At 59.8% G+C, this 57671-nt stretch carries 52 protein-coding genes (2 of these 52 cut by a window edge); 27 read left to right on the top strand and 25 right to left on the bottom strand.

Annotated features, from left to right (window positions below):
• Positions 1-681: the 3' portion of a LysR substrate-binding domain-containing protein gene (locus tag J3P96_RS13660; protein ID WP_434657974.1), read on the top strand. The gene continues 300 nt to the left of window position 1, outside the view; only the last 681 of its 981 coding nucleotides appear in the window; its start codon lies off the left edge, out of view; its stop codon occupies positions 679-681.
• Between the two features lies 1 nt (position 682).
• Here J3P96_RS13660 and J3P96_RS13655 read toward each other — a convergent pair whose 3' ends face one another.
• Positions 683-868: a hypothetical protein gene (locus tag J3P96_RS13655; RefSeq protein WP_434657972.1), complete on the bottom strand. Its 186-nt coding sequence runs from the start codon at positions 866-868 to the stop codon at positions 683-685.
• A 39-nt stretch (positions 869-907) separates the two neighbouring features.
• On the opposite strand from J3P96_RS13655, the gene J3P96_RS13650 reads away from it, so the two are divergent.
• Positions 908-2608 (top strand): diguanylate cyclase, encoded by a 1701-nt coding sequence (locus J3P96_RS13650; protein WP_434623650.1) that lies wholly within the window; start codon positions 908-910, stop codon positions 2606-2608.
• 28 nt (positions 2609-2636) lie between these two features.
• Here the strand turns inward: J3P96_RS13650 and J3P96_RS13645 are convergent, their stop codons facing one another.
• Positions 2637-4196, bottom strand: coding sequence for a GMC family oxidoreductase (locus tag J3P96_RS13645; protein ID WP_434657970.1), 1560 nt, complete (start codon positions 4194-4196; stop codon positions 2637-2639).
• 57 nt (positions 4197-4253) lie between these two features.
• Entirely contained in the window at positions 4254-5015 is a 762-nt protein-coding gene (locus tag J3P96_RS13640; protein ID WP_434657968.1) for an alpha/beta hydrolase, read from the bottom strand.
• A 111-nt stretch (positions 5016-5126) separates the two neighbouring features.
• On the opposite strand from J3P96_RS13640, the gene J3P96_RS13635 reads away from it, so the two are divergent.
• Positions 5127-6560 carry an HD domain-containing phosphohydrolase gene (locus J3P96_RS13635; RefSeq protein WP_434657967.1) on the top strand — a complete coding sequence of 478 codons (1434 nt, stop codon included), beginning with the start codon at positions 5127-5129 and terminating at the stop codon, positions 6558-6560.
• Between the two features lie 13 nt (positions 6561-6573).
• On the opposite strand, the gene J3P96_RS13630 is transcribed toward J3P96_RS13635, so the two are convergent.
• Positions 6574-7332: a hypothetical protein gene (locus J3P96_RS13630; RefSeq protein ID WP_434657966.1), complete on the bottom strand. Its 759-nt coding sequence runs from the start codon at positions 7330-7332 to the stop codon at positions 6574-6576.
• 309 nt (positions 7333-7641) lie between these two features.
• Positions 7642-8559, bottom strand: coding sequence for a polyphosphate kinase 2 (ppk2, locus tag J3P96_RS13625; protein ID WP_434600769.1), 918 nt, complete (start codon positions 8557-8559; stop codon positions 7642-7644).
• Positions 8560-8747: 188 nt separating this feature from the next.
• On the opposite strand from ppk2, the gene pstS reads away from it, so the two are divergent.
• From pstS to J3P96_RS13595, 6 genes are all read left to right on the top strand, one after another.
• The gene (gene pstS, locus J3P96_RS13620) at positions 8748-9779 is read left to right on the top strand and encodes a phosphate ABC transporter substrate-binding protein PstS (protein WP_434600770.1); all 1032 of its coding nucleotides are present in this window, start codon (positions 8748-8750) and stop codon (positions 9777-9779) included.
• A 74-nt stretch (positions 9780-9853) separates the two neighbouring features.
• A complete protein-coding gene (gene pstC / locus J3P96_RS13615) occupies positions 9854-10819 on the top strand; it encodes a phosphate ABC transporter permease subunit PstC (RefSeq protein ID WP_305501066.1) in 966 nt (321 codons plus the stop codon).
• The gene (pstA, locus tag J3P96_RS13610) at positions 10819-11730 is read left to right on the top strand and encodes a phosphate ABC transporter permease PstA (protein WP_305501065.1); all 912 of its coding nucleotides are present in this window, start codon (positions 10819-10821) and stop codon (positions 11728-11730) included. The genes pstC and pstA overlap by 1 nt, the downstream gene beginning before the upstream one ends.
• A 75-nt stretch (positions 11731-11805) precedes the next feature.
• Positions 11806-12567, top strand: coding sequence for a phosphate ABC transporter ATP-binding protein PstB (gene pstB, locus J3P96_RS13605; RefSeq protein WP_025214260.1), 762 nt, complete (start codon positions 11806-11808; stop codon positions 12565-12567).
• Positions 12568-12662: 95 nt separating this feature from the next.
• Entirely contained in the window at positions 12663-13361 is a 699-nt protein-coding gene (locus tag J3P96_RS13600; RefSeq protein ID WP_305501063.1) for a hypothetical protein, read from the top strand.
• Complete coding sequence (locus J3P96_RS13595; protein WP_434657963.1) at positions 13361-13981, top strand: hypothetical protein; 621 nt, start codon at positions 13361-13363, stop codon at positions 13979-13981. The genes J3P96_RS13600 and J3P96_RS13595 overlap by 1 nt, the downstream gene beginning before the upstream one ends.
• A 49-nt stretch (positions 13982-14030) precedes the next feature.
• Here J3P96_RS13595 and J3P96_RS13590 read toward each other — a convergent pair whose 3' ends face one another.
• The gene (locus tag J3P96_RS13590; RefSeq protein WP_434657960.1) at positions 14031-15041 is read right to left on the bottom strand and encodes a zinc-dependent alcohol dehydrogenase family protein; all 1011 of its coding nucleotides are present in this window, start codon (positions 15039-15041) and stop codon (positions 14031-14033) included.
• 150 nt (positions 15042-15191) lie between these two features.
• Between J3P96_RS13590 and J3P96_RS13585 the strand changes: the two genes are divergently transcribed.
• Positions 15192-16106 carry a LysR substrate-binding domain-containing protein gene (locus tag J3P96_RS13585; RefSeq protein WP_434657957.1) on the top strand — a complete coding sequence of 305 codons (915 nt, stop codon included), beginning with the start codon at positions 15192-15194 and terminating at the stop codon, positions 16104-16106.
• A gap of 44 nt (positions 16107-16150) precedes the next feature.
• Here the strand turns inward: J3P96_RS13585 and J3P96_RS13580 are convergent, their stop codons facing one another.
• Positions 16151-16885: an NADPH-dependent F420 reductase gene (locus J3P96_RS13580; RefSeq protein WP_434657955.1), complete on the bottom strand. Its 735-nt coding sequence runs from the start codon at positions 16883-16885 to the stop codon at positions 16151-16153.
• A 36-nt stretch (positions 16886-16921) separates the two neighbouring features.
• Positions 16922-17680: an SDR family oxidoreductase gene (locus J3P96_RS13575; RefSeq protein ID WP_434657952.1), complete on the bottom strand. Its 759-nt coding sequence runs from the start codon at positions 17678-17680 to the stop codon at positions 16922-16924.
• Between the two features lie 100 nt (positions 17681-17780).
• Between J3P96_RS13575 and J3P96_RS13570 the strand changes: the two genes are divergently transcribed.
• Positions 17781-18371: a TetR/AcrR family transcriptional regulator gene (locus tag J3P96_RS13570; protein WP_434657950.1), complete on the top strand. Its 591-nt coding sequence runs from the start codon at positions 17781-17783 to the stop codon at positions 18369-18371.
• Positions 18372-18505: 134 nt separating this feature from the next.
• Here J3P96_RS13570 and J3P96_RS13565 read toward each other — a convergent pair whose 3' ends face one another.
• The 4 genes from J3P96_RS13565 to J3P96_RS13550 all read right to left on the bottom strand — a co-directional run bounded on the left by J3P96_RS13565 (position 18506) and on the right by J3P96_RS13550 (position 21981).
• Positions 18506-19666 carry an alkene reductase gene (locus J3P96_RS13565; protein WP_434657947.1) on the bottom strand — a complete coding sequence of 387 codons (1161 nt, stop codon included), beginning with the start codon at positions 19664-19666 and terminating at the stop codon, positions 18506-18508.
• 74 nt (positions 19667-19740) lie between these two features.
• The gene (locus J3P96_RS13560) at positions 19741-20424 is read right to left on the bottom strand and encodes a type 1 glutamine amidotransferase domain-containing protein (protein WP_434657944.1); all 684 of its coding nucleotides are present in this window, start codon (positions 20422-20424) and stop codon (positions 19741-19743) included.
• Positions 20425-20692: 268 nt separating this feature from the next.
• Positions 20693-21295 (bottom strand): TetR/AcrR family transcriptional regulator, encoded by a 603-nt coding sequence (locus J3P96_RS13555; RefSeq protein WP_434657942.1) that lies wholly within the window; start codon positions 21293-21295, stop codon positions 20693-20695.
• Between the two features lie 41 nt (positions 21296-21336).
• Positions 21337-21981 (bottom strand): TetR/AcrR family transcriptional regulator, encoded by a 645-nt coding sequence (locus J3P96_RS13550; protein ID WP_434657939.1) that lies wholly within the window; start codon positions 21979-21981, stop codon positions 21337-21339.
• Positions 21982-22094: 113 nt separating this feature from the next.
• On the opposite strand from J3P96_RS13550, the gene J3P96_RS13545 reads away from it, so the two are divergent.
• Complete coding sequence (locus J3P96_RS13545) at positions 22095-23300, top strand: MFS transporter (protein ID WP_434657936.1); 1206 nt, start codon at positions 22095-22097, stop codon at positions 23298-23300.
• A gap of 67 nt (positions 23301-23367) precedes the next feature.
• Here the strand turns inward: J3P96_RS13545 and J3P96_RS13540 are convergent, their stop codons facing one another.
• Positions 23368-24180: a molybdenum cofactor biosynthesis F family protein gene (locus J3P96_RS13540; protein ID WP_434623612.1), complete on the bottom strand. Its 813-nt coding sequence runs from the start codon at positions 24178-24180 to the stop codon at positions 23368-23370.
• 123 nt (positions 24181-24303) lie between these two features.
• Positions 24304-25269 carry a transcriptional regulator FeaR gene (gene feaR, locus J3P96_RS13535; RefSeq protein ID WP_434600780.1) on the bottom strand — a complete coding sequence of 322 codons (966 nt, stop codon included), beginning with the start codon at positions 25267-25269 and terminating at the stop codon, positions 24304-24306.
• Between the two features lie 225 nt (positions 25270-25494).
• On the opposite strand from feaR, the gene J3P96_RS13530 reads away from it, so the two are divergent.
• From J3P96_RS13530 to J3P96_RS13520, 3 genes are all read left to right on the top strand, one after another.
• A complete protein-coding gene (locus J3P96_RS13530) occupies positions 25495-26934 on the top strand; it encodes an APC family permease (protein ID WP_434657933.1) in 1440 nt (479 codons plus the stop codon).
• 43 nt (positions 26935-26977) lie between these two features.
• Positions 26978-28279: an NAD(P)/FAD-dependent oxidoreductase gene (locus tag J3P96_RS13525; RefSeq protein WP_434568417.1), complete on the top strand. Its 1302-nt coding sequence runs from the start codon at positions 26978-26980 to the stop codon at positions 28277-28279.
• Between the two features lie 77 nt (positions 28280-28356).
• The gene (locus tag J3P96_RS13520; RefSeq protein WP_434657930.1) at positions 28357-29673 is read left to right on the top strand and encodes a hypothetical protein; all 1317 of its coding nucleotides are present in this window, start codon (positions 28357-28359) and stop codon (positions 29671-29673) included.
• A gap of 21 nt (positions 29674-29694) precedes the next feature.
• Here the strand turns inward: J3P96_RS13520 and J3P96_RS13515 are convergent, their stop codons facing one another.
• Positions 29695-30867 carry a zinc-dependent alcohol dehydrogenase gene (locus tag J3P96_RS13515; RefSeq protein WP_434657927.1) on the bottom strand — a complete coding sequence of 391 codons (1173 nt, stop codon included), beginning with the start codon at positions 30865-30867 and terminating at the stop codon, positions 29695-29697.
• Between the two features lie 309 nt (positions 30868-31176).
• On the opposite strand from J3P96_RS13515, the gene J3P96_RS13510 reads away from it, so the two are divergent.
• From J3P96_RS13510 to J3P96_RS13500, 3 genes are all read left to right on the top strand, one after another.
• Positions 31177-33183: a M10 family metallopeptidase C-terminal domain-containing protein gene (locus J3P96_RS13510; protein ID WP_434657924.1), complete on the top strand. Its 2007-nt coding sequence runs from the start codon at positions 31177-31179 to the stop codon at positions 33181-33183.
• A 123-nt stretch (positions 33184-33306) separates the two neighbouring features.
• The gene (locus J3P96_RS13505; protein ID WP_434657921.1) at positions 33307-33762 is read left to right on the top strand and encodes a GNAT family N-acetyltransferase; all 456 of its coding nucleotides are present in this window, start codon (positions 33307-33309) and stop codon (positions 33760-33762) included.
• Between the two features lie 77 nt (positions 33763-33839).
• Positions 33840-35693, top strand: a complete 1854-nt coding sequence (locus J3P96_RS13500) for an ABC transporter ATP-binding protein (RefSeq protein WP_434657918.1) — start codon at positions 33840-33842, stop codon at positions 35691-35693.
• A gap of 39 nt (positions 35694-35732) precedes the next feature.
• Here J3P96_RS13500 and J3P96_RS13495 read toward each other — a convergent pair whose 3' ends face one another.
• The 7 genes from J3P96_RS13495 to argH form a co-directional block, all read right to left on the bottom strand.
• Entirely contained in the window at positions 35733-36905 is a 1173-nt protein-coding gene (locus tag J3P96_RS13495) for an MFS transporter (protein ID WP_434605141.1), read from the bottom strand.
• A 25-nt stretch (positions 36906-36930) separates the two neighbouring features.
• A complete protein-coding gene (locus J3P96_RS13490) occupies positions 36931-37815 on the bottom strand; it encodes a polysaccharide deacetylase family protein (protein WP_434657915.1) in 885 nt (294 codons plus the stop codon).
• A complete protein-coding gene (locus tag J3P96_RS13485; protein WP_434657912.1) occupies positions 37808-38656 on the bottom strand; it encodes a polysaccharide deacetylase family protein in 849 nt (282 codons plus the stop codon). Before J3P96_RS13485 ends, J3P96_RS13490 begins: the two co-directional genes overlap by 8 nt.
• A 153-nt stretch (positions 38657-38809) precedes the next feature.
• Positions 38810-39634, bottom strand: coding sequence for an ABC transporter substrate-binding protein (locus J3P96_RS13480; protein ID WP_434657910.1), 825 nt, complete (start codon positions 39632-39634; stop codon positions 38810-38812).
• A gap of 39 nt (positions 39635-39673) precedes the next feature.
• Positions 39674-40438 carry an amino acid ABC transporter ATP-binding protein gene (locus tag J3P96_RS13475; RefSeq protein ID WP_434568409.1) on the bottom strand — a complete coding sequence of 255 codons (765 nt, stop codon included), beginning with the start codon at positions 40436-40438 and terminating at the stop codon, positions 39674-39676.
• 10 nt (positions 40439-40448) lie between these two features.
• Complete coding sequence (locus J3P96_RS13470; protein WP_434568408.1) at positions 40449-41327, bottom strand: amino acid ABC transporter permease; 879 nt, start codon at positions 41325-41327, stop codon at positions 40449-40451.
• Between the two features lie 138 nt (positions 41328-41465).
• Entirely contained in the window at positions 41466-42893 is a 1428-nt protein-coding gene (argH, locus tag J3P96_RS13465) for an argininosuccinate lyase (RefSeq protein ID WP_434657907.1), read from the bottom strand.
• A gap of 293 nt (positions 42894-43186) precedes the next feature.
• Here argH and J3P96_RS13460 point away from each other — a divergent pair, with 293 nt between their 5' ends.
• A complete protein-coding gene (locus J3P96_RS13460) occupies positions 43187-44152 on the top strand; it encodes a LysR family transcriptional regulator (protein ID WP_434568406.1) in 966 nt (321 codons plus the stop codon).
• A 5-nt stretch (positions 44153-44157) separates the two neighbouring features.
• Here the strand turns inward: J3P96_RS13460 and J3P96_RS13455 are convergent, their stop codons facing one another.
• Both J3P96_RS13455 and J3P96_RS13450 read right to left on the bottom strand, forming a co-directional pair.
• Positions 44158-45408 carry an MFS transporter gene (locus J3P96_RS13455; protein WP_434657904.1) on the bottom strand — a complete coding sequence of 417 codons (1251 nt, stop codon included), beginning with the start codon at positions 45406-45408 and terminating at the stop codon, positions 44158-44160.
• 320 nt (positions 45409-45728) lie between these two features.
• Positions 45729-46325 (bottom strand): TetR/AcrR family transcriptional regulator, encoded by a 597-nt coding sequence (locus J3P96_RS13450; protein ID WP_434657900.1) that lies wholly within the window; start codon positions 46323-46325, stop codon positions 45729-45731.
• A 444-nt stretch (positions 46326-46769) separates the two neighbouring features.
• Here J3P96_RS13450 and J3P96_RS13445 point away from each other — a divergent pair, with 444 nt between their 5' ends.
• The 8 genes from J3P96_RS13445 to J3P96_RS13410 all read left to right on the top strand — a co-directional run bounded on the left by J3P96_RS13445 (position 46770) and on the right by J3P96_RS13410 (position 57470).
• On the top strand, positions 46770-47786 hold the full coding sequence (locus J3P96_RS13445) for an SDR family oxidoreductase (protein ID WP_434657898.1): 1017 nt from the start codon (positions 46770-46772) through the stop codon (positions 47784-47786).
• Between the two features lie 67 nt (positions 47787-47853).
• The gene (locus tag J3P96_RS13440; protein WP_434657895.1) at positions 47854-49359 is read left to right on the top strand and encodes a class I adenylate-forming enzyme family protein; all 1506 of its coding nucleotides are present in this window, start codon (positions 47854-47856) and stop codon (positions 49357-49359) included.
• The gene (locus tag J3P96_RS13435; protein WP_434657893.1) at positions 49349-49960 is read left to right on the top strand and encodes an HAD-IB family hydrolase; all 612 of its coding nucleotides are present in this window, start codon (positions 49349-49351) and stop codon (positions 49958-49960) included. The genes J3P96_RS13440 and J3P96_RS13435 overlap by 11 nt, the downstream gene beginning before the upstream one ends.
• Positions 49961-49963: 3 nt before the next feature.
• Positions 49964-51745, top strand: a complete 1782-nt coding sequence (locus tag J3P96_RS13430; protein WP_434657890.1) for an FAD-dependent monooxygenase — start codon at positions 49964-49966, stop codon at positions 51743-51745.
• Between the two features lie 82 nt (positions 51746-51827).
• Positions 51828-52661, top strand: coding sequence for an acyl carrier protein (locus J3P96_RS13425; protein ID WP_434657888.1), 834 nt, complete (start codon positions 51828-51830; stop codon positions 52659-52661).
• A gap of 87 nt (positions 52662-52748) precedes the next feature.
• A complete protein-coding gene (locus J3P96_RS13420) occupies positions 52749-56162 on the top strand; it encodes a beta-ketoacyl synthase N-terminal-like domain-containing protein (protein ID WP_434657886.1) in 3414 nt (1137 codons plus the stop codon).
• A 59-nt stretch (positions 56163-56221) separates the two neighbouring features.
• A complete protein-coding gene (locus tag J3P96_RS13415) occupies positions 56222-56698 on the top strand; it encodes an SRPBCC family protein (protein WP_434657883.1) in 477 nt (158 codons plus the stop codon).
• A 73-nt stretch (positions 56699-56771) separates the two neighbouring features.
• Complete coding sequence (locus J3P96_RS13410) at positions 56772-57470, top strand: outer membrane protein (protein ID WP_434657880.1); 699 nt, start codon at positions 56772-56774, stop codon at positions 57468-57470.
• Positions 57471-57522: 52 nt separating this feature from the next.
• Here J3P96_RS13410 and J3P96_RS13405 read toward each other — a convergent pair whose 3' ends face one another.
• Positions 57523-57671, bottom strand: partial view of a TIGR03364 family FAD-dependent oxidoreductase gene (locus J3P96_RS13405; RefSeq protein ID WP_434657878.1) — the end only. Its footprint extends 1009 nt past the window's final position; 149 of the gene's 1158 nt are visible here — the last part of the coding sequence; its start codon lies off the right edge, out of view; it ends in the stop codon at positions 57523-57525.

Below are 57671 nucleotides of genomic sequence, written 5' to 3'. Positions count from 1 at the left end.
ACCCTGGGCGAGGACGGTCCGCCAGCGCTGGCCGATCAACCGTTGATTCGCCTTGCAGTGGCCGAGTCGATCCTGCATGACCTTCTGGGTCGTGACCTGATCTCATTGCTGCGCCGCAACGCCAGCGTGCGCTTGCAAATCATCACGCTGGACAGCGAACTGGCGCTGCAGGCGGTCAGTGCCGACCTGGTGCTGTGGCTGAGTGACGGGCAGGAATCGACGCCGGTGCCGAGCGTTGCGTCACAGCCGCCGGAGCGGCTGGCGCGGCTGGACTATCTGCCCTACATCGCCAAGCGTTATTCCCGCCCGGCCAGCCGTCCGCGCCGGTTGGAAGAGCTGGACGACTACATGTTGGTGCAATGGCAGGCCGACAGCCAGGTGGGCAGTTTCACGCCTTGGAATACCCTCGTCGAGCAACGTCGCGCCGGCGTGGTGCAAGTGCAATCCTATGAGTTGATGCTGGAAATGATCCGCTGCTGCGCCTGCATTGGCCTGTTGCCGCAATACATGAGCCATTTCGATCGCGGCCTGGTCGCCTTGCCGGGGTTGTTTGAGCAGCCGATGCAGCGCCACCTGTGGATGGCGGCGAGCACCGAGGCCCGGCCAGTGCCGCAGGTGCAGATGCTCATCGAACTGATCCGCCACACGCTGGATGAGCGCAGGGAATGGTTCCGGGCTTGATTCACTTGGATTCGGGCGAAAGCAGCTTCAAGAGATTGGGACGGCCCGAGCGAATACCATCCTCGACCGCCCCGGCGCTTTCGCTGATATCGGTATGCCGGCTAAAACTGGCGATACGACTTGCCTGCCCTATTGCGTAATGCGATAAACCGTTTTCCGGTTCTGTTTCGTTACATATTTTCTTCATCAGGCCGACATCGTTTGATATCCAAGAGCGCAATCGTCAATGCCTGATCGTAAAGCCAGCCTTCTTTTTGCCGCCGCCACCGCGACTGCCGTCATGGCCGTCACCGCGGCGGTGGGGCCGATCACGTTGTTCTGGACCAATGAGACACGTCTGGAGCGAAACGTGGTCGAGTCGCAGATCGAGCGTATCCGCAATGTCCAGGGGTTTCTGGTCGACGCGGAGACCGGCGAGCGTGGCTACGCCTTGACGGAAAAGGACGACTTTCTACAGCCGTACTATGTCGCCGTGTCTCACTTGCCTCCTGCCATCAAAAGCCTGCGAATTGCCTACCAAGGGGATCCGGCCGAAGAGATTGCGCGTGTCGAAGCATTCATCCGGCACGCCGAGCTGAAAATGGTCCACCTGGACAGGGTCGTGAAGCTGGTCAGCCATAACGGCAATGATGCGGCAGAGGCCGAGATCGCCGCTGGTGGCGGCAAGGAACTGATGGACACCGTGCGCGCCTTGACTGCGGAGCTCATTGCTGACGAAACAGAGGAGCTTGTGGCGCTCGAACGGCAGCTTTTGAGCAACATTCGTTGGGCGGTCGCGATTTCCATCCTCAGCTTTATCGTTACCCTGGGGTTAGGACGTTTCATCTACCTGTCCATGCGCAGCAGTGTCCGCCGTCAATCGGAGTCTGCCGTGGCGGCCAACCTGGCCAGCGATCAACTGAGCCTGAGCCTGGCGCGTTTGAAACGCCGAAATGGCGAGATTGGGCTTCTCGCGGAAATGGCCAGGCTGATGCAGACGGAGTTGTCCCAGAAGGAAACGCTTCAGTTGGCCAGTACTTACTGCCAAAAGTTGATACCTGCAAGCGAGGGGGAGTTCTTCCTCTATCGCAACTCGGCTGATGTCCTGCAACACGCCGCAGCGTGGGGACAGGCCGAGGAAAAGGGCATCGATGCGATACTCAACCCCAAGGATTGCTGGGCGATCAGGCGGGGACGCTGGCATTTGTCGGTGCACAACCACGATCTTCGCTGCCCTCATTACCCAGCAGCGTCTGGCACTGACCCAGTGACTGATTGTTGTCTTCCGTTGATGGCTTACGGTGAAATCCTCGGCCTGTTGCATATCCGTCAAGTCGGCTTGCGCGACCTGTCCGAGGAGGGCCTGCAGATCGCTGAAGCCGTGGCGGAACAAACGGCACTGGCGTTGGCGAATGGCCGCATGCGCCAGGTGTTGGAAACCCAGTCCATAAAGGACCCGCTGACCGGGCTGTACAACCGCCGCTTCATGGACGAGACGCTCAACCGCGAGCTGGTGCGCGCCGAGCGCAACGGGGCGTGCCTGAGTGTCGTGATGATCGACCTCGATAACTTCAAGCAGTTGAATGACTCTTATGGCCACTCAGCAGGCGACGCCGTGCTGCGTGCGGCTTCCGCCTTGATAGTGCAATCGCTGAGATCCTCCGACATTGCCTGCCGATTTGGCGGGGAAGAGCTGATCATCATCCTTCCGGACTGTCCGCCCGAAGGTGCTGTGGCCCGAGCCGAATCCATACGGGTGTCTCTGGAAGAGATGAGTCTGGTTGATCACGGCCAGACGCTCACTGCGACTGCTTCTTTCGGAGTGTCCTCCACACAAACCTGCGGGGCCAATCAAAACGCACTGTTGAAGGCCGCTGACTCGGCGCTTTACGCGGCCAAGCGTTCTGGAAAGAACCGGGTTGAATCCTGGCCCTTGTCAAAAAGGTGAGCCGCAAAGCTTGCGTCAGCGTCGAGGCTTATAGCTCACAGGTGGCGCGGATAGCTTCCACGGCCCGCTCACCGATCACGACGCAGGGCGCCATCGTGTTGCCGCTCGTGACATGGGGCAGGATGGACGCATCGGCAATGCGCAGGCCCTGGATTCCGTAGACGCGTAATTGACTGTCCACCACGGACATCGCGTCCCGGCCCATCTTTGCCGTACCGCACTGGTGCCAGTAGGTCACCGCAGCGTTGCGAGCATAGTCTTCCAACGCTTGGGTGTGCAGTTTTCCAGGCAGGCTTTCGCCCTTTACCAAGCCCTTGAACGGCGTCTGGGCGCCCAGTTCCTGGACGAAACGAATGTTTTCCAGGGCGTTGCGCCGATCGGTCGGGTGCGACAGGGTGTTGGGCTGAATGATCGGAGCATCGCTCACACCCGGGCCGCTGAGCGTGATCCGCCCGCGACTTTGCGGGTGGGCAAGGCCAGCGAACATCGTCCAGCCATGGGCGGGAACACCGAGTGCGGCGGTCTCTGCGCTGGGCACTGGAAATTCAACCTGGCAGTGGAACATGTCCGGAAGATGCAAGACGCTTTCGCTGCTCCAGTAGAGCGTCGCCTCCGAGCCGCCGTAACCCACCGGTTGCGGCTTCGCGTATTCGAAGATAACCGCAAAGGACACGTGGTCCTGATGGTTGGCGCCGACGCCGGGCAGGTGCTGGACGAGCGCAATGCCATGGCGCTGCAATTCATCCTCCGGCCCCACGCCGGATTGCATCAGGACCTTGGGCGTGTTGACCGCACCCAGCGAAAGAATGACTTCGTGTTCGGCGTAGAAGCACTCGGCCTGGCCATTGCTGATGGTCTGCACGCCGATGGCGCGTTGGTCGCTGAAGAGCACCCGGCTGACAAGCGTATCGGTCAGGACGGTGAGGTTGGGCTGGCCGCAGCGTGGAGCGACGTAGGCGCGGTAGATCGAATGACGCCGGCCATCCTTGACGATGAGATCGTTCAAGGCCGCACCTCCGCGGCCCTCCATCATGGCGCCGTTGGGATTTTCAAAGGTGGGGATACCCACTGCGGCAGCTGCACTGAGCATGGCGTTGGCAATCGGTTGGGCGTCCCGGACAGGCGCAACATGAACCGGTCCGCCGTTGCCGCGACGCAGCGGATCGGCGATGCCCCGATAGTCTTCCACGCGTTGATAGATCTTCAGGACCGAGGCGTAGCCCCAAGCAGGATCGCCGCTGTCGGCGGCGAAGTCTTCCCAGTCGTTCTTGTGACCTCGGGCCCACAGCATGACATTGACGCTGGACCCGCCGCCCAACCCGCGTCCCATGTTCAGCGGCATCTTCCTGTCGTTGAGGTGAGGGTTGGCTGCACCGACGAAGTTCCAATCGCGCTCGCTGCCCAGGTTCAACGGCCAATGCTGCGGTTCCAGCACATGTGGATGCTCATCGCCGCCGCCGGCCTCGATGAGCAATACCTGGACCTCGGGATTCTCGGCCAGCCGTCCTGCAACGACGGAACCGGCAGTCCCCGCCCCGCAGACAATAAAGTCGTAATGGTGCTTCTTCAGGGCGGGATTCACGGGCATGAGCGGGCTTCCTTTGCAGGCTAATTGTTGTCGAGTTCAGCGCAGCAGCGGCTTGGGTTACTGGCTCTTCTGTACAGCCTGGATAATGACTTTTGCGACGTCTGCCGGGCGTGATTGCTGTGGCACGTGGCTGGCTTCGATTTCGCTGACCTTGGCACCGATCTTCTTGGCGAAAGCCCTTTGCAGGTCCGGCTGGATCATCCGGTCTTCCTTGGCCACGACGTACCAGGTCGGCTTGCCTTTCCAGGCAGCGGCGCTGGTCTTGTCATCGAAGGCCGAGGCGCGGATCGGCCCTTGCGTCGCGGCCATTACCGCGGTTTGTGCTGGGGGAAGGTCCTGGGCAAAACCGCGAGCCATGCCCTCGGTGGTCATGTAGAGGAAGCCGTTCTTGTCGGCGGCGATGTCTTTCACGCCGGATGGAGCCGGGTATTCCTTGCCCAGATCCTTGACGGCTTGACCGGCATCCGGAGCAAACGCGGCGACGTACACCAGGCTGCGAACTTTCTTGTCGGTGCCGGCCTCGCTGATGACAGTGCCGCCCCAGGAATGGCCGACCAACACGACGTCGCTCTCCTGGTTGTTCAGTACACGCTGCGTGGCGGCGACATCGTCAGCCAGCGAAGTCAGCGGGTTTTGTACGACGGTGACCTTGATGCCTTCCGCCTGCAGCAGCGGGACGACCTTGCCCCAGTCGGAGCCGTCGGCGAAAGCGCCATGGACGATCACGACTGAAGGCTGTTGTGGCGCGGCATGGACGGCGCCGCCGAACAATGAACCGGTCATGGCGAGTGTGAGGGCAAGGGCCTTGGGTTTGAACATGATGCGATCTCCTGTTTGGGGTGAGCGCAGTTTCGGCGATACTCGGCGGCCCGGGTATCGGTCGTTTATCCGAGGCCATCAACATTCAATCAGATACATGGAGGTAACGAGATGACGACAGCTGACTGTATCGGGGTGGAAGACGCCATCCTGGCGTTGTCCATGGTCGGCGACCTGAGCATGGGCCAGCCGTTCGATCAGTCGCGTCGCACCGCCCGCTTGGTGCAGATGCTCGCGCAGACTTGCAACGGTGCTGGCGAGCACACCGAGACCGGACGCCAGGTGGCCTTGCTGCGCTGGTCAGGCTGCACCGCCAATGCCGAGGGCTTCACCCGGCTGCTGGGCGATGACGTCGAGGGCCGCAACGCAATGCTGACGCATACCCTCAGCGAAGCGGGACAGCGGGCGATGCGCCGGTCGACGCCGCTGGCACAGATTCATTGCGAAGTGTCCGGTGATATCGCTCACACATTGGGATTGAAGACCGAAGTCGAACAGGGTCTGCGTCATGTGTTCGAGCAATACGACGGTGAGGGAAGGCCATCCGGCCTGCGACATCCGCAGGTGCCGGAGGTGGTTTATCAGGTGTTGCTGGCGGGGGATCTGGAGATTCTGTCCCGTACGCATGGGCTGGAGAGCGCATTGCAATGGATTGCCAGCAAGCGCGATCGCCGTTATCCGACAGCGCTTGCCACTGAAATGCTGCAAAACGCCGAAGACTGGCTGGATCAACTGCGCACGCCGCAGTCAGTTGATTCGCAGGTCGCCACGGCACAGGTGCCGTTGAGCCTGGTTGCTGATGTGATCGATCTCAAGCTGCCGTGGCTGGCGGGGTACTCGCGACGTGCCTCGGAGCTGGTTCGAGAGGCCGCCAGGCTTTCTGGGCTGTCGGCGCCGGCCATTGACCATCTCGGTCAAGCGGCGCTGATCCATGGCATCGGCCGCGCGGCGGTGCCCAATCGCCTCTGGAATACACCGGGAGCCTTGCTCGACGGGGATCTTGAGCAAGTGCGGTTGGTGCCTTACTGGACATCGCGAGCCTGTGGCCAGATACCCGCCCTGGCGGTGCCGGGTCAGCTGGCGGCGCATGCCTATGAGCGCCTGGATGGCAGCGGTTATTTCCGCAGCTTGGGCGGCGACACGTTGCAAACCGAACATCGTTTGCTCGCCGCGGCCCTGGCTTGGCAGGCGATGCTCAGCGAGCGGCCGTGGCGGCCGGCCTTGAGTCACGACGAAGCGAGTTGCCTGTTGTTGGCCGAGGCGGATCAGGGACGGTTCGATCATCGGGCCTGCCAGGCGGTAATGGCGGCATCACGCGGGGAGACCACAATGACAGCCTGCAAGCCGGGCGGTGGACTGCTCTCCGAGCGTGAAACCGAGATTCTTCGGCGCATCAGTACCGGGGGAAGCAACAAAGAGGTGGCGCGCCAGCTGGGTATCAGCCCGAGCACGGTGCGCACCCATGTCGAAAGCGTGTTCCGCAAGCTTCAATGCACCACCCGGGCGGCGGCGACGCTGAAGGCCCTGACGCTGGGTTTGATTTGAAGCCGGCAGTGACTTAACGTCCGCCCGTTCTTTCGAGCAACCGGCTTCTGAACGGCAAATCGCTGGTGCGGTTGGCCGAGGCTTTGCCGATTGCATTGCACAAGGCCCGGACGACGGGTACGTAGCTCACCTGGCTGGGCTGCCGGGCCTGGAGCACACCCGTGGGGTTGATCAGGTGTACCGCGATGTGCCCTGGCAACCATGAGACGAGTGGCCAGCGGGGCCGCTGCGCGAGGGTCGGGCACAGATCAGCGGCCGTCGCGCCAAATTCAGCAGAGGCCACGAACGCGACGCCCATCAGGCACGCGCCTTCCAGCTGAGCGCGCAGGCGGCCGGGGTTTTCTACAGCGCCCAGGTCCGCGACAAACACCGTGTCATGCACAATCAGGCGACCCTCGTCGCTCAGCTCGACATCGAGTACCGCGGCCATGTAGCTCTGCGCATCGTAGTGGGCGGCGATGCCCTGCGTTCGGCGACCTCCTGAAGGCTTGCCCCAATGGCTTTTCGTGGCCGCTTCGCTGATGACATTACGCATTCGCTGGGCGTCGAAGCCTGAACGGTGCTCAGCGCCATGGTTCAGTGTCGGGGCCGAATCGATCAGTGAAAGCAGGTAGTCTCGTTGGTCGCGCCTGCACACAGGGTCCTGTGCGGCCATGAGTTGCTGTTCAGCGCCCAGGCGAAGCAACAGGTCTCTGCGGCTCAGAATGCCGTCTGGCGTCATCGGCCAGACGAAGTGGTCAAGTGCGCTGTCGTGCCCGTCAGGGTGGTTCATTGCGTGTCTCCTTCCGGCTGATGACAAGGGCTCCAGCAAAAGAACAACGGCGGATTCAAATCCTTGCTCAAGCCAGGACCCCGTGGGAGTGAGCCCGCTCGCGAAAGCGCCGGTCCAGCTTGCATCGCTATGGGATGTGCTGACGTCTTCGCGAGCAGGCTCGCTCCCACAGGTTGGCGCTGGCGCCGCAGGAACAATCCTGGCGTTACTTTAGGCGGGACGATCTGACGTCAGGGTGACGGGAGGCTGACAGGAACATGTCAGGCGATAGAAGGGGGCGCCCGGCGCAGGGCACCCCATCCGGTTATCTCAATAAACCTGAGGAACGACGATTTCCGGCGGCGTCGGACTGCGGAAGTAGTCTTCCTGCCTGACGCGTTCCGGTAGCTCGATCACCGGGAGCTCGACTTCTTCATAGGGCATCTGGCCGAGCAGGTGGTGGATACAGTTGAGTCGCGCTTTTTTCTTGTCGTCGGCTTGCACGACCCACCATGGCGCCTCGGCGATATGGGTGCGCTCCAGCATGATCTCCTTGGCCTTTGTGTACGCCTCCCAGCGCCGCCGGGACTCCAGGTCCATGGGGCTCAGTTTCCATTGCTTGAGCGGGTCATGGATACGACTGAGAAAGCGCAGGTGCTGTTCCTGGTCGGAAATGGAGAACCAGTACTTGATCAGCTGGATGCCTGAGCGGGCCAGCATGCGTTCAAACTCGGGCACGGTCCGGAAGAATTCTTCGTACTGATCGTCGTTGCAAAAGCCCATGACCTGTTCGACGCCGGCGCGGTTGTACCAGCTGCGGTCGAACAGGACGATTTCACCGGCGGCCGGCAAGTGTGAAACGTAGCGCTGGAAATACCATTGGGTGCGTTCGCGGTCGTTCGGGGCGGGCAGGGCGGCCACCCGGCAGACCCGAGGGTTGAGGCGCTGGGTGATACGTTTGATGACTCCGCCTTTGCCGGCAGCGTCGCGCCCTTCGAAGAGGATCACCACCTTGTGGCCCGTCTTGACCACCCAGCTTTGCAACTTCACCAGTTCGCCTTGCAGGCGGAACAGTTCGCTGAAATAGATTCTCCGGGCTTCTTTTTCTGACCCTTCTGGAGCCTGTCCATCGAACAGGGCATCCAGGTCGTGTCCGTCTTCGGCCAGCTCCAACTCCAGTTCTTCATCGCTGTGATCGAGCAGTTCACGGTGGATGCGCTGTATCAAGGTGTCGTCTGTCGAGGACATGGTTGTGGGCTCGCGTCGTAGGAGATGGCGAAGTGTTAGTCGTAATTTGTTACGAGGCGATTACAACCGCCGCCATGGTGTAGGCGATATCTGAAGGACATAAGTGCACTTTGCCACTGCGCATTCATAAAACCGTAACAAGAATGTTGCAGAGTTCCCCGGCCCGTCATCACAAGGAATTTCTTTTAATGAAAAGTTTGATGAAGTCTGCTGCGCTCGCCGTTACGGTTTCTCTTTGTGCCACCTCGGCGTCCTTCGCTGCAGAGAACGTCCGTCTGACGGGGTCTGGGGCGAGTTTTCCAGCTCCGATCTACCTGACTTGGTTCAAGGATTTCAGCAAGAAATCCGACGGTGTCACCGTGGATTACCAATCCAAGGGCAGCGGTGCGGGCGTACAGGACTTTCTGAACAAGACCGTTGATTTCGCCGCCAGTGACTCGGCGATGAAAGAGGAAGACATCGCCAAGGTTGCCGAAGGCGTGCAGTTGTTGCCGATGACCGCCGGTGAAATCGTGCTGGCCTACAACCTGCCGGGCAATCCCAAGGGCCTCAAGCTGCCACGCGATGTGTACTCGAACATCTTCCTGGGCAAGATCACCAAATGGAACGATCCGCAGATCGCTGCCGCCAACCCGGACCTGAAACTCACCGATACGCCGATCACCGTCGTTGTACGTGCGGACTCCAGCGGTACCACCGCGGTGTTCACCAAGCACCTGGCAACCATCAACCCGGAGTTCAAGACGGCGCTGGGCGAGGGCAACACCGTCAACTGGCCGGCCAGTGACAAGTTCATCAAGTCGCCGAAAAACGATGGCGTGACCGCGACTGTGCGTCAGACCCCAGGCGCGATTGGCTATATCGAATACGGCTTCGCCAAGCTCGCCAAGGTCGACTTCGCCCAACTGCAGAACAAGGCCGGCAATTACGTCGTGCCGAACGCCGAGAGCGGTGCAGAGGCGCTGGCGGCGGTGAAGATGCCGGAAAACCTGGTGGCCTGGCTGCCGGATCCGGACGGCGCCAAGTCCTACCCGATCACGTCCTACACCTGGATGATCTTCCGCAAGGACAACGGCAACCCGGCCAAGGCCAAGGCCATGCGTGAAATGGTCGAATACAGCCTGACCGAGGGGCAGAAGATTGCCGATTCGATGGGTTACATCCCATTGCCGGCGTCGGTCGTCGAGCAGGTTCGCAAGGCATCCGCCAACATTCAGTAACACCGTGAGGTCTCTCTCGGTGTGTGCCTCCGCGCCACGCCGGGAGAGTTTTCCCCCTGTTCCGGACTTAGCCCATGAACAAACCTTTTGTCGTACCGGTTAATCCGGACTCTGCCTGCCAGCCACCCTCGACGAAGGATTTCCTGGTTGATCGCACTTTCCGTGCGCTAGCGCGCATCGGCGTGGTGCTGATTCTGGCGCTGGTATTTGCGCTGGTGTTCGAGGTGGGACGCAAGGCAATTCCCGGCATGGAGAAACACGGTTTCGACGTGCTCCTGGGCAGCGTCTGGGACGTCAACCAGGGCAAATACGGCATCCTGCCGGCTATCTGGGGCACGCTCTACAGCGCCTTGATCGCGCTGTTGATCGCCGGATTTTTCGGCGTCAGCATGGCAATTTTTCTGACCCAGGATTTCCTGCCGCCCAAGCTCGCGGCGATTTTCCGCACCATCGTCGAACTGCTCGCGGCCATCCCCAGCGTGGTCTATGGCCTGTGGGGGATCTACGTGGTGATCCCGGCGATCCGACCGCTGACAACCTGGCTGAACAGCGAACTCGGCTGGATACCTTTTTTCGGCACGTCCCTGAGCGGGCCCGGGCTGCTGCCGGCGGCGCTGGTGCTTGCGATCATGATTCTGCCAACCATCGCCGCCGTTTCGCAGGATGCGCTCACCGGCGTACCGATGAAAACCAAGCAGGCCGCCTACGGCATGGGGACGACTCACTGGGAAGCGATTCTCAAGGTGATGGTGCCTTCTGCCGCCACCGGCATATTCGGTTCCCTGGTGCTGGGCCTCGGGCGCGCCCTGGGCGAGACGATGGCGCTGGCCATGCTGGTCGGCAACGCCAACAACATTTCCCTCTCGCTGTTTGCTCCGGCCAACACGCTTGCTGCCCTGCTGGCGTTGAACTTCCCCGAGGCCGGGCCGAACGAGATCGAGGTGTTGATGTATGCGGCCCTGGTATTGATGTTGATTACGCTGATCGTGAACATTTTTGGTTCGATGATCATGATGTATGCCCAACGGGGTAATAAGTGATGACAGACCTCACTGCAGCAACAGACTTGACCGCGCCAGCGGGCGCGATGCCCAGCTTGCAGCGCAAGTTCGAAGGCCGCGCACTGCGCAGCCTGATCCTGACCACCCTGGTCTGGGCGGGCGCGCTGCTTGCCAGCGTGCCGCTGATTTCCGTGCTCTACATGCTGATCACCCGTGGTGGCGCGCGCCTGAACCTGGAAGTCTTTACCGAACTGCCACCGACCGGCTTCGAGATGGGTGGCGGCTTCGGCAACGCCATGGCCGGTACCTTCGTGATGGTCGGTATCGCGGCAGCCATCGCGGTGCCGATCGGCATCATGGCCGCCGTCTTCCTGGCTGAGCTGGGGCCGGACAGCAAGTTGGGGAACGCCGCGCGGTTTGCCGCGAAGATGCTCACCGGCCTGCCGTCGATCCTGGCCGGGGTATTCGCCTACGCCCTGGTGGTGATGACCACCGGTACGTATTCGGCGCCGGCGGGCGGCGTGGCACTGGCCGTGCTGATGCTGCCGATCGTCGTGCTGACGGCGGAAGAGTCGATGCGAATGGTGCCCAAGATCATGAAGGATGCCGCCTATGGCATGGGCTGCACCCGCTCCCAGGTGATCTGGAAAATCGTCTTGCCGACCGGCATGCCGGCCATCCTCACCGGCGTCATGCTGGCCGTGGCACGTGCCGCGGGCGAGACCGCGCCGCTGCTGTTTACCGCGCTGTTCAGCAACTACTGGATTTACCACCAGGGCAATCTCGAGGTCATGAACCCGACGGCCTCGCTGGCGGTGCTGATCTACAACTTCTCCGGGATGCCTTTCGACAACCAGCTCGAGCTCGCATGGGCGGCCTCACTGGTGCTGGTGATGATCGTGCTGTTCGTGAACATCATCAGCCGTATTTTCGGCAAGCCCAAGTATTAAGAACGGGAGCATCTGATCTTGAACGTATCCACTGCGCAAATAGCCGCTCCGTTTGTCACCCAGGCACCTGTAGTCATGGACTGCAAACTGGACAAGATTTTTTATGGCAACTTCATGGCGGTCCGTGACAGCCATGTGCCGATCGAGAAAAACAAGATCACCGGGTTCATCGGTCCTTCCGGCTGTGGCAAGAGCACCGTGCTGCGCAGCCTCAACCGGATGAACGACCTGGTGAAAGGGTTCCGTTTCGAAGGCCACGTGCATTTCCTCGGACAGGACGTCTACGGCAAGGGTGTTGACCCGGTGGTCGTGCGCCGTTACATCGGCATGGTATTCCAGCAGCCGAACCCGTTTTCGATGAGCATTTTCGACAACGTCGCGTTCGGCCTGCGCCTCAACCGCTACAAGGGCGACATCGGTGACCGGGTCAAGCATGCGCTGCAAGGCGCCGCGCTGTGGGACGAAGTCAAGGACAAGCTCAAGGTCAGCGGCCTGTCGCTCTCCGGCGGCCAGCAACAGCGCCTGTGCATTGCCCGCGCCATCGCTACCGAGCCGGAAGTGCTGCTGTTGGATGAACCGTGTTCGGCACTCGACCCGATCGCTACCCGGCGGGTCGAGGAGCTGATGGTCGAGTTGAAGAAGGACTACACCATCGCCCTGGTGACCCACAACATGCAGCAGGCCATCCGCGTGGCTGACACCACGGCGTTTTTCTCGGTGGATATTTCCCAGGGCACGCGCACCGGTTATCTGGTCGAGATGGGCCCGACGACGCAGATTTTCGACAACCCGCGTGAACAGATGACCGGCGATTACATCAGCGGCAAGTTCAGCTAAGCCACACATCAGGTCAAGGCCGCATCCCTGCAGAAGCCAAATGGATTTGGCGGGCATCCGGTAGACATTTACCAAGCGTTTTCCAAGGAGCACCAATGCCTGCTACGCATCGCCTTGATTTGCCAGCGATTGAACGCGCACTACGGGAAGTGCAGGACCGCTTCGCCCAGCTCAGCCGGCACTTCACCGAGCCGCGTGACCCGTTGACCGATGAAGTGCTGCAGAATGTGCTTGAAGGTTATGCGTTGGTTGACGAATATGTTGCCCGCGGCGTCGACCTGTTCGATCTGCAGCAACTGAACCTGATGCTGGAGATCAACGCCACGGTGCTCTGCGGCCGGGACCCGGCGCGCCGGTTGGAATACGCCCATCACCTGGCAGCGACCGAGGCGCATTTCTTCAACAATGTTGAAGGAGGCATCAAGGATTTGTACAACTGGTATTGTGCCTATCGCAGCGAGTCGGTGTGGAAGCGCGCGGCAGGCGTCTATGTACGGATTCTCAGCAAGCCACAGTTGTTCATCGAAGGTAACAACCGCAGTGGGTCGCTTATTGTCAGCTATCTGCTGATGCGCGCGGGCTTGCCGCCGTTTGTGCTGACACTGGAAAATGCCGAAGGCTATTTCAACCCATCCTCGGTGATACGCAACTCTGCCAAGCATGGCGTCAAGGCGTTGTACGAATTGCCCAAGATCAAGAAAAAATACGCAGCGTTTTTGGAAGAACAGGCACCCGACCCAATGAAGTTTTTTCTCAAAGGCGAGTCTTTGCCGCTTTCCCAAGGTGGCCATTGATGGACGTCAAATGCAGAACATTCAGCAGCCGGGTAGGGCAGGCCATCCGCGGCGCATTGCCGACGCAGCTGTTCAAGCGCCAGCGCATACGGATTTCGTTTGATATCGATGACACACTCGCCTGCCAACTCCACCATTGCGAAGTCGAGCAAAGCCGGCTTCCGGCCTGCATTCACCGTTGGCTGGGTGAGCCGCTGCGCAGGGGCACCCGCTCGCTGATCCGGGAACTGCGCCGCCAGGATTGCAGTATCTGGGTCTACACCTCGTCCGGCCGCACGCCGTCCTATATCCGCCGTTGGCTGCTGCTGTACGGCATCCGCGTCGACGGTGTGGTCAACAGCGTCCTGCACAACCGTGCCCTGACGGTGCATGGGCTGGAGAACTCACCCTCCAAGTACCCGCCGGCATTCGATATCGACTTGCATGTCGATGACTCGGAAGGCGTGCAGCTCGAAGGCGATGACCATGGCTTTCGTGTTGTCGTGGTGCATCCGCAGGACGAGGGCTGGGCACAGAAGGTGCTGGAGGCAGTGGCTGTTGTCCAGGCGCAGCTTGAGTGGCAGCAGATGTTCAGGCCCAAAGGAGCCGCGCAGCAACGCGCGGAAGCCTCTTTGTCTTGATGCGATGCGGCCTGCCCGCAAAAAGGCGCCATGGTGGCGCCTCAGTGGTTCAGGCGATCTTGATTACAACCTTTCCAAATGCTCCTTTTGCCAGGTGCTCGTAAGCTTCCCGGGCTTTCTCGAACGGATACACCTGATCGATCACTGGGCGAATCCTGTGTTGGTTGAGAAATGCATTCATCCGCTCGAACGATGAGCGCGGCGCCACCGCAATACCGCGAATGGTTGTCTGGCGAAAGATAAGAGGCATCAGTTCGAGTTCCGCAGTCTGGCCGGTCAAAAAGCCGATCTGCGCAATCCGCCCGGATGCCTTGGTCGCTGCGATCGATTGATTGATGCCGCTGCCTCCGGCCACATCCAGCAGCAGATCCACGCCTTTACCCTCGGTCAGCTTCAGCACTTCGTCTGCCCAGTTTGGCGTAGTCCTGTAGTTCACGCCTGCTACGGCCCCCAATCCCTTCACAGCTTGCAGATTTTCGTCGCTGCTCGACGTTGCGATCACCTTGGCGCCGAGCGCAGTTGCGATCTGCACGGCAAATATCGACACACCGCCAGTGCCTTGGACCAATACGGTTTGTCCAGGCTCAATCTGCCCGAAGTCCACCAGTGAATACCATGCCGTGAGCGCGGCAATCGGCAGCGTAGCGGCCTCTTCATCGCTCATGTTGTCGGGCGCACCCACGGCGCTTTCCTGATGGATGATCATGTATTCGGCCAAGCCACCGGGCAATGGTGATCCAAAACAGTAATCCGGCTCATTGGGTCCGGGCTCGCCATCCAGCCAACGGGAGTAGAGGTGCGAGTTGACCCGATCACCGATCTTGAAGCGCGTCACACCATCGCCAAGTGCGACCACTGTTCCGGCCGCATCACTTACGGGAATGAGGGGCTTGGGCACCTTATGCGGCTCATAAATGCCGTCAACGATGGCCTTGTCGCGAAAATTGAGCGAGACAGCGCCAACCTTGACCAGCAATTCGCCGGGCCCCGGGCGTGGGGTAGCCGTCTCTTCCAGTTGCAGATTGTCGAGTCCGAAGTCTTTCAATAGCCAGGCTTTCATTGTGAATCTCCAAACGAGTCAGTGACGGCAAACCGCAGAGGGTTCGCCTTGTGTACATGGTTCGCTTTTGGAGCGGCGCAATAAATGCGTGAAAAAAGACATGATTGTTATATTCTGCGGCAACAATAGCGTTCGCCAGGACCTGACATCATGGAATTGCTGCAATCAATGCGTCTATTCGCCAGGCTTGCCGAACTCGGCAGCTTCACAAAAACTGCCGAGTCGCTGGATATAGGGCGGCCGCAGGTCACCCGTTCCATTCAGGAGCTGGAGACATCATTGGGTGTGCGCCTTTTCCAGCGCACGACCAGAAAGGTGGCGCTCACCGCCGAGGGCGAGCGATTCTATGGGCGGGTACAGGAGATTCTTGCGGACATTTCTTCCGCAACTTCGATGTTCGACCGCACCGGGGCAAAGCTTACGGGCCGACTTCGCGTCGATATCCCGACCGCTTTCGCGCAAATGGATTTCATCAGAAGCCTGAAAGCGTTCACCAGCACCTTCCCTGGCATCAACGTGATACTGGGCGTGACCGACCGAGCCGTTGACTTGATAGGAGAGGGCATAGACTGTGCGTTGCGCATAGGCGATCTACCGGACTCGACATTAGTCGCTCGCCCCGTTGCATGGGCGACAATGGTGACGTGCGCGGCGCCCGAATATCTTGCCAGGCACGGCGAACCCGAGACACTTGGCGACTTGGTCGCCCATCGAGGCGTGAACTTCTTGTCCGGTCAGAGCAGCAGGCCATTGCCCTGGCATTTCATGGTGGAAGGCCAGGATCGAGCGTTTGTAAGCAACCCCGCCATCACCGTCACTGAATCGAATGCGTACGTGCAGTGCGGTGTGTCGGGCTTCGGAATAATCCAGGCGCCGGGCATCGCTGTGGCCGGGTATCTGGAAAGCGGCGCTTTGGTGGAGATTCTAAGACCCTTTCGACCAGCTCCTCGCCCAGTGTCGTTGCTATACCCAAGCCGGACGCACCTGGCGCCGCAAGTGCAGGTTCTTCTCGAATGGCTGCAAGCGCACTTTGTTCAGCTTCATCCCGAGTGGTTGGAACGATAGAGCGGCCAGGAACATCTTGAGCCCTGCCAGGACATACGAGACAGTCAGGCTGTCATGGCGCGATTCAAGGCAACGATTTGTTCATGTGAAAGCTGACTGCCGGGCGCCATGAACCTGGCGATCAACGCGTCGCGGTTTTGCGCCGCCCGGGTTTTGTCAGCCGCGTCCAGCGCCAATTTCAACGCCGGCAATGTCAACTCGGTGCAGTAAGCCGGTGTACCTGGCTGCTGACGCCAAGAGTCATCAAGGTTGCCAGCGGCAAATGCGCTAAAGCCGGTGTCCTCGACGAGATCCTGCGCAACCGCCAAAGCGGCGGGATCGCTCCCTGCCACAGGTAACGCTATGCGTGTTGAGGCCCCGGCTGGCTGGCCTTTGTCGGCGAGCGTGGCGGCGAGCAGGGCGTTCCAGGCCTTGATGACCGGGCGGCCAAGCTGTTCGCTGACCCAGATGCTCTCGGGCTTGCCGGCATCGACGTCCTTGATCGCCCCGTCATGGCCTGGATAGTAATTGGAGGTGTCGATGACGACGGTCTTTTCAGGGACGTTACTGAATGCCTGCCCGAGTTCGGGGTGTTTTGCGAACGGGATCGAGAGGATAACCGCGTCCACCCCAGACACAGCCTCTTCCCTGGTCACTGCCTTTACACCGATTTCGCTGGCGAGTTTCTGTAGGCTTTCAGGGCCCTTCGAGTTCGCCAGCTTGATTTCATGGCCGCACGCAGCGAGCTTGCGGGCAAGGGTGGCTCCAATGTTTCCCGCGCCGATAATTCCGATCTTCATTTCGATGGCCTCGCATAAAAAGTTATCAAAATTTCATCATTCAGCTGGCGCTTTGTATCCCGCCAGCATTTTCAGAACCTCGTCATGTGTACCATCCGCTTCGGCAAACCGTAATGGCTTGGCGCGCTCGACGACAAGTTCCTGTGGCGTCGGGGTGATGGCGAGGAGTTCGAAGATTTCATCCAGGAACTGCTCCAGGGGCATGGCGTGTTCGTCGTTTTCCTGCCCAAGCAAAGTGGTACGCACACCCGGCGGCGCAAGCTCGATGACTTCGACCGAAGACGCCTCCAGCTGTACTCGAAGACTTTGAGTAAAGGAGTGCACGGCCGCTTTGGTTGCGCTGTAGGTCGGCGTCGCCGGCAGCGGGACGAATGCCAGGGCGGAGCTGACATTCACAATCGTTGCGCTGGGCTGTTTGATCAGATGCGGCGTAAACGCGTACACCATGCGAATCGTGCCGAGCAGGTTGGTGGTCACGATATCTTCGGCGGTGCTCAGATTGTCCGGCGCAGTCAGGTCCTCCCATTGCATGATGCCTGCGTTGTTGATCAGGACGTTCAGGTTCGGATGGCTGATCGCAAGGGTTTCGCTGGCATGCAGGATGGATTGTGGATCGCAGACATCCAGCAATATCGATTCGATACCCGGATGTTCCGACACGACTTTATCGAGCAGCGCCTTGCGACGTCCCGCGATAATCACTTTGTTTCCCGCCTCGTGAAGCCTGAGCGCAAGGCCAAGGCCTATGCCTGAAGTGCCGCCAGTGACCAGGATCGTGTTGCCAGTGCGGTTCATAGTAAACTCCAGTGATGTTATTCAAGCGGACAGCTGTCCACTTACGCAACGTACCGGACAGCTGTCCGCTTAGCAATGCATTCAAGGAAAATTGTTGCTTATGCCTGACGAATTGGTGATGCGCGCCGACGCCAAGAAAAACCGTGAACGGATACTGGAGGTGGCCGTGACAGAGCTGACCCTCGATCCCGCGGTCCCGCTGAGCACGATTGCGAAGAAAGCCGGGGTAGGCCAGGGCACGTTCTATCGTCACTTCGCCACCCGCGAAAAATTGGTATTCGAGGTCTATCAATTCGAAATGCAGCAGGTGGCTTCGTTGGCGGAACAACTGCTCGCCACGAAACCGCCGAAGGAAGCCCTCCGGGAATGGATGGACTGCCTCGCCGAATATGCGATGACCAAGGCCGGACTTGCGAGTGCGATACGCCAGGCCGCTTCTGCCTATGAGTTTCCGGGGAAGTCGGGATACGCGCCGATGCTGGCGGCGGCAGAATTGCTCTTGAGGGCTAACGAAAAGGCTGGAACGATTCGTAGCGGAGTGACCAGCGACGACTTTTTCCTGGCCACTGCCGGAATCTGGCAAATGGATTGCCAGAGCGAATGGCACCCGCGTTTCTCCAGGTTGATGGACCTGGTCATGGATGGCCTGTGCGCGGGCAGCCCTGAAAGCCTGAAGAGGGACAATGACTAGTTTCCAAACCTCAAGGCGTCGGCAAACCCGTGGGGAGGGAGGGGCTGGCGTTCCAATGTGCGGCGCTCACAAAAGGGCCGCTACGCAGCCCAGCGGGAGCAAGCTCCCTCGCCACGGTTCATGAATCAGTAGAGTCAGAACGCCGGGGCCGCTTCCTCGCGTTCAACTGTGGATGGGGAATACCGCGGGTAGTCGGTGAATCCTTGTTCATTACCGCCGTACAGTCCGGTGGCATCAAGAGCGTTGAGCGGCCAACCATTGGCGATACGCTGGGGCAGGTCGGGGTTGGCGATAAACGGCCGGCCGAATGCGACCAGATCGGCCAGGCCCGACTCGATCAGGCGCGCCCCGCGGCCAGCGGTGTACAGCCCGGCATAGATGATGCGGCCGGTGAAGGTGCTTCGCACCTCGCGCCGAAACACCTCGGGCAGGTCCGGCGCATTCGGCCAGTCGGCTTCGGCGATCGACAGGTAGGCGATGCCTGCCTGCTCAAGCACCTTGATGGCTTCGATGTAGGTCTGGTGCGGGTCGTCCTCGACGAAGCCGATGTACACGCGGTCTTCTTCAGTGCTGGTGAACAGCGGCGTGAAGCGCACGCCCACGCGGTCGGGCCCGACCACGGCGCTGACGGCCCGGACCACTTCGCGCAGGAACCGCAGGCGATTGTGCAGCGAGCCGCCGTATTCATCGGTGCGCTGGTTGGCATGGGCGGAAATGAACTGATTGACCAGATAACCGTTGGCCGCGTGGATCTCGATGCCATCGAAACCGGCCGCCAGGGCGTTGCGTGCGGCCTGGGCATAGAGTTCGACCAGCGCCTTGATCTCGGCGACGCTCAGCTCGCGCGGAGTGGAGGGTTCGACCAGCGTGCCGGTGCCGGGACCGGTTTCGATAAAGGCTTTGACCTTTTTCGCCTGGATCGCCGACGGTGCGACAGGGGCGGCGTTCTCCGGTTGCAGTGCGCTGTGTGACACGCGACCGACATGCCAGAGCTGGGCAAAAATCACCCCGCCCTCAGCGTGAACCGCCTCGGTGACGGTGAGCCAGCCATCGATCTGCGCCTGGCTGTAAATGCCCGGCGTCCAGGCATAACCCTTGCCACGGGGTTCGATTTGGGTGCCTTCGCTGATGATCAGGCCGGCACTCGCGCGCTGTTGGTAATAGCGGGCCATGAGGGCTGTGGGCACGTCACCGGGCTGGCCGCTGCGTTGACGGGTCAGGGGCGGCATGACGATGCGATTTTTCAGCGTCAGTGGGCCTAGCGAGGTGTGTTCGAACAGCGAGCTGTATTTCATAACAATATCCCTTGGTGCCGAGCTATCGGCGCGATAAGGGCGGGAGACTTGCGACGTCTCCCGCGGCAACAGGCTCAAGCCTCGTTCAGCAGATCGATAAGGACCTGCGCGGCTTCGCTTGACGAACCCGGGTTCTGACCGGTGATCAGCAGACCGTCACGCACCACGTAGGAGGACCAGTCGGCGCCTTTCGAATACAGGCCGCCGTTGGCCTTGAGCATGTCCTCGACCAGGAACGGCACGACATTGGTCAGGCCTACCGCCGCTTCTTCGGTATTGGTGAAGCCGGCAACTTTTTTGCCTTGGACCAGCGGAGTACCGTCAGGCTTTTTCACGTGGCGCAGCACGCCAGGCGCGTGGCACACCAAGGCGACAGGCTTGCCGGCGGCCTGGAAAGACTCGATCAAGCGGATCGAGACCAGGTCTTCGGCCAGGTCCCACAGCGGGCCGTGGCCGCCTGGGTAGAAAACCGCATCGAAATCGTCTGGCGAGACGCTGTCCAGGCGCACGGTGCTGGCAAGCAAGGCGGTCGCTTCAGGATCGGCTTCGAAACGGCGGGTCAGGTCAGTCTGAAAGGACGGCTCGTTACTCTTCGGATCAAGCGGTGGCTGCCCACCCTCAGGCGAAGCCAGAACGATCTCGGCCTTGGCGTCGAGGAAGGCGTAGTAGGGCGCCGCCAGCTCTTCGAGCCAGAAGCCGGTCTTGCGGCCGGTGTTGCCGAGGGTGTCGTGCGAGGTCAGTACCATGAGAACTTTCATTTCGATTTTCCTGTTTGAGAGTGTGCTGCATTAGCTTGAATAGACCAGTCGTCTAGCACCTGGGCAAAAAATCAAGCTGCAAAAGGCGTCACCCAAACCTCAGAGTGGTTAGCTTTCACGAGCTGCTGCTTTGCGATGCTTAGAACGTGTGGTTACCTTAATTTCAAATTAGACCAGTCGTCTAGTAATATTTTTATTTTTTCGCATCACGGTTTTTTTGGAGGGGGGCAGGATAGGCAGATTTTGATGAAGGAGGCAGCGGTACCGATCAGGTAAGGCTGAGAATCTGGCGAGTCGTCGTCATCGCCGTCTCGAAAGGCTGGACACTCTTGGTGATCTTGACCATGACACTGGCACCGACCCACAGCTGATAGAGACTTTGCGCGACCGCATGAGGCTCGGCAACGGACGCCAGGGAGCCTTCGGCGATGCCGGTCTCGATCGCCACGGCCAGGCGGTCAGTGATACCCGCTGTGCCGCGCTTGAGCACCGCGCGCATCGCCTCTGAAAGGTCGGCGACTTCCACGCCCAGCTTCACCGCCAGGCATTTGCCCTGGCAATCCTGGAACGATTGAGTCTGTTGCCAGATGTCCCAATACTTCATCAGACGCTGAGCCATCGTCAGGCCAGGCAGCGCGAGCACCTCGTCCAGCTCCGCCAGATAGCTCGCGAAATAGCTTTCAAGCAATGCCTCGCCGAAGGCGTCTTTTGAGCCGAAGTAGTGGTAGAAGGATCCTTTTGGCACACCCGCAGTGGCCAGGATTTCATTCAGGCCCACGGCAGAATAGCCTTTGGCGGCCATGATTCGTTGGCCTACATCAAGGATTTCCTGGCGGACGTCGGAGGTTTCGCGGGTCTTTGGGCTGCTCATGGGGCGATCTTATTCGCTACTAGACGATCAGTCTACTATTGCTAATCCGCTTGATCGTTTGCCGCCATCGGACGGCCCATGCGTTGCGCGTCCCAGACCGTCATGACCTGCGTAACCGCGGCGTCCAGGGTCTCAAGGGAGGCGCCGTCCCGCGCCAATACCGACAGGCCCAACAGGAAACTGTCGAACACCGCGGCCAGCGCTTCCGAGGCCACTGTTGCCGGCAGCTCTCCGGCGGCGATGGCGCGTTCTACACAGGCCTTGATTCCGGCACGGTTGGCGGTTCTTGTCTCAGCGAGCGGCCGGGAGATGGCTTTGCTTTCTTCCGAGCAGGCACTCAGATAACCCAGTGACACCAGGCAGCCTTTGGGATGGTCTGTCTCGCATTGCATTTTCGCCGAGCGGCGCAGCGTGCATTCGATCGCCTCCCTGGGGGGCAGGGTGGTGTCGAACAGACTCTCCATCACCCTGCCATGGGTAGTCAGGTAGCGTTCCATCACTTCGTTGAACAACGCCTGCTTGGAGCCAAACGCTGCATAAAAGCTCGGTGCGGTGATGCCGCCACCGATGTTGGCCTTGAGCTGGCTGAGCGACGTCGCGTCGTAGCCATGCTCCCAGAACAGATGCAGTGCCTGCGTGATTGCCACGTCACGGTCAAACGTGCGCGGCCGTCCCATCTGAGCCATGAAAAATCCTCCTCTCGAGTCACATAAATACTAATCGATACAAAAGTGATTGACCAGCGGAGCAATGGCTCCCTAGTATTTATATCGATCGATATATAACTCGGGAGCATCGAATGTTTACCAATGAACAACAGGGCGCGAAGCTGCCCTATGGAGCACTGCTGGCGCTGGCAATGACCGGATTCATCTGCATCGTGACGGAGACGCTGCCGGCAGGTCTGCTGCCTGAGATTGGCGGTGGCCTGGGCGTCTCACCGTCCCTGGCCGGGCAGATGGTGACGGTGTATGCGCTCGGCTCACTACTGGCAGCCATCCCGCTGACCATCGCTACCCAAACCTGGCGCCGCAGGACGGTGCTGCTTCTCACCGTGGTCGGTTTCCTGGTTTTTAACTCCATCACCGCGCTGTCTTCCGTTTACTGGCTGACTCTGATCGCACGTTTTTTTGCCGGTGTTTCGGCGGGGTTGGCCTGGAGCCTCATCGCGGGTTACGCACGGCGCATGGTCGTCCCGGCCTTGCAGGGGCGCGCCTTGGCGGTAGCGATGGTCGGCACGCCCATCGCGTTGTCGCTGGGCGTGCCCCTGGGAACCTGGCTTGGCGGGGCGATAGGGTGGCGCTTGTCGTTTGGTCTGATGTCCGGATTGACCCTGGTGTTGATCGCTTGGGTGCTGATCAAAGTGCCGGATTACCCAGGTCAATCCTCCTCCCAGCGTCTGGGCTTGCGTCAGGTCTTGTTCACGCCTGGCGTGCGCGCCGTGCTCGGCGTTGTGCTGACCTGGATGCTGGCCCACAACATTCTCTATACGTACATCGCGCCATTTGTCTCCGGCGCAGGGCTGGGCCGGCATGTCGATGTGGTCCTGCTGGTCTTCGGTGTCGCGGCGCTGGCTGGCATCTGGATCTCCGGGCGGTTGGTCGATCGCCATCTGCGAGCGGCGGTTGTGGTCAGCCTTGCCACCTTCGCTGCCGTGGCGGTCTTTCTCGGAATGTTTTCAGCTTCTGGCGCAGCGGTCTGTCTCGGCGTTTTTATCTGGGGCCTGACCTTCGGCGGCGCCGCAACGTTGCTGCAAACGGCCTTGGCCGACGCAGCAGGCGAGGGCGCCGACGTTGCGCTGTCGATGAACGTGGTGGTGTGGAACAGCGCAATCGCCGGGGGCGGGTTATTGGGTGGAGTACTGCTCGGCCAATGGGGCGTCAGCATTTTTCCCTGGGTGCTGTTGATGTTGCTGCTCGCCAGCCTGGCGCTCGCGTTTCGAGCGCGGGTGCATGGCTTTCCGCAGGGCGAAAGATATACTGGTCATGGCGCAGCCGCGCATTGATTGGAATGAACTCGATAGAGTCGAATAAAAAAACCACTCGATGAGTGGTTTTTTTACATCCCTACGTTCAAAAGGCGACGGGATAAGACGTTTCGTTCAGCACAGTCGCTTTTGATCCAAAGGTGAGGTGAATCAGTTTCCTTGGCTTCGGGTCCCAACAGAAGAACCGACCCACGGAGCGCATCTGCGCAAGGTCCACGACGATAACCGACTCCACAGGCATGACCGTTTCGGTCCAGAACAACACGTAGAGGTCATCGGCGACATCGAAATAAGCGCACCGCTCGACGTCGGCCAGACCTTTCTCAGCCCCGTTCACGCAGTGCCAGGCCATGGTTTGCGCGCCGAAGTAGACGTGCTCGTACCAATCGTCCGCGCTGTAGCGGTACAGCACGCGCTTACCGACCAGGCCGGCCCCTTGAACGATGGGCGCGCCCCCAGGCTCGCCATCGACCACGGCAGTCACGAAATCTGTACGCGTACGTTTTTCGCCTCCTCTGTCATAAAAAAGGGAGACAGCCGCCAGTACATCACCGGTTTCGTATTTCCAGACCAGGGTGGCCGACTCCTGGTGTTCGGGCTTGAGGAAGTCGATGAAAAAGATACCGGGGCGAACCTCCACCGCTTCGTAGGTTTCTGTTTCGGATTCACCGGTGCCTTCGCCCTCCAGGATGGTCCAGGTCAACGTATTCCCATCAACAAAATGGTGCTCGATCAGCCAACCGTTGGCAAAGCGAAGGTTGGCTTTTTTTCCTGCCAGAAATAGGGACGGAGCGTATTTGTACTCATTAAAACCGTCGGCCATTTCCTCAAGCGTCGGCCATTGCTCTTCAGGCACGAATGGTTGGTTCTTCAGTTCTTGTTCGATCTGATAGCTCACGATGTCTCCTCGTTTACGGCCGGTTCCGATTGAGGTTTCATCCTAGGAGCGGGCGCAATCAATGTCTTGGCGCCGAGCGCCATCGCTTGTGCTGGAGTGACACATTTCCAACAAGCCGGAGGGTCAATTGCATTCGGTTGAAAACTGATGGCGATAGTCGCGGGGAGAAATGCCGAATCGCAGCTTGAACGCCTTGGAAAAATGGCTCACATCATTGAAGCCCCAGGCGTAGGCGATGGCGGTGATTTTTTCATGGGCGGCTGCCTGGCTGATGGTCTCGGCACAGCGTTGCAGTCGCTGTTCCAATATGTGCCGGCCGATGGTGGTGCCTTGCTGGGCGAAGAGCCGATGCAGGTTTCTGACCGATGTACCGATGGCTTCTGCCAGACGCTCGGCACACAACTCGCTATCGCAAAGATGCCGTTCGATCAGGATTTTTGCCTTGATCAGTTTCTGCGCCTGGCCGCTGGAGTCTCCGCCCTCGATTGCACTGCTCACCCCAGGGCGCAACAGCATCAGCAATGCGTCGAACAATGCCGCACTCTCTTGCGGTAGCAGGTTCGAAGAATCGAATAGCCGTTGGGTCATCAGGCCGGCCATGCCCCCCAAAGCGCTGCTGGCAACCAAGGGACGGTTGAATATCAATTGCCTCTGCCCCAAGCGTTGGTGCAGCGCTTGGCGGGGAATGATCAGCGACATCTGGTCGCTCAGGGCATCGAAGTAAAAATCGCAAGGCTGCGTGATGTCCAGCAACACTAGGTCGCCCTTGTCCAGGCGGGCGCGATTGTCAGCCTGGCACATCAATGCGCTACCACCGACTTGCAGCACCAGGTAGAAAAAATCTTTGTCATCGGCCCGAATATCGCTGCGGGCGCGGTGCAAGTGCTGGCAATTGCTGATGATGCGCGAGCCATCCAACGCGGAATCTGTGCCCGTCAGATTTTTCATCGCGCCGGTAAAGCTCGCGAGGCCGGGCCCGGAAGGCGGCTCGGCGTGAAAGGTTCCGCATTTCTGACCGAGGTCGTGTTGCCAGGCCTCGAAGCCCTGGGCGCCCGTATAGAGCGGTTCTGTTTGCCAAGTGTTGTACATCGTTACCTCGGCTGCCGGCTGCACGCCGGTTTTGTTTTTATATTGGATCGGCCGTCGACACGCTTCCGACACCGGCAGTATTTAGTAGCACGCATGTTGAAAAGACAAGTATCTCCCTATCGATGGCAGTGACAGACATGTGCACGACATTCTCAACCATGTTCCCGGCCAGCCAGGGAGGCGTCTAATGGGATTGTGCTTCTTACCCGGCTGGAGTCTGTTCCCGTGGATACAACCAATAACAATACCTGTGCCTCGGCTTCGCATCTGCAGAAAACCTTGCGCTGGAGCGATGCATTCGCACTGTCAATGGCGGTGTCAGGCTCGATCTTCGCTTCTTTCGGCTTCGCCCTCGGTGCACTCGGTCCGGTAGCCGCGCTAATGCTCTGGGTGGGCTCGGCAGCCATCGGGGCCTGTCAGAACTGGATTTTCCTGGAAGTCAGCGCAATGTTTCCGGATAAACCTGGCGGCATCGCAATGATCGCGGCCGAAGGTTGGCGCAAACGCTGTGCCTGGGTCGGTCCCTTGGCCGCCTTTGGTTACTGGCTTGGCTGGTCGGCGGTGTTGTCGATCATCGGCGTGAGCGCCGGAGCGTTGATTCAGGCGCAGTGGTTTCCCTCGCAAACCTGGAGCTTCGATACAGGTCTGGCCAACATTGGCCTGGCCCAGATGATCGGAGCGGGTTTGATCGTGCTTTTCTGGCAATTCAATCGTCGCGGCATCCATCTGGCCGCATCGGTCTCCAAATACATGGGGGCGCTGCTGCTGGTGCCGATCCTGGTGTTGGCAGTGGCGCCTTTGCTGGCTCATGGCTGGAGCATGGAGCGCTTCGCATCGGCCTGGCAGGCGCGCGAGGCGTTCGGTTGGGAGTCGTTGCGCACCGCGTTGGTCTGGATGTTCCTGGTCAGCTGGAGCGCCTATGGCACCGAAATGTGCGCAGCCTTCGGGCCCGAATATCGCAGCGAGCGGGACATGCGCCTGGCGTTGATGAGTTCAGGTGGCTACACCGTGCTGGTGTTTGCCGCAGTAGCTTTCGGCCTGGGCGGCTTGGTGGATCCGCAAGCGGCCCTGGAGAACCCCAGCGGTTTCTACATTGCGGCCTTCAACGCGGTGCTGGGCACGGGCTGGAGCAGCTTTTTCGTGATTGCTTTGTTGGTGGGGCTGTTCATGGGGTTGAACGCGGCATTGGCCGATGGCTCGCGGGCGTTGTACGGCACGGCGCTGGAAGGACTGACCATCAAACAACTGGGTGTGCTCAACAAACACCAGGTACCCGGACGTTGCATGAGCGTGGCGGTGGCGGTGAACCTGGCGATGATCTTTTTCCTGTCATCGCCCCTGGCAATTCTGGTGACGGCCAATATTGGTTATCTGACCGCCATCTTCTTCGCGCTTTCGGGCTTCATCTTGCTGCGCAAGGACGCACCGTTGCACCCGCGTCCGGTGCGTCTGGGACGCGGCTGGCTGCCGGTGGCCTGGCTGCTGAGCGTGTTCACTGGCGTAGTGGTCGTGGTCGGGGCCGCATCTGCCGAGCTGGCCGGTTATGGCGGAGCGAAGGAGGTGCTGATCGCCTTGGGCATCCTGATGTTTTCACTACTGCTGTATGCCTATCGACGACTCGTGCAAGACCGCGCCCCGGCCTTGCCATCGGTCTCCCCACACTGAGCTGCATTTACAACAACAAGAAAACTGACCAAGAGGTGCAGGCATGCTGTCCGTTGAAACACCAACGACCTATTACACCGCCACTCGCAAATATGACTTGAAGTTCAATGACCTGGAGCACGATGTCGAGGCCGAAGTCGTCGTTATCGGAGGTGGATTTTCCGGTATCAATACTGCGTTGGAACTCGCCGAGCGCGGATTCACCGACGTGGTCGTGCTGGAAGCCCGTTACCTGGGTTTCGGCGGCTCGGGGCGCAATGGCGGTCATGTGATGGCCGGGATCGGACACGATCTGGAGAAGATTCGCAAAAGCGTCGGCGAGGAGGGGCTCAAAGCGATTTTCGAGATCAGCGACTTGGGCGCCTCGATTATCCAGAACCGCATCCAGCGTTATCAAATTGATGCGGATTTCTGCCACGGCTACGGCTATCTCGGTTTCAACAAGCGCCAGGGTCGGCTGCTACAAGCATGGGAAAAAGAATACAAACAGCTCAATCCGGATCACGAAATTGCCTACCTGGAGGGCGCCGAGGTCCAAAGCATCGTCGGCTCGGACGTATACAGCTGCGCCTTGAAGCACATGGGCAACGGTCATATCCATTCGTTGAACATGCTCCTGGGGTCGGCCAAGGCCTTGGTGGGCCTGGGTGGACGCATTTATGAAAATACCCCCGTGCTGGAGGTGACCTATGGCGACACCATTACCTTGCGTACGGCGAAAGGTTCGGTTCGGGCGAAGAAGATCCTCTGGTCCTGCGGCGCGTTTCTGGACCGGCTCGAGCCTGAATTGCACAAGACGATGGTGAGCACTTACGCCTTCCAATTAGTGACGGAGCCGCTTCCCCCTGCGCTGATCGAACAGATCAGTCCGATACGAGGTGCCTTCAGCGATATTCGTCCGGTGATCGAGTACTACCGGGTGACCAATGAAAACCGTCTGCTCTTCGGTTCGGCGACGCGCCTGCTCGAGTACATTCCCAACGATCTGAAGGCGTGGAACCGAAATCTGATGCTCCAGGTTTTCCCCTACCTCGATCACGTGAAAATCGACCTGGCCTGGGGCGGGCCGATGGAGTGCAGCGCTAATCTGTTCCCACAGATCGGTACCTTGCCCGGGCGCGACAACGCCTATTTCGTCCAGGGTTACTCGGGCTTCGGCGTGACGCCGAGTCATGTGGTCAGCCGTGTCATTGCCGATGGCATGACCGGCGGTTCACGGCATTGGGATGTGATGAGTGCGATCCCGCGTACGCGTATTCCCGGCAAGGATCATTGGCGCAACCTGATCTGCACCCTTGGAAAGGCCAGCCACCAGCTGGCGGGCTACCGCAACGGTCGCCGCTGATATCGCCTTACCCATGACCTGACTGGCGCTGACTGACGGCGCCACTGCTTCTCCTTTCGCATATCGGAGTACGGCCCATGCTCGCCTGTAAAAAAACAATAATCGCGCTTTCGTTCGCCTGCGTCTGTGTTCCAGCAGCAGCGCAGCCGCTGTACAAGGATGAAGCCACGGAAGTCGATGCGCGCTTGCTCGCGTTGGCTGGCGCCTTCCATAGCCGGGAAAACTACTCGCAATCGGGAACACGTAGAGAGGGGGCCAGCCGGTGGCAAGAGGCGGTCCTGCAATACGGTTTCGACCTGCGCCATAGTCTCGACGCCGGGTCGCAACTGTACGGTTCATTGAATTGGGTAAGCTCCGCCACCTTTGGCGATGGCGACCCGGCCGGCTGGTCTTCAGGTGATGAGCGCACCACGAAAATCGAGGACGCTTTCGTGGGTTGGCGCTCCGGCACACGGTTCGATGTCATGGACGAGAACGGCGTGGACATATCGTTCGGGCGGCAAAACATCGTGATCGGCGACGGCTTTCTGGTCAGTGGCGATGCCTTGAATCTCGGCAAGGAGTTTGTCGACGGCAAAGCCAATCGGGGCGGGGGATACTACCTGACCGGCCGCAAGGCTTTTGATCGCACGGCCGTACTGCGCCTGGGTGGCCAGCAAGGCTGGCGGGGTGATCTTATGTGGCTCAAGTCCGACAACCCGGCCCAGGCCAGGCCGGAATTGGCACTGGGTACGCTGGAGCATGTCAGCGAGCAGGGCACCCTGGGCCTGACTTATCTGAAAGTCACCGATACCGACCAGGCCATGGCGGACCTGTTGTTTCCCGAGCGCAAGGGTATGCAGCTCTACAGCGTTCGCGGACAGGGTAATGCAGGGGTTTCCGGGCTGTTCCTGGCCGGTGAGTACGCTTGGGAGCAGAAAGATAACGCCAGGGAAAACGCCTGGTATCTTGAAGCCGGTTGGACGTTTGACGATGTTCCCGGCACGCCTTCGATCAACTACCGATACAGTCGTTTCTCCGAAGGCTACGACCCGCTTTTCTATGGCAATGGCCGCGCGCTCGGTACCTGGTTCCAAGGTGAAGTCGCTGCCAACTATGCGGGCCCGTTCAACAGCAACGCCACTGTGCAGCATGTGGGATTGAAACTCGCTCCCGCAGAGGATCTCAAGCTAGGCATCTTGCTTTACACCTTCCGCACCCTCGACGCGAGCCGTAACCAACTGGATGCCGACGAGGCGGACCTCTACGCCGAATGGTCGATTGACCCGCATTGGACCCTCATGCCCTTGGTGGGCCTCTACAAGCCGAAGCAAAGTGCCGCAAATGGCGGGACGCAAGTCGGCAACAGCGCCACCAATCTCTACGGGCAGGTTTTGTTGGCGTGGTCGTTCTAGGTTGGAGGCGGTTCCCGAAGGTCAAGGCTTCAGCACCACCTTCACGCAGCCGTCTTTCTTGTCCCGGAAAGTCTTGTACATCTGCGGGCCGTCTTGAAGACTCACGGTGTGAGTGATGACGAAACTTGGGTCGATCTGCCCTTCCTGGATGCGCTGGAGCAGATCATCGGTCCAGCGGTTCACATGGGTCTGGCCCATCTTGAAGGTCAGACCCTTGTTCATGGCGGCGCCGAACGGAATCTTGTCGATCAAGCCGCCATAGACGCCGGGGATCGACAACGTGCCGGCGGGGCGGCAGACGTACATCATTTCCCGCAGTACGTGGGGGCGGTCCGACTCGAGCATTACCGCTTGCTTGACCCGATCATAGATGGAGTCGAACGAGCGGGTTGCGTGGGACTCCATGCCTACCGCGTCGATGCATTTCTCCGGCCCCTTGCCTCCCGTCAGCTCGGCCAGGCGGTCCAGCACGCTTTCTTCATCAAAATTGATGGTGATGGCGCCACCGGCCTTGGCCATGGCCAGGCGCTCGGGCACGTTGTCGATGCACACCACTTGTCTGGCCCCGAGGATCACCGCGCTGCGCACCGTGAACTGGCCTACCGGGCCAGCGCCCCAGATAGCCACGGTGTCGGTTGGCTGGATATCGCATTGCACGGCGGCTTGCCAGCCGGTGGGGAAGATGTCGCCAAGAAACAGCACTTGCTCATCGGTAAGGCCATCCGGGATGACCACCGGGGTGAAGTCCGCGTAAGGCACGCGCACGTATTCGGCCTGGCCGCCGGGGTAACCACCGGTAAGGTGGGTATAGCCAAACAAGCCCGCCGTGGTATGGCCGAAGGCCTTGTCGGCCAGGTCCTTGTTGCGGTTGCTGCGCTCGCACACAGAGAAATTACCCCGCCGGCATTGATCGCATTCACCGCAGCAAATGGTGAAGGGGACCACCACCCGATCACCAATCTTCAACTTCTTGTTGGCCGAACCAACTTCCACCACTTCGCCCATGAACTCGTGGCCCATGATGTCGCCATGCTTCATACCGGGCATGAAACCGTCATACAAGTGCAGGTCCGAGCCGCAAATGGCGCACGAAGTGACTTTGATAATCGCGTCTCGCGGATGTTCTATCATCGGGTCGGGGATATGGTCATCACAGCGAATATCCTTTTTTCCATGCCAGCGTAACGCTTTCATTTGATCTACCTCCGGGGTGGGGTCGGTACGCTAGCCACCAAGTCATCTCGTTGCGCACCTGTTGATGTTTTCGGTTAAAAGAAAACCCCACAAGTTCAAATCTTGTTTGCACGGATCAACAGGAACGCGATAAACGGCGAGGCATGTCAGGTAAGTGAGAGGCGTGAGAACCACAAGCGAGCCGAGGCGTCAGATACGCAGAGACGGCTGCCTTGGGGGGTTGAATCCAGGCTGGCGGATTTGAAGTAAACGGCTACGTTGTAGAAGGCAAAATTCTCGGGGAATCCCATCGACACTGTGAGGCTCAGCATGACCAGCTCAAACATCAGCGTTGGCGCGGCGCTACGTGCCGGTACCGGCAAAACCTTCGTGGACCTGGACGGTTATAACGACACCGCCAAGATAGCCGTGGGGCCGGACGGCAAGATCTGGCTTGCCGGGATGACCTGGGTGGAAACTGGTCAGTGGGAGTACGAAGGCTACAGGACTTCTTTGGTACGCCTTAACGCCGACGGCACGCTCGACAGCACTTTCAACGACGATGGTAAAACCCTGCTGCCTCGCGACATCTACCCGGGCGAAGGTTATAGCGCAGCCGTACAGGCCGACGGAAAGTACCTGATCGTCTATCCACATTTTTCTGCGCCGAGCATCGTCATGATCCGCCTGAACACCGACGGTTCGGTGGATCAGAGCTTCGGCGTCAATGGAACGGCCACCGCTCCGGCAGCATGGGGTGATTCCGCCAGCGCGACCGTACAGCCTGACGGCAAGATCCTCGTGGCGAATCATGACTCTTATGACCAGATTTTTTCCGTCAATCGTTTCAACCCCGACGGTACGGTCGATTCCAGTTTCAACGGCGGCACCGCCGTGGAGTTCACTGTTCCGGGCCTCAGCACATTGGAAGGCTTTGGCCTGACGCTGCAGGCCGATGGAAAAATCCTCGTGCCCGGCTACAACGGCGCGTTTGTGGTCGCGCGGTTGAATCCTGACGGGTCCCTCGACACAGGTTTTGGCACCGACGGCACGGCCGACATTGAAGTAGCTGGCATGGCGAAATCGATTACCGTGCAGGCCGACGGCAAGATACTGGTAGCGGGTTACAACGAGGAGGAGGGAACCGGATTCGACTTCAAGATCATCAGGCTGAACCAGGACGGAACCTTCGACGCAGGTTTTGGCAACAATGGCATCGCTGTACTCGACCTGGCCGGCGGCAGGGATACGGCCCGGGACATCACCGTGCTTGCGGACGGTAAGATCCTGGTAGCCGGGCAGAGCAATTATTTTGGTAACGATGACTTCAGCATCATCAGGCTCAATCCTGACGGAACCTTGGACACCACCTTCGGCGCGCTGGCCGGTGTGTTGCCGCAAATTGATGGAAGCGCGGGCGACGATGTTCTTTATGGCTCCTACGTCCCGGAACTGCTCACCGGTCATGAGGGCAATGACGTGCTCGATGGAGGAGGGCAGCGCGATGTTCTCCATGGTGGCGGCGGCGCCGATGTGTTCCGAATCAACTCCATCGGTGACAGCTACCGCACCGACTCTCAGGCCGTCAGTGATCGCATCGTTGATTTCGACCCCGGCCAGGACCTTATCGACCTGTCCTCCTTGGGCTTCAGCGGACTGGGCAACGGGCTCGATGGGACCCTGGCGGTCTCTGTCAATGACAGCGGAACCCGCACCTATCTGAAAAGCTTTGAAGCGGACGGGCAGGGCCATCGTTTCGAACTGGCACTCAACGGCGATCTCTCTCAAGTTCTCAACGAAACCAACGTAGTGTTGAGTCGCACGCTGATCCAGGGAACGGAGTCGGCCGATCGCCTGAAGGGCTCGGCGGCGGGCGACGTGCTCATCGCCGGCGGCGGCGACGATGTCGTCTCGGGCGGCTTTGGGCACGATTTTATTGATGGAGGATCGGGGCGAGACGTGCTCACAGGGGGTGAGGGGGCCGATGTGTTCCGCTATGGATCCCTGGAGGACAGCTTCCGTACGGCGGATGGAAATTTCCAGGACCGGATTGTCGACTTCGACCCGGATACCGACAAGATAGACGTCTCTGCGTTAGGCTTCACCGAGCTAGGGAACGGCTACAACGCGACGCTGGCGGCCGTGCTGAGTGAGGATGGCCAGCGAACCTTCCTGAAAAGCTACAGCGCCGACGAACAGGGGCGTCGGTTCGAAATCACGTTGCAAGGCGATGTGGTGGCGCAACTTGGAGACGATGATTTTATCTTCGCTTCGGGTGACGAGCCTTTTACCGAGCTGCAACTTCTTGGGGTCGCTGCGCCTGAGCAGTTTGGGTGATCCTCCCCTCGACAGTCTGAACCACCTCTGTTGAACTTTCCCGAGAACAAAACCGGCCCCTGCCACGGGGCCGGAACCGCTCTCGCCGATATCCAGATGAACCAACGCAAGGAAAGGCGCTCAATGGATTGCATCATCCGAAAGGCAACGAGTACCGACGCCACGGCAATTAGCCTGGTCGTCGCAGCGGCGCTGCGCGAATCCAACGTTCAAGATTATTCGCCAGAGATCATCGAGCAGGTGCAGCAGAACTTTTCACCCGCAGCGATCCTGAACTTTCTCGGCCAGCGAGAGGTATATGTCGCAAGCAGTAACGGTGAGGTTGTCGCAACAGCGAGTCTTGATGGAAACGTCATCCGAAGCGTGTTCGTTGCGCCTGCCTGTCAGGGCAGAGGCATAGGGCATCAGCTGATGGCAACGATTGAGGCGGGGGCCGTGCGCGGTGGTGTGGAGCGGCTACGAGTTCCTTCCTCGATCACCGCGCAAGGCTTTTATTCTTCTCTGGGTTTCGAAAAAGTCCGGGACGAGTTTCACGGCGCGGAGCGCACGATCATCATGGAAAAAAAACTGGGCAGATAATCCTGCGCTCATCAAAAAAACCTCAAAGCAACTCTTAGATGCCAGAATCTCCTGGTTAGATCGTTCTGGAGATCCCCATGCTTCACGCATTCGAACAACGGCTCGACCCTTTTCCGCCTGACGAAGTCCCACCGCCACCAGACGGCCTGGCGCGGTTTTTGTGGGCCTGCACGCGGGGCGCCCGCGGCTACATCCTCGCTTTCGCGCTGCTCAGTGCCGCCGTGTCGATCTACGAAGCCTGGCTTTTTTCGTTTCTCGGACAGGTCGTCGACCTGCTCTCGACCTGGCAGGCTGGCGGCGATGCGGCGGGGCAGGAGAGTCGCGTGCTGTGGGGCATCGGCATCATGCTGGTGACCAGCATCGGCCTGGTCGCGTTGCGCACGATGGTGCAGCACCAGGTATTGGCGATCAACCTGCCGTTGCGGCTGCGCTGGGACTTTCATCGGCTGATGCTGCGGCAGAGCCTTTCATTTTTTTCGGATGAGTTCTCCGGCCGGGTCACCACCAAGGTGATGCAAACGGCGCTGTCGGTGCGCGAGGTGCTGTTCACCCTCATCGAGATCGTCCCCGGGATCGGCGTGTATTTCATCGCAATCATCGCCCTGGCCGGCGGCTTTGACCTGAAGCTGATGCTGCCTTTCATTGCCTGGGTGGCGTTGTTTGGCCTGGCCATGCGCTACTTCGTGCCGCGCCTGGAGAAAGTGGGGCAGGAGCAGGCCAACGCGCGCTCATCAATGACCGGGCGGGTCTCGGATGCCTATACCAACATCACCACCGTGAAGCTGTTCTCCCACTCGAAACGCGAAGCACACTTCGCCCGCGCGGCCATGGAAGACTTCAAGCAAACCGGCTTTCGCCAGATGCGCCTGGTCAGCCAGTTCGAAATCGTCAATCAGGCACTGGTGGTTGCCTTGATCCTCGGGGCCGGCGGTTACGCCCTGTGGTTATGGCATCAAGGCGAAGTAGGCACCGGCGCCGTGGCGGCAATTACCGCCATGGCGTTGCGTATCAACGGGATGTCGCATTGGATCATGTGGCAAATGACCTCGCTGTTCGAAAACATCGGCACTCTGCAGGACGGCATGGAGACCTTGACGCGCGGGCCCAAGGTTCAGGATGCGCCGGACGCCAGCGTGCTCGTTACCACCGGTGGTGCGGTGACCTTCGACAATGTCAGCTTCAATTACAATGGCGAACGCCAGGTGCTCGATGGCCTGGGCCTGAACATCCGGCCGGGCGAAAAAATCGGCCTGGTAGGCCGCTCCGGTGCCGGCAAATCCACGCTGATCAATCTGCTGCTGCGCTTCTATGACGTGGACAGCGGTGAGATTCGAATCGATGGGCAGAACATCGCGCATGTCACGCAAGACAGCCTGCGCAGCGCCATCGGCATGGTTACCCAGGACACGTCCCTGTTGCACCGGTCCATCCGCGACAACATTGCCTACGGCCGCCCCGACGCCACCGATGAGGAAATACGCAGTGCCGCAGCCAGCGCCCAGGCCGATGGGTTCATCAATCAACTGAGCGACAAGCAAGGCCATAGCGGTTACGACACCCTGGTGGGAGAGCGCGGCATCAAGCTTTCGGGCGGCCAGCGCCAGCGCATCGCCATTGCCCGGGTCATGCTCAAAAACGCCCCGATCCTATTACTGGACGAGGCCACCAGCGCACTCGATTCTGAAGTCGAAGTGGCCATCCAGGAAAGCCTCGATGAAATGATGCAGGGCAAGACCGTGATCGCCATCGCCCATCGGCTGTCCACGATCGCGGCGATGGACAGGCTCATCGTCATGGATGAAGGGCGGATCATCGAGCAAGGCACCCACGCCGAATTGCTCGGGAAGAACGGCACCTATGCTCGGCTGTGGCATCACCAGAGCGGCGGGTTCCTGGGCGAGGATCAGGGGGTGGTCGAGGCGGTGGAGTAGACGAGGGCGATGGCCCTATTCATTGGAACAGCCGACGCATCACTTCTGCACGCCAGCCACCCGACGACCGCTCATGAAACACAAGAATCCACCCATGGCGGTCAGTGCACTCAAGGCGTAGAACATCGTCGGTGCCGGGGTTTGCAGCAGCAAATACCCGCAGATCACCGGGCTCAGGGCTCCACCAAGGGCCGCCAGGTTTTGTGCGCCATAGTAGCTGCCACGAAGTTCTTCCGGGGCCAGGGTATCGACGAAGAGGAATTCGGCCGGGTAGATGATCATTTCCCCGAGGGTGAAAATGAACATCGCCACGCACCAACTGAGCATGTCGTCCGCCAGGCTGAAGCCGATCAGGCCGACAATGAACAGGCTGGTGCCTGCGGCAATCCAGTAGCGCAGCTTTTCGCGATCCAGGAACCGGCCGATCTGGTACTGCAGCAGGATCACGGTGATCGCGTTGCAGGCGAGCAGGGCGGCCATGATTTCCAGCGCGCGTCTGGAGTCATGGGTCACCAGCAGGTATTGCGACAGGTAAAGCGTGAAACGTCCGTGCACCACCGTGCTCAAGAGGCAGCCGCACGTGAACATGATCAGGGTGCGGTCGTTTTTCAGGGTGATCAGCGTTTTGAGAAAGCTTGGCGCTGGGCCAATGGCCGGTGTCGCTGCCCTGGGGATGCCGGTCATCAGGAAGATGCTGAAAAACGCGATGCCGCCAGCAATGAGGAATGGGGCGATCGGGTAGACACCGGCAATCACCACGCCGAGCATCGGGCCGGTGGCGTAGCCGATATTGGTCAGCGTGTAGCGCAGGGAAAAAGCCTTGGCGCGCTGGCCGATGGGCAGGTTCTCGCTGAGGATGGCTTTGGAGCCGATCAGGAACAGCGCTGACGCTGTCTCGGTGATCACCACGGTCAGCGTGGTCAGGTAGAGGTTTTCGGCAAAGGTCAGCAGTACGAAACCGACGGCGCTGGAAAGCATCGCCAGGATCAGCAGTCGGCGCTTCTCCAGGCGGTCGATGACATAGCCGCCATAGAGGGCCAGCAAGGTGGCGATGAACACCGCGATGCCGAGCAGCAAACCGACGTCCTGTTGGTTGAGGCCCAGCTTGTTGCTCAAAAATAGCGTGAGCAACGGGCTGGTAATGGCGCGACTGACCACGATGGTCAGGGAAACCATCATCAGGCGCCGAATAACGAGTGAGTAAGTGGCCACGGTGGTGCAAATATCCTTATTCAGATCAAACGTGATCCCGATAATGCCGTTCATAAACCGCTGCGGGATGATCCTCGGCGACTGGCCCCGCGGTATCTGACCACCATTGCGCGACCTCGGCGCCGGTGGCGATCCATACGTCATTGTGCCGCTGGATGCCCTCGATCAGTTCGCGCAACACGCCTATCCGTCCCGGCGTGGCGATGATTTCCGGGTGCAGGCGCAGCACGTAGCAGAGGCCGAACCGATGAAAGCCGGCGAAGTCCATCTGCAGGTTGCCCAAGGTGTGGCTATAGGACGCGATCCGCGATTGTGCGGGTGGCACTGCCGGGCTCAAGTTGAAGGCGAAGTAAGGCTCGTCCTCCAGCTCATAGTGCAGCGGTACTTCAATGACACTGGGTGCGGTCGGGTGAGCGAATGGCAGGTCATCGCCGCGCCACGACGACGACCAGCGAATGCCCTGATCCCTCAAGGCTTCGATGAAACCCGGAGCACCGTTGCCCGCCGGGATTCGAAAGCCGGTCGGGCGCTGGCCGGTCAGCCGGGCCAGGGTCTCGCAGCCTTTGGCGATGTCGCCGCTTTGGGCGGCCAGGTTCAGTCTGTCGTAGTCCTGATGGCGATAGCCAGCGCAGGCGATTTCATGGCCGTCGGCCTGGATCGCCTGAATGTGCGCGGGGTTTTCCTCGGCAACGATACCGGGGACAAACCAGCTGGCCGACACCCCGAGCTGCTTGAACAGGCCGAGCAATCGCTCGACGCCACGTTGGGTGCCGTAGCGCCATACCGACAGGGTCTTGTCGCGCCCGGCGACCTCCGGGGCCTGGGTGAGGATGCCGTGGATGTCGTTGTAGTCGACAGTCAGTACCACCGCGCAGCGATAGCCTTTCGGCCAGAGAGGGGAGTCAGCCATGGTGATGCTCCTTCAGCCACCACTGGGCAACGTCGCGGCAGGTGGCGAACCACACGTCGTCGCGCGTGCGCATGTGCTCGAAGAGTTTTTCCAGTAGCAGGATGCGTCCCGGCTTACCGGTAATCTTGGGGTGGAAGAGGGTGGTCAAACATAATCCCTCGTCCATTGCGCCGTCGTATTCGCGGCACCAGTTGTCCAGGGTCAGCGCGTAGCTGGCTGTGCGGTCCAGCCCGGAAGGGAAGTTCGGCGCGCGGGTGTAGGCGAGGGAGGCGTAGTCGTCCATTTCCCAGCGGCCGGGAATTTCCACCAGTGGCGTGTCGAACCCCGGCACGTTCACCAGGTATGGCCGGTCATCGCCGCGCATGCTGCTGGAATAGCGCACGCCGGCTTCCACCAGCATCGCCGGGGTTTCGGCGCGCCAGTCGCCGGACGGCGTACGAAAGCCTTCGGCGCGGATGTTCAGATGCTTCCAGAACACCTCGCGGCAGATATTCATCACGTCCTTTTGCTGATCCAGCGTCAGGGCATAAAAGGACTCGTGCCTGTAGCCGTGATAAGCCACCTCATGCCCACGCTCGACGATCGCCTGGCACTGTCTTGGCCAGTTCTCCACGACCCAGGCCGGGACGAAGAATGTCGTCGGAATCCGGAACTCGTCGAGCAGGTCGAGCAGCCGCGGCAGCGCCCGATAAGGGCCATAGCCGCCGAAACCGAAGTACTCGGGCTTGCGCCAGATCGAGCCGTTGAGCATGGCATCACCGGTCGGACCATCCAGATCGAAGGCCAGGGCCAGACAAGCCTTGTGCGGGCCGGGCCAGGTGGGTTGGTGTGAGGAGGACATCTGTAGTGCTCCGATAATCTTCAAGTAAACCGACAGCCTCTGTGGGAGCGAGCCTGCTCGCGAATGCGGTGGTTCAGCCAACACTGATGTCGAATGAGATACTGCTTTCGCGAGCAGGCTCGCTCCCACAGGGAATTGAGGTTGTCTGTGCGATTACTTCCCGGCGTTGATAGTCACGGTCTTGATCGCACCCAGTTCCAGGTCCCATTTCTTGAGGATCGCCTGGTAACTGCCGTCATCGATCATGCTCTGCAGCGCAACCTTCACCGCTTCACTGAGCTCAGGTTTTTTCTTGCTTACGCCCATACCGGTGAACTGCTCGGAGATCGGCAGGCCCACGGTCTTGTACATGTCCTTTTCCTGGGTCTTGAGGTAGGGCAGGGTTTCGCTGCCCTGCATGGCCGCATCGATGCGGCTCTGGCGCAGTTGCGCCCGGGCATCGGCCGAACCCTCGGTGCCGACCACGTTGATCGCAGGCTTGCCGGCGGCTTCACAGTTGGCTTTGCTCCACTCGGCGATCTCCGCCGGGAACGTGGTGCGGCGGCTGGTGCCGACCTTCTTGCCACACAGGTCGATGATCGCGTTGGTGTCTTTGTTTTTCTGCAGGGTGTAGAACTGCGGCCCGCTGGTGAAATAGTCGACGAAGGTCACGCTGGCCTGACGTTCGGCGGTGTCGGTCATGCCCGACAGCACCATGTCCACGCGGTCGGTGGTCAACGCATTGATCATTTGCTCGAAGCCGGTCTCCTGCCATTTGATCTTCACGCCCAGGCGTTCGGCCAGGGCATTGCCCAGGTCGTAGTCAAAGCCGGTGAGGGTGTTGGTGGCCGGGTCCTTGAAATCCATCGGCGGGTAGTTCGGCATGATCGCTACGACGATTTCGCCCTTGGCCTTGATGCTGGCCGGCAATTCGGCGGCGAAGGAAAAACCGGATGCCATAACGCCTGCGAGTACTGCTGGAATAACGAAGTTCTTCATGGTCGTTCTCTTATGAGTGTTGTGAGCGCCAACGGGCGCCTAGGTTCGAACGGCAGAAATGAAGCTCTGGGTGCGAGGGTTTTGCGGACTTATTAGTATTTCTTCGGGGCTTCCAGCCTCCACGATCTGCCCGCCGTCCATGAACACCATGCGGTTGGAAACCTCGCGGGCGAAGCCCAGTTCATGGGTGACGACGATCATGGTCATGCCGGTCTGCGCCAGATCGCGCATCACCGAAAGCACCTCACCGACCAGTTCCGGGTCGAGTGCCGAAGTGGGTTCATCGAACAGCATCAGCTTGGGGCGCATGGCCAACGCACGCGCAATGGCGACACGTTGCTGCTGACCACCCGACAGCTCGATCGGGTAGCTGTGGTGCTTGTCGGCCAGGCCGACGCGGGCCAGCAGCTCCAGGGCTTCTTCATGGGCCTCCTTGGGGGAACGCTTGAGCACCTGGCACGGGCCTTCGATGATGTTTTGCAACACGGTCATGTGCGGGAACAGGTTGAACCGTTGGAACACCATGCCGGTGGCCAGACGCTGGCGGGCGATCTGCGTTTCGTTGAGTTCGTGCAGCTTGTTGCCAACGATTCGGTAACCCACCAGCTCGCCATCGACCCACAGGCCGCCCTTATCGATTTTTTCCAGCTGGTTGACGCAGCGCAGCAAGGTGCTCTTGCCCGAGCCGGACGGGCCGATAATGCACAGCACTTCGCCTTGCTCGACCTCGATGTTGATGTCCTTCAGGGCGTGGAACTGGTCGTAGTATTTGTTCAGGCTCACGGCCTTGACGATGCTTCTCATGTGCGGCTCCTCAAGAACGCTTGCCGGCGCCGCGAGCGAAACGACGCTCCAGCCGGCTTTGGCCAAAGGACAGGACGGTGACCGTGGCCAGGTACCAGATCCCGGCGACGATCAGCAGCTCCATCACGCGGGCGTTGGCGTAGTAGATGTTCTGGGCGTTGTAGAGCAGTTCCGAGTACTGGATCACGCTCGCCAGCGAGGTCATTTTCACCATGCCGATGAACTCGTTGCCCACTGGAGGGATGATGATCCGCATGGCCTGGGGCAGGATGATCCGGCGCAGCGCTTGCAGGCGTGGCATGCCGATCGACTTGGCGGCTTCATACTGCCCGGTGTCCACCGAGAGCAGGCCGGCGCGGACCACTTCGGCGGTGTAGGCACCCTGGTTGATGCTCAAGCCAAACAGGGCGGCCACGAACGGAGTCATCAGGCTCACGGTGTCCATTTCGAACACGCCGGGGATACCGATGGTGGGGAAGATCAGCGCCAGGTTGAACCACAACAGCAACTGCAGAATCAGCGGCGTACCGCGAAACAGCCAGGTGTAGGTCAGTGCCACGTAGCGCAGGATCGGGTTGGCCGACATGCGCATGATCGCGGTGATCACGCCGAACACGATACCCAGCGCCATCGCCAGCACCGCCATGACGATGGTGTTGAGCAGCCCCCACATGATCGCCTCGGAGGTGAGGAACTGGCCGATGTACGACCATTCGATCTTGCCTTCGGCGAAGGCGCGCACCAGGCCGATGAGCGCGATGACGATCACCGTGGCGAAGAAGATCCGCCCGTAATAACGCCGGGGCACATGGTCGTACTGGGTAATGTCGAACTGGTTTTCCGCCAGCTTGCGCTCCGCCTGGAGTCGTTCTGCCTGTGTCTGGCTCATGTTGGTTCTCCGTACTCGGTTTCTTTGCTATCTCTGTGGGAGCGAGCTTGCTCGCGATAGCGGTGGGTCAGTTCACATTGATGTTGAAGGTGAAACCGTAATCGCGAGCAAGCTCGCTCCCACAGGTTTGACCGCGACTCAAAGGCGAAAGCCCTGATAGTCCTCGGTCCAGCGCCGCTGAGCGGCGAGGGCGCTTTTCAGCCGGCCAAGCTGTTCACGCACCTGTTCTGGCGCGGTGCCGCCCCAGCCATTGCGGGCGGCGATGGCAGCTTCCAGGGTCAGGCTTTCGCGTACTTCGGGGGTGAGACGCGGGTCGATTTCCGCCAGCAGTGCCGGGGAGGCTTCCCACAGTTCGATAGCGTGTTTCTCGCAAGCCTGGACCAGCGCACCGGTAATCTCGTGAGCTTCCTTGAACGGCACGCCGCGCACCGCCAGCCAGTCGGCGACTTCGGTGGCAAGGGTAAAACCCAGCGGTGCCTGGCGACGCAACTCTTCGACGTCGACCTTCATCGTCGCCACCATTCCGGCCATGGCCGGCAGCACCAGCAGCAAGGTGTCGACGCTGTCGAGAACGCCGTGCTTGTCTTCGCTCAGGTCGCGGTTGTAGGACAGTGGCAAGGACTTGAGCGTGGACAGCAGCCCGGTCAGGTTGCCGATCAGGCGACCCGCCTTGCCCCGTGCCAGTTCGGCGATGTCGGGATTTTTTTTCTGCGGCATGATCGAGCTGCCGGTGGCGTAGGCATCGTCCAGCGCGATCCAGCGAAACTGCCGCGACGACCACAGGCAGAATTCTTCGGCGAGGCGCGAAATGTTGATGCCGAGCATGCTGGCGATGAACAGGAACTCGGCGACGTGATCGCGGCTGGCCACGGCATCGATGGAGTTCTCGCATACACCGCTGTAGCCCATTTCCTTCGCCGACTGCTGAGGTAAACGAGCGATCGCCGAACCGGCCATGGCCGCCGCACCGAGTGGCGACAGCGAAGTGCGCGCGTCCCAGTCCACCAGGCGCTGCACGTCGCGCAGCATCGATTGGGCATGGGCCAGCAGGTGATGGGCAAACACGATCGGCTGTGCCTGCTGCAGGTGAGTGAAACCGGGGCAGATGCTCTCGATGTGCTGCTCGGCCTGGTTCACCAGCGCTTGCTGCAAGCCCAGCACTTCAACGGCCAGGGTGCGTACGTGGTCACGCAGGAACAGCCGCAGATCGTTAGCCGTCTGGTCGTTGCGCGAACGCCCGGCCCGCAGCTTGCCACCGAGCGCACCGAGGCGTTCGGTCAGCAGCCGCTCGATGAACGTGTGGACGTCTTCATCGTCCAGGGTCGGGGCGATGATGCCAGCGCGGTAGTCCGTGCCGATGCGCTCCAACGCGTCGAGCATCGTCAGGGTTTCTTGCTCGTTCAGCAGTCCGGCACGCTGTAATTCCCGGGCATGGGCCTTAGAGCCGGCGAGGTCGTACGGGGTGAGCCGAAAGTAGCGTTCAGGGCAACGGGAGAGGGCCGCCAAGGCTTCGGAAGGGCCGCTTTTGAAACGCGCCCCCCAGAGACGGTCGGTGGGTTGGGACATTGTTGTTTTCCTCGTCGGTAACGCGAACTGAAACGGGTACTCCAGGCCGCAACATCGCCACAAAACAAGCGAACGAAGTCAGGCCAGAGCAGTTTTCAAGAGGGCAGTTGCATCGGTGCGAGTGCTGATCGAAGTGTCAGCTTTTAATGTTTTGCGATCAGCGCCTTGGCACTGATGTTCTGGATTTATTGGCGGTTGCCAAGCCTGGTTTTCTGTGTTCATTATTATTAGGCCAGCGTGTTTTTGTTGTGGGCACAGGTTGTTGAATTGGGCGTCAGAGGTAAATAAGCATTATGGAAACCCCACTTTCCAATTCCGGAAACCCGCCGCCGAAAATGCCGCAACGGGCACCGCTAGCCCTCAGCGGGCTGGACTTCAAACTGCTCAAAGTGTTCAAGGCCGTGGTCGAGGCAGGGGGCTTCAGTGCCGCGCAAAATGAGCTGAATGTGGGATTGGCTGCCATCAGCAAGCAGATTTCCGACCTGGAAATCCGCATAGGCATGCGCCTCTGCACACGCGGTCGCGAGGGCTTTCACCTGACGGAAGAGGGGCGCCTGGTGTATCAGGCGTCAATCGATTTATTTGCCTCGGTCGACAACTTTCGCGATCGCCTTAGTTCAGCGCAAAACGAACTTGTCGGTGACCTGGGCGTGGGCGTTATTGATAATACGATCTCTGACGAAAACTCCCCGTTAGTTGCCGCGCTCAGGCGCATGAACGAACAATCGCCGAAGGTCAGGTTTCAACTTCAGGCCAGCCAACTCGACGAGGTTGAAAGAGGCGTCGTCGAGGGGCGGCTGGTGGCGGGAATCGTGCCGATCTATCAAAAACGCGAGGAGTTCGACTACTACGAGCTGTACGAAGAACGCTCGGAAGTCTATTGCGCCCTCGGCCACCCGTTATTCAGCATGGCAGAGGCGGACATGGGCGAGGATGTGCTCAAGGCCCACGAGTGCATCAACCATCGTTACGCGATTCATCGCGACAAACTGAAGTTTGCTCACTACGACAGTTTTTCTGCCTCGGCCACCCAGGTAGAGGCCGTTGCGCTGCTGATCAAAACGGGGCGTTTTTTGGGATTCCTGCCCCAGCATTACGCCGCGCCGATGGTGGCGCGGGGCGAGTTTCGCGCGGTACGGCCGGATCTGATCAACATCGTCACCCCGTTCAGTCTGATCCTGCGTCACAACACAGTGCGCAGCCCGCTGGTCAAGGCGTTTGCCCAAGCACTGGGCGTGGATTTGAAGGCTCCGGTCTGACTGCTCTAGGCGCCTGGGCTGATCTCGACTCGAACAACTTTGATGCCTTCAGAACGCTGCATGGTTTCCGGAACCCCAACCCATAACAGCAAAAATGCCGCTCCGGCGACCCCGGCAAGTGTCAGGAATGCCGCATCGTATCCCGCCGCTTCAACCACAAATCCCGCCAGACCGTTGCTCAACGCCGCACCGAGGCCAAACACAGTTGTGAGTGCGCCGAGGCTGATATTGAAATGGCCGGAACCGAGCGTGAGGTCCTTGACCATAACCGGGAACAACGCGCCGAAAAGACCGGCGCCGACACCGTCGAGCAGCTGTACCGCCACCAGCCAGTACGGATCATCCGCCAAGGTATAGAGCAGACCACGCAACGGCAGGATCAGAAAACCCGCCAACAGCAGCGGCTTGCGCCCCCACTGATCGGCTTTGGCCCCAGCCAACAGCGCCATCGGCACCATGACCAGCTGCGCCGCGACGATGCAGGCGGAGGTGAGCGGGGTGGCCATGTGCAGATTGGCTTGCGCAAGCTTTTGGCTCACCAGCGGCAGCATGGCGGCATTTGCCAGGTGGAACAGCGCGCAGCAAACCGCAAACATCAACAACGGCCGGTGGCTGAGCAACACGGCAAACCCGGAGGGCTGAGGGTGATCGGTGCCAAGAGGTTCGAGACCGCGAGCCAGATCATGGTCGATGGCTTCAGCCGAGACGAACGCGACGGCACACACGCTTGCCAGCGCCATGACCGCCATCAGGTAAAACACCGCCACCGGACCGAACAGGTAAGCAGACAAACCGGCCAGCAACGCCGCGCAGGCGTTGCCGGCATGGTTGAAGGTCTCGTTGCGCCCGGTTCGCCGAGTGAAAGCGCGAGGACCGGTGATGCCCAGGGTAATCGCCGAAATGGCCGGGGCAAAAATCGATGCTGCCACCGCACTCAAGGCCTGCGTAAGCGCCACCAGGCTGAATGACGAGACGAAGGGCAACACCAGGCAACTGGCGGTCACGACCAGCGCGGCCATCACAATCAACGCGCGCTTGGCACGGCTGCTGTCGACCAGCGCTCCAGCGGGCGTTTGCGTGATCAGGGCCGCGACGCCAGCAATCGTCATCACCACGCCGATGCTCGCCGGGTCCCATTGATGCACCGCCAGCAAGTAAATCGCCAGATACGGCCCGAGGCCGTCGCGCACGTCGGCGAGAAAGAAGTTGAGGCTGTCCAGCGACAGGTTGTTGCGGCGATCCAGATGAGCAGTCACGGGGGGAGTCTTTACGATGTGAGGTTCGGCGAAATTGACTCAACCTCGGCGAGGTTAGAGACCGGTGCGGTGGGGATTAGTTGCAGGGGGGGCGGAACCGGATTCTAAACGCCGGACGTAAACATCTCGTTTAACATAATATACATTATGCGTAACAACATGTTTCGCCTTGGCGGCCATGCCGGGCTCCTTTTCAGTACTCACGGCAGCTCTGGCTTTCCCCGGAACCTGAACCCGGACCGTCTGGCTCAAGACGCTCCGCAAAAGACGGCCTGCCAACGCTTCACGCTGATCGCCGACTGCCTGACCAGCTTGCATTCCTACAATGGCTCCGCCGTTTCAATGAGCGAATTGAGCACCAGTTTGATTTCCGCCGCTGGATCTTTATGTCCTTGCAATATCAAACCCTCCGACAGCGCCGTGAAAGTCTTCGCGAGTGCTGCGTGCGCCAACGGAGGTTTCTTGCCGGCATGGTTGAAAATGATAGTGATCAGCTTGCCCAGCGCCTCGCTGTTTTCTTCATGCAGATCGTAGTAATGCTTTGCGAACTCTTCATCGCGTAACGCGATCAGTTGCATTTCGGCGTCGAGGATGGCGCAGTTCGTATTGTTTTTAAGTGTATCGATGTAGGCGTTCAATCCGTGCGCGAGTTGCTCTGCGGTATAACCCGCGGCCAACGTCTCGCCCAAGCGGTCTATTTCAACCCGTTTGAAACGCTGGGTCAGTTGCAGGAGCAGTTCCGACTTGCTTGAGAAGTTGGAAAAGAACGCACCTTTCGAATAACCTGCCTCTTCAGAGATAATATTGACACTGGCGGCGTGAAAGCCTTTTTTGATCATGAGGTCAGTGGCGGTATCAAATAACTTGTCTCGTGTTATTTGTTGGCTTTCCTCGCGACCTAATCTTTTTTTAATCACGCCCTCGGCTCCTTTGGCCCAATATGTTTGTTTGTAACTAGATGAAACAGTTCAGTGAATCAGATGTTTGCACCTTACCATCCGTACCCGTCCTTTGCATTTAAAGTTTTAAATCTGGCATGTAATCGCCGCCTATTTTTGGCTGGATCGGACGAAAGCAAGGTGACGGTTTTCATCGAAATGCAACGGATTCAGAGCGACCACTGCCCTGCCCCCTTTGGGGAAAAAACCGCCCACATGCCGGAAAAATGGCGTCATCAGCCTGGCGAACTCATTGAGACATTGCGTCTCAGGCCCGTCCCAGAAACCTCGGCTATCACTCGATAGTGAAATACCGCTTGATTTCCAGATACCGAATGGTTTTTACTGGCGCCGTTGGGTCATCCAACGCCTGTTCAGCGACGAAGCTGCACGAGCAGGCTATCTCACAGGAGCTGGATTTTAATGGAATATGCCTTTGTTACAGGTGCTACAGGCCTGCTTGGGAACAATGTCGTCCATGCACTTTTAAAACGAGACATCAAAGTAAAGGCGCTGGTACGTTCCATTGAAAAAGCCAAGAAGCAATTCGACGGCCTGCCCGTCGAACTTGTCCAGGGCGATATGCTTGATGTTGATGCATTCAGCCATGCCCTTGAAGGCTGTGATGCCTTGTTTCATACAGCGGCCTATTTTCGCGACAGCTATAAAGGCGGAAAGCATTGGCAAAAGCTTTACGACACCAATGTAACCGGCACCGAGCGGTTGTTGCAGGCCGCCTATGCCGCGGGCATTCGCCGTGCGGTCCACACTTCCTCCATCGCGGTACTGAAGGGAAACCGCGATCAGGTAATCGACGAGACCATGTCGCGCGACGAGTCCGAGGCAGACGATTACTACCTGAGCAAGATCCTGTCTGAACAGAAGGTCCAGGAGTTCTTATCGCTGCATCCGGACATGTTCGTGGCGATGGTTTTACCCGGTTGGATGTTTGGCCCAGGCGACATCGGTCCTACCTCGTCAGGTCAGTTCCTGCTGGATTTCGTAGGACAAAAGTTGCCGGGGGTTCTTCCCGGGAGTTTTTCAGTCGTGGACGCCCGTGACGTGGCGGAACATCAAATCGCAGCGATAACACGTGGCCGATCGGGAGAGCGTTATCTGGCTGCCGGCAATCATATGGACATGAAGACTATCTTTCGGGCACTGGCCAACGTCAGCGGGATAAAGGCACCGGAACGGCCTGTTCCGTTGTTCATGCTGCGTCTTATTGCTTTCGCCTATGAAATTTATTACCGGGTTACTAAAAAGCCGGTGCTTATCAGTACTTCCACGGTCAAGCTCATTGAGCAGGAACAAGGGCGGACTCATTTCAGCCACAGCAAAAGTTCAAGTGAACTGAAATGCGCGTTCCGCCCGGTTACTGAAACCCTGACCGATACGCTGGACTGGTATCGGAACAACAACTACATAAAGCTCAACTGAAAAATTAGCCTGCCTCTGCAGTACTTATTTATCTGGCCATGACTTCAAGGATTGAGAGGTTGGTGGAATGAAAAGCCTTACCTGTAAAGAAGGTTTCCTGCATCGCTTTGTCGGTTTTTCGGATTTGCACCCCGACGCCATAGCTATCAGGAATCTCGATGCGGAAGAAACCTTCACGTACCGCGACTTGCTGAACAAGGCCGAAGCGTGCAACGGTTTGCTCCATGCCCTTGGGGTGTCGTCCGCAGAGAAAGTTGCGCTTGTCTTGCCCAATGGGGTGGATTTCATCGCGTATTATTTGGCGATCATTGGCCATGGTGCTATCCCCGTCATCCTTAACCACAAGCTGACGACGTACGAACTGAGCAACGTGCTGGGCCTCGCCGGGCCCGCATTGACCGTCACGACCGATTCGTTGTTCGAGCAACACCGCGAAGTCTTTCAGTCGGTCCGTTGCCTCGTCGTCCGCACCGCCGATGAGCAACCGTTGTCGTTGCCCGAAAACGCAACGGCCGCCTCTGATCTTCCGCATCAGCTCTGGCCCTTGCCGCTGCCTGAAGGCAACCCGGTCGTTTCGGTACAGTTCACGTATCGGGGCGTTGGCATGCCGCTGGCTGTTTCTCATCGTTATCTGGACCTGACGCAGTCAAGCGACGGCTTGCACGAGCAGTTTCACCCTCAAGGCCTTGGGTCGGTCCACTTGGTGACCCTGCCGCTGTACGCGATCTTCGGCCTCTCCGTGATGATGGTTTTCCCGCTCAGCATCGGCGCTACGCTGCTGATGACCAACAGCCTGCTCAACAGGGACCTGGCGCAAGTCTTGTCCGAGCACCAGGTGTCCTTTGCCTGCCTGGTGCCGGATGTCATCCGCTACTTCAATACCCGACTGGCCAAACGCAAGGGCCCACGGCTGCCGCTGCATCCGCAACTGATGATTTATTCCGGCGGCAGCCATCTGCCGGCGGATGAAGCGCAAAAGCTTGGCGATTTGCTGGGGTGCGGCCCTGTATTGCAGGGCTACGGACTGACGGAAAGCATGCCGGTGATTGTCCAGAGTTCGGTCGGCGAGGTGCATCGCGGTGCGATGGGCCAACCGATCAGTGGTGTCGAGTTGCGAATTGTCGATGGTCAGGGGCGCGACGTGGCCGTGGGACGTATCGGCGAGCTGCTGGTACGCGGCCCAATGGTTATCCCGGGCTATGACGATGCGCCGCAGGTAAATGCGCGGTTTTTCCGTGACGGCTGGTTCCACACCGGCGACCTGGTCTGGCAGGACGACGACGGGCACGTATTTTTCTGCTGCCAGCGCCTGCGTATCTCGAAAATCAAAGCGCAGATGATCGACCTGGAAGAAATCGAGTCCATTGCCCTCAAGCATCCCGGTGCAGTGCGGGCAAAGGCCTACATCGTCCCGGACCATAAAGCCATCAACGTACTGCACTTGTCTGTGGAAGGTAGCGCAGAGCTTAGCCAGAACAGCGTATCCACCCTGCTCGCCCGTTACCTTTCCGCCTTCAAACTACCCAGGAACATAGAGATTGTCCCGCTCAAGGAAGAGATTCATGCACGCTGATCACACGCGACCGGTGCTGGCCGTTTTCGATTTCGACGGCACATTGACCGACAGGCATACCTTCTGGCGCTACATGCGTTTTATCGTCGGAACCCGGCCCTTCTGGCTCAGGATCATCCCCCTGCTGCCAAAAATGCTCAGCGTGATCCTGGGAATCACACCGCTGATGCAGGCGCGACTGGCGTTTATCGCCTGCTATCTGGGAGGCCTGAGCGTCGAGCAGGAGCGCGAACATGCCAGGTACTTCATCAGCGAACAGCTGCCGCTCTGGCTCAGGCCCGAAGCGCTGCGTCGGCTGAAATGGCATCAATCCATGGGACACGTCACGGCGCTGGTCAGCAATTCGCCAGAGAACTACCTGATCCCATGGGGGCAGGCAGTTGGTTTCGACTACGTGTGCGGCACGCGCCTGGCGACGGCCCGGAACAAGCTGACCGGGGGCATATCGGGAGCCAACTGTGTCGATGGGGAGAAAGTCAGGCGCCTGGAAGGCTGCGTTGGCAACCTTGAAGATTTCTTCATCTACGCCTATGGCGACTCGTCAGGCGACGAGGCCCTGCTCAGCGTTGCCAACTCTCCCTTCTATAGAAACTGGTACTGACAGATGAATACTCTGAGCACTTTCGTCCCCGCGCATTACAAACAGCCGGGCAAGGCGCCGGCGGTAATGATCGTAGGCGCCGGCCCTATCGGCTTGTCGCTGGCGATCATGTTGCAGAAATGGGGCGTCGCTTTTCGCATCATCGAAAAAAACGCCGGTCCCTCCACCGCGACCAAGGCGATGGCGATCCATTCCAGGACCCTGGAAATTTTCCGCGACCTCGGCGTCGCCGACCAGGCCATCAACAATGGTTTTACCATCAATCAGTTTTCGGTGCAGTCCAACGCCCGACGGGTACTTAATTACAACTTTTCCTGCCTGGATGCTACCTATCCCATGCTCCTCAGCCTGCCGCAGCCGCAAACGGAAAAGATCCTGCTGGAACGATTGACTGAGCTGGGCGTGGAAGTCGAATGGAACACCGAGCTGGTGGACATCGAGAACCAGCCCGAGTCCGTACAGGTCACGCTGCGTCATGGCGACGGTCGCGAGGAATCTTGCGCCAGCCGCTGGGCAGTGGCCTGTGACGGTGCTCGCAGCAACATCCGAAAACGCCTGGAGATGACTTTCGAGGGATCGTCCTACGATCGTTTTTTCATGCTCGCCGACGCTGACATCGAGTGGTCCGGCAGCAAGGACGAAGGCGCTTTTTTTCTTGGCGCGCAGGATGGGTACGTGGCGGTTGCGCCGATCAGCGCACAATCGCGTTATCGGCTGTTCATCGAGATGCCCTACGACTTGCCACCGGAAGGCGAGCGCCCCTCCTTGAGCCTGGAGAACTTCCAGCGGCTGTGCGAGGGACGTGGGCAGAACATGACCCTGTCGAACATCTCCTCCACCACCATTGCCTCTTTCCAGCATCGCCGGGTGCAGTCATTGCAGCAGGGCTCGGTGTTCCTGGTCGGCGATTCTGCGCATATCGGCAGCCCGATCGGCGGCCAATGGATGAACCTGGGAATCTCCGAGGCCTACAACCTGGCGTGGAAGATCGCCTATGTCGATCAAGGCCTGGCGGATCCGTCACTGCTCGACAGCTACAACGAGGAACGTTATCCGGTGGCCCTGGAAGTCGAGAAGACCGCGCATCGGTTGACCGGGTTGATCACCGTAAGGCAACGGGCCCTGGTGTGGCTGCGAGATAACGTCCTGCCACTGCTGAGCAGCAGGCCCAAGGTCCAGCGCAAACTGCCCTCGATGATCTCCGGCCATCAGTATCATTACGCCAAAAGTGACTGCATCCAGGAGGCGCTGACGAAAAAGCAACGCCGCAACTGGGCCAGGAAAGGAGCCCGGACGGCGTTCCAGCCGCCGGTGCCTCGCGCGGGGCAACTGGCACCCGATGTCGAGCTTTGGCAACAGCAAGGGGCGCTGCCGGCGCGCTTGATCGACCTGTTCCACGGGACGTACACGTTGTTGATCTTCACCGCGGCGGATCAATTTTCTCCCATCTTGCCAGGCCACTATGCACTGGCCGAGTCAGTAGAAAAAGATTATCCGGGCATCAAGGCCTACTGCGTGGTCGACGCCCTCAACAGCGCGGAACTGCCGGCATGGCACTCGACATTGCTCGACCCCGACTGGAGGCTGCACAAGCGTTATCACGCCAGCGAAGGCACGCTGATGCTGATTCGTCCTGACGGGTACATCGCGTTCCAGGGCGCCGACGCGATGACACTCGTGACGTACCTGAGCGTAAGGTCCGGATTGCTCAAGGCCCCAAGGGAAACCGCCTCCCCGACAAGCGAGGCAGTGCAAATCCAGCGGCCAGTCGCAACCGCTCACTGATTGCTTGACGGCGCCCTGCCCGGGCCCACGACTTTCGATGCTCGTCTAAAACACCTACCGATTTACGGTTAAGGAGAACCTCATGCGCTTGCAACTCAATGAAGTTGTGCAGGAATTCATCGTGTCCAACGGGAAAATAGCCCATAGCTATTTCTCCCTCTCGGAAAAAATCATCGATTCACTCTGCGAATCCAACATGGCGAAGGAATCGATCCTGATGCGCCTGCTGGAACAGGCTGAATCGGTCACCGCCCATTATTTCAATGCCCACCAGCAGGTGCTGGAAGGCGTCTATGCCCATGGCATCGAGGCGGCTGCTGGTAGAAGCGTCGCAACGCTGGAGCCCGTGCCTGCACACTCGACCGTGTTGGCCGCCGCCCCCTCGACGGAGGAACCTGTCGCCCTCAGCTATGAGCAATGGTTGCGCGCCGAGATCAGTTCGGTCACTGGCTTCAAAAACGAGCAAATCGACTTCGAACGAAGTTTCGAAAGCCTGGGCATCGACTCGCTAGGGCTGGTTGATATTTTCGAGTCGTTGGCCCAGCACTTCCCGGACAAGAAAGAACAGACCTCGGAACTCTTCGACGCCCTCACCCCTACGGCCCTGCTGGCCAGGCTTGAAACCGATCCGAAGCCGCCTGCCGCACCTTCCGAGGCGCCGCTGCCTGGCTCCGCCGATGCGCAGACGCAGCTCGGCGCGGTGCTGTTCAACGCTCTCTCACCGCTGGTTTCGGACGCACCGCAGTCACTGGACGTCAACACCCCTTTTACCGATTTGGGACTCAACGGTTTCGACCGGCAAGCCCTTTGCCAATCAATGGCGCAAGAGTGCCCCGTCAGTGAGTTTGCTGGTGAGGCATTGATGTCGCGTCGTACCCCGGAAGACGCACTGGCGCTTCTGGCAAGAATGGGCTGAGCCCCGACGGCACACGCTGCCCGCACATGGAATGGACACCGGGTGATCGCCAGGTCACCCCGCTTTTAGGCAATCAGGAGACAGGGTATGAGTGGCGCGGTAACGATAGCGGGCGAGTTGTGCTTCAGCGCAATGGCCGGCGAATTTCCAGGGGCGTCGTCCACCGACGCACTTTGGCACTTGCTCTCGCAGGGCGGCATAGCGCCCATCCAGGCAATGCCGGCGCGCTGGGGGTTGCAGAAGGCGTCGATATTTTCGAGCAAGGCCGGCGAAAAGGATCGTGTCTACCTGGACAGCGCATTCTGCCTTTCAGATGACCCATCGACGCCTTCCCGTCATGAAGGTCGGCAGGTCGCGATCGGCAAGAACGTGCTCCAGACGCTTTTTGCCGAACTCGCGGCGCAAGGCACGGTATTGAATACCGAGCGAACCGCATTGGTGGTCGCGACGTCCTGGAGCGATGAAAGTTATTTCGCCACGGCAGTGCCCGGCGGTACCGACACGCCATCCGGTTTCACGCCGGGTGAACAGGTAGCCGGGCTGGCGCGCGCTTTTGCCTTGGGCGGCCCGGCCTTATCGGTGGACACCGCTTGCAGTTCGTTCCCCTATGCCATCGACATGGCCAAGGCTCTGCTCAACAGTTGCCAGGCGGACAAGGCGATCATCATGGCGCTCAACACCGTTCTGCCCCCGGCATTGTTCCTCGGTTTCTCCCAGCTGACGGCTTTTTCCGCCCGGGCCAGCATGCAGGCGTTCGGCGAGGATGCCGACGGTATTGTGCCGGGCGAATGCGCCACGGCGTTTCTGGTCGAGCCCGTGGCCGATGCCCTGAAGGCCCGACGCCGGCCGCTGGGCGTGCTGAGAGGGTTGGGGCTTTCCGCCGATGGTGCCGAAGGGTCGGTGTTTGCACCGGGCAGGCAGGCCCAGTATCGCGCCTATCAACGGGCTTACATGGACCTTGATCCAGGCCGCGTGGATTACATCGAAACCCACGGCACCGGCACCCCGTTAGGGGATGCGACCGAACTGGCCTCGCTGAACAGCTTCTTCGCTGCCCATCGCAGCGCCGACGAAAAAATCGCCATCGGTTCGATCAAGTCCGTTATCGGCCATCCCTTGGCTGCGGCGGGAGGCGCTTCGCTGGCCAAGGCGTTGATGATCCTGCGCCACAAGGGCATCCCACCCCAGCCGGACTACCGTCCCAGTCTGAAAGTCGACGACACCTGCCTGCGCCTGGCGACACAGCGAGTCCAGCCACTGGAGGATCGTCAATCGCCGATCCGCATAGGCATTTCCAGCTTCGGCTTCGGTGGCGCCAACGCCCATCTGGTGGTGGATGAATATGTGCCCGATGGCCTCCCTGCCCGCGCGCTGGTGGCTTCAGGCGTGCAGATCCTGGACCTGGCGATAGTCGAGGCGGAAGCCGCACTGGGCGGTTGCGATTCACTGCACTCGTTCAAACGGCGGCTTGAGCAACCGGCTAGCCCACCGGTCACTTTCCCTTACGGGCGTTTCGTCGATGGCAAGGGGGCCTCGGCCGGGCCCTTGTCGGGAAGATTCCTAGCTCAGGACCGCGTCATCGATATCGACGGTTTTGGCATGGGGCCAAAGCCCCTGGCCCACGTCGATCCCTTCAAACTGTTGATCACCGACCGCGTCAATCACCTGTTGCGGCGCCTGCCAGGCGTTGCCGGATCGGCCGGTACGGCAATGGTCATGTGCTGCAACATGGGCGGGGAGCGGTTCAGCAATGCCTACAGTAGTGCAGAGCAATTCTATTCACGGGCCCAAGGCAGCCCGCCGGGCGTGGAAGTGACCGACGTGGCAACCATGTTGCCAAACATGTTGTCCGGCTACCCGGCGCAGATTTTCGATTTCAAGGGTTTCCATCAGACCCTGGCCGGCTCACCAGGACTGTTCTGGCAAACCCTGCTGGCATCTCGGCAATGGTTCGAGGACGGCATCACGACGCTGCTGCTCGGAGCCGGCCGCTTCATCAGCGGCGAAATCGAGGTCGACCGTGCTCGCCGCAGCGCTACGCCGCAAGGTGAAGGGCTCGGGCTGCTTGCGCTGCGTCCTTATCGAGCGGGTTCAACGGACACGCCCCTGCTGGTGATTCGCGCAGCGGTCCTCGCCCATGCCGCGGCTTCGCTGGACGAAGCGTGCCGATTGGCCGGCGAGGAGCGCGCCCAGTACGCGGTGGTAGAGGTTTGTGAGCTGCAGCCCGATAACGTCCCTGTGGACGGGTCGTTGCAGGAGATGACCGGTTTTCTGGCTGAAGCCTGCGGCATCGAAACGCTCTTGTCGGTGACGATGAGCTCGGCGGCTCACACGGTGATCGAGGTGCGTGAGGCCGGTAAGGTTGTGATGTGGCTGTTCACTGAAAAACTGCGCGAATGGAACCCCGCGACGGCGAGCCCCGCCCCTGCGATCAAACACCCGTTCACGTTGCGCTTTGCCCACGAGCCCCATGAACTGCAGCAGGTCATCACGCCGGTGCATGCCGGCGAAATCGTCCGCGAACCACAACACGACGGCGTCGATGTGTTGCAACTCAGCGACATGCTGACCAGCACGGTTCTGGCCGGGTTGCGGGTGCGAGTCCGGGCCATGGAGGGGCTGTTCGCCCTGCACCGGGGGGCTCGTACCCAGCGCCCGGCGCCCTGGCAGCGTCGAGCGGAACACGTGGTGATTTCCCACATCCAGCGCGAGCCGCGTTCGCTGCGGGCACGGCTGGTGGTAGACGAAGGTCACCCGTATTTCTTCGACCATCCGCTGGATCACATCCCCGGCATCCTGTTGCTCGAAGGGGTGATGCAACTGATCGAACTGGCCATGCCCCCGCTGAATGGTCGCGTCGCCTACGTGAAGACGCTCAGCATCAAGTTCCAGCAATACGTCCAGAAGGAGGACGTGATCGACCTGCGCCTGGAGCAAGGCCACGATGGCCAGGAATTTCAGGCAACCGTCATGCAGGCTGGAAAAGTCATGTGTACCTGCGTTCTGGGCATGGCCTACAGCTCGGCCTTCGAGACCTCGCCGGCGGCTGAGTTCACGGCCGCGCGCTGTGTCGACAAGGCCCTGCTGCACAAGGCTCGGGAGGAAAATGTCATCGTCAGCGCCATGAGCAGCCTCGCCCAGGGGCTGAGCGTGGACACGGTCAGCCTGCCGGATGGGCATTTTTTCCACGAGGGCGATCCCGAGCATTTCTCGATGGTGTATTTCCTCGAGGTTGCCCGCCAGTGCTACATGCAGATTGCCCACGGTCATCTGCGTATTCCGCTCAACACCCCGATGAACCTGCTGGCCCTGAGTTTCACCCTGGACCGGCCAATTCCGCGGAACAGCCCGTTGTCACTCGCTCCGCAAGCGAGCCTCGGGACGCAGCTTCAATCATTCAAGACCAACCGTATCCATATCGACCTGTTCAACCGGGGCGAAAAGATCGGCCAAGCCAATATCACCGCTCAAGTATTGAGCCAGGCCGCGCCTGCTGCCTGAGGCCGGGCGTTGATCAAACTCAGGGGCACAAGTGTGCCCGCAACAGACAGGGTGTCGCCGTGAACGATGTCAAGGTTCAACTCATAGTCAAATCACCACCGTCGGAAATCTGGAAGATCTGGAGCAATTTCCAGGAAGCCCCGCTCTGGGATACCGACGTCAGCCATTGTCAACTCGAGGGCCCGTTCCAGGCGGGAACCGCGGGTCAGTGTGTACTCAGGAATGGCTTGAAAATGCCGTTGAGGCTACTGGCCGTGGAACCGCAGGAAAGCTATCGCAACAGCGCGAGACTGCTTTGGATACGGCTCGAATTCGACCACCGGATGCGCAGGCTGTCTCCGGACGAAACCCAGGTCATCCATAGCGCCAGGATCTCCGGCCCGTTGAGCTTCGTGTACCGCGGCCTCCTGCGCAAAATGCTGACGACGGCAATGACCACGGCGCTGGGCAATCTCAGAGCCCTTACCGAACAACGCGCCAACGCTGTCGACGCCCCGGAGCGCGACAAAGCGCAAGCACATCTGCACCTCGTATGACCTGTTCGCGACGTCAGCGCCGCGCGCGCCGGCTCTCGCAATCTTTTGAATAACGGCACACTTCGGACCGAGCATGAACTTACTGAAAAACACTCAATACCTGGTGATGGGCATCATCGGCATGGGCGCTGTCGCCCCGACGTCCACCTTCGCCGACACGCTGGGCCCCTACGCCAGCCTCATGGGCGGCCTGAACTGGGTATCGGCGCAGGACCTCAACCAGAACAACCTGGATTTCGTCGAGATGGAATTCAACCAGCCGCTCCATTCCGGCTACGCCACCGGCCTGGCGTTAGGCTGGCGTTTCCCGGTCGGGCTGCGCCCGGAGGTGGAACTCGGTTATCGCGAAAATACCCTGACCCAGTTCAACAACCGGGTCTATGAGGGCGGCGGGAGCATCGATGGCGAAGGCGAAGAGAAAGCGGCCAGCCTGATGGTCAACCTCTGGTACGACGTCTTGAACCTGCCCGCGCCTTTCAACCGGTTTACCCCTTACCTGGGCGGCGGCCTGGGTTACGCCACCCTCACGGTCAGCGGTCTGGAAGCCGGTGGCGTGGAGTTCGGCGGTACTCACCGCGACACCGTCTCGGCCTACCAACTGGGTGCCGGGGTGGGTTATGAGCTGAACGAAAACTGGTCGATGTCCCTGGATTACCGCTGCCTGAAAACGCGCGAGGCGCACTTCGGCGACATCGAACGGCTGCCCCAAGGCGATGTCAGCACCGAATATGAAGCCCAATCGGTGATGCTGGGCCTGCGTTACTGGCTCTGAATCGGCAGCCAGACCGGCGCCTTGCCTCGACGAGGCGCCCTCCTCGGCGACGTCAAGCCGCCGAGCTTTGCCACGGCCCCTCCCCCAGCGCTGCGGCGATCGTCCGTTCGCCCAGCGCCAGTCCCACGCTCATGCCCAAGCCGGTATGCATCAGCACTGCCGTGACGCCCTGCGCAGCCGAAAACACGCTGAAAGGTCCCG

It is taken from the genome of Pseudomonas sp. R3-56 (genome assembly GCF_051132075.1).
Lineage (GTDB): Bacteria > Pseudomonadota > Gammaproteobacteria > Pseudomonadales > Pseudomonadaceae > Aquipseudomonas.
The sequence above is the reverse complement of the archived record's forward strand: the minus strand, read 5'-3'. Positions and strand labels throughout refer to the sequence as shown.

Excerpts from the sequence above, each read along its gene's own strand:
- J3P96_RS13490 (WP_434657915.1), bottom strand. The coding sequence starts at position 37,815 with ATGGCTGACTCCCCTCTCTGGCCGAAAGGCTATCGCTGCGCGGTGGTA.
- J3P96_RS13560 (WP_434657944.1), bottom strand. The coding sequence starts at position 20,424 with ATGAAAGTTCTCATGGTACTGACCTCGCACGACACCCTCGGCAACACC.
- J3P96_RS13410 (WP_434657880.1), top strand. The coding sequence starts at position 56,772 with ATGAACTTACTGAAAAACACTCAATACCTGGTGATGGGCATCATCGGC.
- J3P96_RS13500 (WP_434657918.1), top strand. The coding sequence starts at position 33,840 with ATGCTTCACGCATTCGAACAACGGCTCGACCCTTTTCCGCCTGACGAA.
- J3P96_RS13430 (WP_434657890.1), top strand. The coding sequence starts at position 49,964 with ATGAATACTCTGAGCACTTTCGTCCCCGCGCATTACAAACAGCCGGGC.
- argH (WP_434657907.1), bottom strand. The coding sequence starts at position 42,893 with ATGTCCCAACCCACCGACCGTCTCTGGGGGGCGCGTTTCAAAAGCGGC.
- J3P96_RS13525 (WP_434568417.1), top strand. The coding sequence starts at position 26,978 with ATGCTGTCCGTTGAAACACCAACGACCTATTACACCGCCACTCGCAAA.
- feaR (WP_434600780.1), bottom strand. The coding sequence starts at position 25,269 with ATGTACAACACTTGGCAAACAGAACCGCTCTATACGGGCGCCCAGGGC.
- J3P96_RS13460 (WP_434568406.1), top strand. The coding sequence starts at position 43,187 with ATGGAAACCCCACTTTCCAATTCCGGAAACCCGCCGCCGAAAATGCCG.
- pstC (WP_305501066.1), top strand. The coding sequence starts at position 9,854 with ATGAACAAACCTTTTGTCGTACCGGTTAATCCGGACTCTGCCTGCCAG.
- J3P96_RS13545 (WP_434657936.1), top strand. The coding sequence starts at position 22,095 with ATGTTTACCAATGAACAACAGGGCGCGAAGCTGCCCTATGGAGCACTG.
- J3P96_RS13510 (WP_434657924.1), top strand. The coding sequence starts at position 31,177 with ATGACCAGCTCAAACATCAGCGTTGGCGCGGCGCTACGTGCCGGTACC.
- J3P96_RS13650 (WP_434623650.1), top strand. The coding sequence starts at position 908 with ATGCCTGATCGTAAAGCCAGCCTTCTTTTTGCCGCCGCCACCGCGACT.
- J3P96_RS13655 (WP_434657972.1), bottom strand. The coding sequence starts at position 868 with ATGAAGAAAATATGTAACGAAACAGAACCGGAAAACGGTTTATCGCAT.
- J3P96_RS13445 (WP_434657898.1), top strand. The coding sequence starts at position 46,770 with ATGGAATATGCCTTTGTTACAGGTGCTACAGGCCTGCTTGGGAACAAT.
- J3P96_RS13520 (WP_434657930.1), top strand. The coding sequence starts at position 28,357 with ATGCTCGCCTGTAAAAAAACAATAATCGCGCTTTCGTTCGCCTGCGTC.
- pstS (WP_434600770.1), top strand. The coding sequence starts at position 8,748 with ATGAAAAGTTTGATGAAGTCTGCTGCGCTCGCCGTTACGGTTTCTCTT.
- J3P96_RS13475 (WP_434568409.1), bottom strand. The coding sequence starts at position 40,438 with ATGAGAAGCATCGTCAAGGCCGTGAGCCTGAACAAATACTACGACCAG.
- J3P96_RS13580 (WP_434657955.1), bottom strand. The coding sequence starts at position 16,885 with ATGAAGATCGGAATTATCGGCGCGGGAAACATTGGAGCCACCCTTGCC.
- J3P96_RS13585 (WP_434657957.1), top strand. The coding sequence starts at position 15,192 with ATGGAATTGCTGCAATCAATGCGTCTATTCGCCAGGCTTGCCGAACTC.
- J3P96_RS13505 (WP_434657921.1), top strand. The coding sequence starts at position 33,307 with ATGGATTGCATCATCCGAAAGGCAACGAGTACCGACGCCACGGCAATT.
- J3P96_RS13600 (WP_305501063.1), top strand. The coding sequence starts at position 12,663 with ATGCCTGCTACGCATCGCCTTGATTTGCCAGCGATTGAACGCGCACTA.
- J3P96_RS13630 (WP_434657966.1), bottom strand. The coding sequence starts at position 7,332 with ATGAACCACCCTGACGGGCACGACAGCGCACTTGACCACTTCGTCTGG.
- J3P96_RS13645 (WP_434657970.1), bottom strand. The coding sequence starts at position 4,196 with ATGCCCGTGAATCCCGCCCTGAAGAAGCACCATTACGACTTTATTGTC.
- J3P96_RS13485 (WP_434657912.1), bottom strand. The coding sequence starts at position 38,656 with ATGTCCTCCTCACACCAACCCACCTGGCCCGGCCCGCACAAGGCTTGT.
- J3P96_RS13575 (WP_434657952.1), bottom strand. The coding sequence starts at position 17,680 with ATGAACCGCACTGGCAACACGATCCTGGTCACTGGCGGCACTTCAGGC.
- J3P96_RS13550 (WP_434657939.1), bottom strand. The coding sequence starts at position 21,981 with ATGGCTCAGATGGGACGGCCGCGCACGTTTGACCGTGACGTGGCAATC.
- ppk2 (WP_434600769.1), bottom strand. The coding sequence starts at position 8,559 with ATGTCCTCGACAGACGACACCTTGATACAGCGCATCCACCGTGAACTG.
- J3P96_RS13480 (WP_434657910.1), bottom strand. The coding sequence starts at position 39,634 with ATGAAGAACTTCGTTATTCCAGCAGTACTCGCAGGCGTTATGGCATCC.
- J3P96_RS13440 (WP_434657895.1), top strand. The coding sequence starts at position 47,854 with ATGAAAAGCCTTACCTGTAAAGAAGGTTTCCTGCATCGCTTTGTCGGT.
- pstA (WP_305501065.1), top strand. The coding sequence starts at position 10,819 with ATGACAGACCTCACTGCAGCAACAGACTTGACCGCGCCAGCGGGCGCG.
- J3P96_RS13425 (WP_434657888.1), top strand. The coding sequence starts at position 51,828 with ATGCGCTTGCAACTCAATGAAGTTGTGCAGGAATTCATCGTGTCCAAC.
- J3P96_RS13470 (WP_434568408.1), bottom strand. The coding sequence starts at position 41,327 with ATGAGCCAGACACAGGCAGAACGACTCCAGGCGGAGCGCAAGCTGGCG.
- J3P96_RS13515 (WP_434657927.1), bottom strand. The coding sequence starts at position 30,867 with ATGAAAGCGTTACGCTGGCATGGAAAAAAGGATATTCGCTGTGATGAC.
- J3P96_RS13565 (WP_434657947.1), bottom strand. The coding sequence starts at position 19,666 with ATGAAATACAGCTCGCTGTTCGAACACACCTCGCTAGGCCCACTGACG.
- pstB (WP_025214260.1), top strand. The coding sequence starts at position 11,806 with ATGGACTGCAAACTGGACAAGATTTTTTATGGCAACTTCATGGCGGTC.
- J3P96_RS13420 (WP_434657886.1), top strand. The coding sequence starts at position 52,749 with ATGAGTGGCGCGGTAACGATAGCGGGCGAGTTGTGCTTCAGCGCAATG.
- J3P96_RS13640 (WP_434657968.1), bottom strand. The coding sequence starts at position 5,015 with ATGTTCAAACCCAAGGCCCTTGCCCTCACACTCGCCATGACCGGTTCA.
- J3P96_RS13635 (WP_434657967.1), top strand. The coding sequence starts at position 5,127 with ATGACGACAGCTGACTGTATCGGGGTGGAAGACGCCATCCTGGCGTTG.
- J3P96_RS13570 (WP_434657950.1), top strand. The coding sequence starts at position 17,781 with ATGCCTGACGAATTGGTGATGCGCGCCGACGCCAAGAAAAACCGTGAA.
- J3P96_RS13595 (WP_434657963.1), top strand. The coding sequence starts at position 13,361 with ATGGACGTCAAATGCAGAACATTCAGCAGCCGGGTAGGGCAGGCCATC.
- J3P96_RS13590 (WP_434657960.1), bottom strand. The coding sequence starts at position 15,041 with ATGAAAGCCTGGCTATTGAAAGACTTCGGACTCGACAATCTGCAACTG.
- J3P96_RS13435 (WP_434657893.1), top strand. The coding sequence starts at position 49,349 with ATGCACGCTGATCACACGCGACCGGTGCTGGCCGTTTTCGATTTCGAC.
- J3P96_RS13555 (WP_434657942.1), bottom strand. The coding sequence starts at position 21,295 with ATGAGCAGCCCAAAGACCCGCGAAACCTCCGACGTCCGCCAGGAAATC.